Consider the following 55,576-nt stretch of genomic DNA (forward strand, 5'->3'; position numbering starts at 1 on the left):
ATGATCGAGGAACCCTCCCGCAGCCCCCAACATTCACCCGGTGCAGATGCCGGCCAGGGCCTGTGGCAAGCCTGCGTAGAGCAACTGGCGCAAGACCTGCCCGAGCAGCAGTTCAACACCTGGATCAAGCCCCTGATTGCCCAGGTGGCCGAAGACTTCTCCAAGGTCACCGTGCTGGTGGGCAACCGGTTCAAGCTCGACTGGATCCGGGCGCAGTATGCGGGCCGCATTGCCGCATTGCTCGAAGGCCTGTATGGCCAGCCCGTCACCCTGGAGTTAGCGCTCGCTCAGCGGGAATCCGTTGTACGCACTTACGCACGACCCGCAGCGTCTGAACCATCGAACACCGCAACGCAGTCCGAACCGCAATCGAGCCACAGCGATGAAGCCTCGGCGGGCGCCTTCCGCAACCGGCTCAATGCAGGCCTCACCTTTGAGACGCTGGTGGAAGGCACGGCCAACCGCATGGCGCGCTCGGCCGCCATGCACGTGGCGGGCATGCCCGGCCACCTGTACAACCCGCTGTTTATCTATGGCGGCGTGGGCTTGGGCAAGACCCACCTGGTGCACGCTGTGGGCAACCGCCTGCTGCAGGACAAGCCCGACGCCAAAGTTCTCTACATCCATGCCGAGCAGTTTGTGTCGGATGTGGTTAAGGCCTACCAGCGGCGCACCTTTGATGAATTCAAGGAGCGCTACCACTCGCTCGACCTGCTGCTGATCGACGATGTGCAGTTCTTCGCCAACAAGGACCGCACGCAGGAAGAATTCTTCAACGCCTTCGAAGCCCTGCTGGCCAAGAAGTCTCACATCGTGATGACGTCGGACACGTATCCGAAGGGCCTGGCCAACATCCACGAGCGGCTGGTGTCGCGCTTCGACTCGGGCCTGACGGTGGCCATCGAGCCACCCGAGCTGGAAATGCGCGTGGCCATCCTGATCAACAAGGCCCGCGTCGAAGGCACCGAGATGCCCGAAGAAGTGGCCTTTTTCGTGGCCAAGAACGTGCGCTCCAACGTGCGCGAGCTCGAAGGCGCGCTGCGCAAGATCCTGGCTTACTCGCGCTTCAACCAGAAAGAGATTTCCATCCAGCTCGCCCGCGAGGCGCTGCGCGATCTGCTGTCGATCCAGAACCGGCAGATTTCTGTGGAAAACATCCAGAAAACGGTGGCTGACTACTACAAGATCAAGGTCGCCGACATGTACAGCAAAAAGCGCCCGGCCAGCATTGCCCGGCCGCGCCAGATTGCGATGTACCTGGCCAAGGAACTGACGCAAAAGAGTCTTCCCGAGATCGGAGAATTGTTTGGTGGGCGCGACCACACCACCGTTTTGCATGCAGTGCGCAAGATTTCGGGCGAGCGCCAGCAGCTGACCGAGTTGAACCAGCAGTTGCATGTGCTGGAACAGACCCTGAAAGGCTGACAACCGGTGGGAGAGACCCCGAAAAGAACCCGCCCGGTAAACGGGCAAAATGGCGGGTTATACAGCAGGGGGAGGCACGACCTGTGCCGCTGTCCACGCACCGTCCCAAAAACCACAAGAGGTTGAAGACATGATCGTCCTGAAGGCAACACAAGACAAGGTTCTCGCGGTTCTGCAATCCGTGGCTGGCATCGTGGAGCGCCGCCACACGCTGCCCATCCTGGCCAATGTGCTGATCCGCAAGACGGGCAATGCCCTGCAGCTGACGACCAGCGACCTCGAAATCCAGATCCGCACCACGGCTGAGCTGGGCGGCGACACCGGCGACTTCACCACCACCGTGGGGGCGCGCAAGCTCATCGACATCCTGCGCACCATGCCGGGCGACCAGACCGTTAGCCTCGAATCGGCACAGTCCAAGCTCATCCTGAAAGGCGGCAAGAGCCGCTTCACGTTGCAAAGCCTGCCGGCTGAAGACTTCCCGCTGGTGCAAGAGTCTGCCGCCTTCGGCCCCGTGTTCGCCGTGCCGCAAAAGACGCTGAAAGATCTGCTCGGTCAGGTGTCGTTTGCCATGGCGGTGCAGGACATCCGCTACTACCTCAACGGCATCCTGTTCGTGGCTGAGGGCAAGCAGCTGTCCCTGGTGGCCACCGACGGCCATCGCCTGGCTTTTGCCAGCGCCACGCTGGATGTGGAAGTGCCCAAGCAGGAAGTCATCCTGCCGCGCAAGACCGTGATCGAGCTGCAGCGTTTGCTCAGCGATGCGGGCGGCGAGAACCAGCCCCACATCGAAATGCAGTTCGCCAACAACCAGGCCAAGTTCACCTTTGGCGGCATGGAGTTCGTCACCAAGCTGGTCGAGGGCAAGTTCCCTGACTACAACCGGGTGATCCCCAAGAACCACAAGAACAGCATCACCCTGGGCCGCGCCCCGCTGCTGGCCAGCCTGCAGCGCACGGCCATCATGACCAGCGACAAGTTCAAGGGGGTGCGCCTGAACCTGGAGCCCGGCACCCTGCGCGTGGCGTCGAACAACGCAGAGCAGGAAGAGGCCGTGGACGAGCTCGACATCGACTACGGTGGCGACACCATCGAGATCGGCTTCAACGTGACCTACCTCATCGACGCCCTGGCCAACATGGGCCAGGACATGGTGAAGGTGGAGCTTTCGGACGGCAACAGCTCTGCGCTGCTGACCATCCCAGAGAACGACAGCTTCAAGTACGTGGTCATGCCAATGCGCATTTGAGGCGGCCCCCGTCCTGCTGCACAGCCTGACCACAACGACTACCGTTTTGATAGCTACTAGCGCTTACTGGATAAGCGCTAGAGCCCTATTTGACCCATATTGACACATTGGAAACCCCGGTTTCCACGGATCCCAAGGCCCACCATGACCGTTGACAACATCCCCTCCGAGCCCGAAGACACCGGCGTCTCCGGCCATGTTGAGCCCACCCTCGCCAAGATCGACACCAACCAAGCCGGGGCCAGCGAAAGCTACGGCGAAGGCGCCATCACCATCCTCGAAGGCCTGGAGGCCGTGCGCAAGCGCCCCGGCATGTACATCGGCGATACCAGCGACGGCACCGGCCTGCACCACCTGGTGTTCGAGGTGGTCGACAACTCCATCGACGAAGCCCTGGCCGGCCACTGCGACGACATCGTCGTCACCATCCATTCCGACAACTCCATCAGCGTCACCGACAACGGCCGGGGTATTCCGACCGGCGTGAAGATGGACGACAAGCACGAGCCCAAGCGCTCGGCCGCCGAGATCGCACTGACCGAACTGCACGCGGGCGGCAAGTTCAACCAGAACAGCTACAAGGTCTCGGGCGGCCTGCACGGCGTGGGCGTGAGCTGCGTGAACGCGCTCAGCAAGATGCTGCGCTTGACCGTGCGCCGCGAAGGCAAGGTGCACGCGCTGGAGTTCAGCAAGGGCTTCGTGCAGAACCGCATCGTGCAGACGGTGGACGGCGTGGAAGTCTCGCCCATGCAGGTGCTGGACGACACCGACAAGCGCGGCACCGAAGTGCACTTCTTGCCCGACACCGAGATCTTCAAGGAGAACAACGAGTTCCACTACGAGATCCTGGCCAAGCGCCTGCGCGAACTCTCGTTCTTGAACAACGGCGTGCGCATTCGCCTCAAGGACGAGCGCAGCGGCAAAGAAGACGACTTCTCGGGCGCTGGTGGCGTGCGCGGCTTTGTGGAGTTCATCAACAAGGGCAAGACCGTCCTGCACCCCACATCGTTCTACGCCGCGGGCGAGCGCCCGGCCGAGACGTATGGCGGCATCCCTGGCACCCACATCGGCGTGGAAGTGGCGATGCAGTGGAACAGCGCGTACAGCGAGCAAGTGCTCTGCTTTACCAACAACATCCCCCAGCGTGACGGCGGCACCCACCTCACCGGCCTGCGCGCCGCGATGACCCGCGTCATCAACAAGTACATCGAAGAAAACGAGTTCGCCAAGAAGGCCAAGGTCGAAGTGACCGGCGACGACATGCGCGAAGGCCTGTGCTGCGTGCTGAGCGTGAAGGTGCCCGAGCCCAAGTTCAGCAGCCAGACCAAGGACAAGCTGGTATCGAGCGAAGTGCGCGCCCCCGTGGAAGACATCGTGGGCAAGCTGCTGACCGACTACCTGCAGGAGCGCCCGGCCGACGCCAAGATCATCTGCGGCAAGATCGTGGAAGCCGCCCGCGCCCGCGAAGCCGCCCGCAAGGCCCGCGAAATGACCCGCCGCAAGGGCGTGCTCGACGGCATGGGCCTGCCCGGCAAGCTGGCCGACTGCCAGGAAAAAGACCCCGCCCTGTGCGAGATCTACATTGTGGAGGGTGACTCCGCCGGTGGCTCTGCCAAGCAGGGCCGTGACCGCAAGTTCCAGGCCATCCTGCCGCTGCGCGGCAAGATCCTGAACGTGGAAAAGGCCCGCTACGAAAAGCTGCTGACCAGCAACGAAATCCTCACGCTGATCACCGCCCTGGGCACCGGCATCGGCAAGGCCGGGGGCACCACGGGTGGCGACGACTTCGACGTGGCCAAGCTGCGCTACCACCGAATCATCATCATGACCGACGCCGACGTCGACGGCGCCCACATCCGCACCCTGCTGCTCACCTTCTTCTACCGCCAGATGCCCGAGCTGGTCGAGCGCGGCCACATCTACATTGCCCAGCCTCCGCTGTACAAGGTGAAGGCCGGCAAGGAAGAGCTGTACCTCAAGGACGCGCCCGCACTCGACGGCTTTTTGCTGCGCATTGCGCTCAACCACGCCAGCGTGACCACCGGCGGCGCCAACCCGCAAACGCTGACCGGCGACACCCTGGCCGAACTGGCGCGCAAGCACCAGATCGCCGAAAGCGTGATTGCGCGCCTGGGCAACTTCATGGACGCCGAAGCCCTGCGCGCCATTGCCGACGGCGTGAGCTTGAAGCTCGACACCGTGGCCGACGCTGAAGCCAGCGCCGTGGCCCTGCAGGCCAAGCTGCGCGAACTGAACACCACCGGCGCCCCCGCCGAAGTGGCTGGCGAGTTCGACGCCCGCACCGACAAGCCCCTGCTGCGCATCAGCCGCCGCCACCACGGCAACATCAAGAGCAGCGTCATCACGCAAGACTTCGTGCACGGCGCCGACTACGCCGCCCTGGCCGAAGCCGCAGAGACCTTCCGAGGCCTGCTGGGCGAGGGCGCCAAGGCCCTGCGCGGCGAAGGCGAAAAGCAGAAGGAAGAAAAAGTCGGCGACTTCCGCCAGGCCATGAAGTGGCTGATCAGCGAAGCCGAACGCAGCACATCCCGCCAGCGCTACAAGGGCCTGGGCGAGATGAACCCCGAGCAGCTGTGGGAAACCACGATGGACCCCAACGTGCGCCGCCTGCTGCGCGTGCAGATCGACGACGCGATCGAGGCGGACCGGGTGTTCACGATGCTGATGGGGGATGAGGTGGAGCCCCGGCGGGATTTCATTGAGACGAATGCGCTGCGGGCGGGGAATATTGACGTTTGACCCACGCATGGCGCCATGCCTGCCAGAGTTACCAGCACACGCAGAAAATGCATAGCCGCCAGCTGGCAACATGCCTTGCTTGACTTCTGCTGGCTCGCGCCAGTCACTAGCACAGGCTGTTCTCAAACGCCAACACCGGGGCAAAACGCCAAGGCCGCCGTGCTGGCGCTGCTGACGGTAAATTCGGCCGGTGACAAGCACGAAAGGCACATCATGAAAAGAGGCTATGCATGGCGCTGATCGAAGGTTTTCGCGTGCGCAACTACCGGGCGCTGCACGACATCACATTAGGCAAACTCTCTACCGACCAGGGAGGCGACCCGTTAACTCCATTCACCGTAGTCATCGGTAAGAACGGAGTAGGCAAAAGCACTTTGTTCGATGCATTCGGCTTCGTCGCAGATTGCCTAAACACCGATGTGGAAACAGCCTGCGATAGCAAGCTGCGCGGCGGCTTCGATCGCATGCGCTCCCTGGGAGTCACGGAACCCATTCGCTTCGACATCTACTACCGAGAAGCCCCCGGCGAGCGGCCCATCACTTACGAATTGGCGATCAATGTGGACCGTAGCGGACGACCTTTCGTTGAGTCGGAGGTCCTGAAGCAGCGCCGCAAAGGCCAGAAGCACGGCAGGCCCTATCCGTTCCTTCGCTTACATCACGGGCTCGGCAAGGTGTGGGCCGGTGAGGAGGCCGTAGAGACGGACAGCGAGGAAGAAGACCGGGCACAGGAAGATGTGGAATTGACCGACTTGCGCCAATTGGGCATCGCCACGCTGGGCACGCTCAAAGAACATCCGCGCATCAAACGCTTCCGCGACTTTCTAAAGGGCTGGTATCTCTCCTACTTTCACCCCGATGCGGCGCGTGCTATCCAGCCCGCCGGTGCGCAGCGCCACCTGAACATCCACGGAGACAATATCGGCAATGTGGTGCAGTACATGGAGCGTGAACACAAGGCACGCTTTCAAGCAATTCTGGATCGCATTGCCAGCAAAATTCCAGGCGTGACAAGCATAAAGACCAGTGTCACACAGGACAAGCGCGTTCTCCTCCAGTTCAACGATGGTGCATTCGCCGACCCTTTCTATGCGTCGCAGATGTCTGATGGCACGCTGAAAATTTTCGCATATCTGCTTCTGATGGAGGATCCAGAGCCACCCCCATTCATATGTATTGAGGAGCCTGAGAACGGGCTGTACCACCGCCTACTGGACTCTTTGGCCACCGAGTTGCGCAGCCATGCCACGGGTAAGAAGAACCAACCTCAGATTTTCGTGACCACGCACCAACCCTATTTCGTAGATGCGCTGTCTCCGAGCGAAGTCTGGATTCTGGAAAAAGGCGGGAATGGCTTTTCGACCGTTCGGCGGGCATCTGATATCGAGCTGGTGCGCAACCTCGTTGATGAGGGTCTACCCCTGGGTGGCCTTTGGTACAGCGACTATCTAGACGCGAGGTAGGCATGCACATCGAAGTGCTTGTGGAAGACAGTTCCGGTGCTGCGCTGATTGAGTCCCTAATGCCCCAGGCAATCGGCCCCCAAGGCGACCCACACTCCTGGCGCATCCATCCCTACAAAGGCGTGGGTCGAATACCTCAGGGGCTTGTCGCCAAGGGTGATCCCTCTAAGCGGGCATTGCTCGATCAATTGCCCCGCTTGCTGATCGGCTACGGCAAAACTCCCGGCATCGACGCAGTGGTCGTCGTATTGGACAGTGACAACCGTCCTTGCAAAGATTTTCTGTCCGAATTACAAGTATTGCTGAAACGCTGCAATCCTGCTCCCAACACGCTTTTTCGACTTGCCATCGAAGAGATGGAAGCCTGGATTCTGGGTGATCGCACGGCCTTGCTGGCCGCCTACCCAAAAGCAAGAAAAGACGTACTGGCAAGGTATGTCCAAGACAGCATTTGCGGCACCTGGGAATTGTTGGCGGATGCAGTTCATCATGGCGGACACGCCAGTATCCAAAAAGCGGGCTGGCCTCTGCCCGGGCAACTTAAGCATGAGTGGGTCAGAAAGATCAGCCCAGGCATGGATATCGAAAGAAACGCTTCTCCAAGCTTTGGGAAGTTCCGCGACGGATTGCGCAGGTTGATTGCCAATGACGGTTCATGAGCCCCGAGAGCATTGCAGCATGCGCTTCATCTTGTGCGCTAAAGTCAAAAATCGCCTGAAGCACTGAGCTCTTTCAGGGCAGCCAAACGCACCGCCAGTGAAAGAGCGGTAGTGAACCTGTTGCGGCATCTATCCATGAGATCCCCCATCGCCATCGTTGACGTCGACCGCCTCGACACCTGGACCCGCTACCGCGCGGGCCTGTGCGACACCTGCGCGGCCAACTGCTGCACGATGCCGCTGGAAGTGCAGTTGCCCGACCTGGTGCGGCTTGAGCTGGTGGACCCGTTCGAGGCCGAGCATGAAGAGCTGCGGCACATTGCCAAGCGGCTGCTCAAGGCGCGGTTGATTGACCACTTCAATCACAAGAACGCGATCTTCACGATGGCGCGGCGGGCCACTGGGGACTGCAATTTTCTGGACCCGAAGACCCGGCTGTGCACGGTGTATGACAAGCGGCCGGAGACGTGCCGGCTGCACCCACAAAAGAAGAGCCCCAAGCCTGGGTACTGTGCTTATGGGGCTCGGGACTTGCAGCGCAAGGGCTGAACGGTCACCAAGGCCAATCCGTCGGTTGGTGCAGCAGCGCGGCACCCGACACAGTGCAAGCTGACCAACCTCCCTGCTCCTACACCGTGTCCCTCTGTACAAGGCCTGCCCAAGGCTCCGCAGGCTCTGCCATCACGGCACTTGCACACCGCGCTGCTGGGCAGCCATGCATCATGGACCAGCGGTAGCTGACGCCCTGGACGTGTCCACGGATGAGAAGGTGCCGGGTGATGGTGGAGGCACTGTTGCTGCTGCAGGGGGCGTGCACGCACAGTATCGCCAGCGCACCCGCCTTCGGTGTTGTTTACAAGCCCGCCCACCACGGCAGCGCTTGACCAGCGGTGCTGCGTGCGCTGAGCTGCAATGCTGTCGTGGTCGCCTGGCTCCTGGCTCTATCCTGCTGCTGCGGCCTGCACGGGGTGCGCCTTGTGCGCGGTGCGGTGTCCGTTTGATGCGATCCGCATGGTGCGGACCCAGCCCCTCATTGAAGACGTCTAGTGTGGTGTTGCACGCTAGCACTGCAACGGGCACCCATGCCCGCCGCGATGCACGTTCAAGATGGACAGCACGACGCGACGGTGTCCCACACGCCCGAGCGGCGGGGCGTGGTGACATGGGCGGTTCACCCCATTCACCACAAGGAGCACACCATGTCTGAAAAGAAAGCCAGCGTTCACTGGGAAGGTGCCGGCAAGTCCGGCCAGGGCCAGATCAGCACCGAGACCGGCGCGCTGGACAAGTACCCCTACGGCTTTGCCAGCCGCTTCGGCGAAGACCGCAAGGGCACCAATCCCGAGGAGATCGTGGGCGCTGCCCATGCAGCCTGCTTCACCATGGCGTTTTCTTTTGCCGCCGAGAAGGCTGGCATCGCCAGCGAGACCGTCGACACCACGGCCAGCGTGCGGCTCAGCAAGGAAGGCGATGGTTTTGTGATTGACCGCATCGCCCTCACGCTCACGGCCAAGGTGCCGGGCATGGACGATGCTGCCTTTCAGAAGCTAGCGGCCGATGCCAAGGCCAACTGCCCGCTGTCCAAGGCGTTGGCCTCGGTGCCAGAGATCACGCTGACCGCCACGCTCGTGAAGTAGCTAACGGTACAGGCGCAGCGCCGGGGGCGCCGCCTTGGCCGATTCTTCTTCACCCTCAGCGAGCCCGCACCGCCGCTGCCAGCGCAGCAAACGCCTGCCGGTCCAGCGCGTGGGTGAAGGCCGTGTTGGGCACCGGGTGTGTTGATAGCTTCACCACCACCAGTTCTGCCGCCGGGTTGATGTGGATGTGCTGGCCCATCAGGCCCTTGGCTTCCAGCGTACCGTCCGCATCGTGCGGCACCCACCACTGGTTGTGGTACGAGTAGCCCGCGCGCATGGCCGTGCCGGGGGCCTTGCTGAATTTCGTGGGATCGGCACCCTTGCGCAGCTCGGCAATGGTGGCGGCCGAGATGATCTGCTGGCCGTTGAAGCTGCCATTGGCACGGAGCATTTCTCCAAAGCGCCCCAAGTCGCGCAGCGTGGCGTTCACGCCTACGCTGGTGGACTGACCACCGTTCGCATCGGCAAACACATACCCATCATCCTGCGCGCCCAGGCGCGACCAGATGCGTTCAGACAGCAGCGTGGCGTAGCTCTTGCCCGTCACGCGCTGCAGCAGCCAGCCCAGTACTTCCGTGTCCACCGACTTGTACGCAAACGCGGTGCCGTGCTCCCCTTCTTTCTTCAACGTGGGCAGGAACTCGGCCATGCTTTTGGCGGCGTTGCTGCCGGGCGGCGCGGGCTGCAGGCCTGCGGCGGCCAGGTACTGGAAAACGCCGGACGCAGGGTCGACAAAGTTCTCGGCGTATTGCACGCCGGTCGTCATGTCCAGGGTCTGCTGCACGGTGGCATCGGCCCAGGCGCTGGTGGTCAGCTCGGGCAGGTAGCGGGGAATCAGCGCTTTCGGGTCGATCACGCCTTCCTGGATGAGTTCAGTGGCCAGCAGGCCGGTGAGCGATTTGCTCATGGACCACAGCACGTGGGGCTGGTGCGGCTGCATGCCGATGTGGTGGCGCTCGTACACGACACGGCCTCGGTGCAGCACCAGCAGGCCATCGGTGTAGGTGGCCTTTTGCCAGTCAGCCAGCGTGGTGGTGCCGCCCTTGCCGTCGGGCACCGGCAGTGCATCGTCCAGCGCGCGGGCTGCGGTGGGCAGCGCACTGGGTGCCCCTGCGCCGCGCCACACGGCCGCCGTGGGCCCCAGCTCGCGCAGGTGGTGCGCGGCCCAGCGCACGTTGGGGTATTTGAGGATGTTGGCCAGGCGCACGACCTTGTCGGGCGGCGGCGGAAAGCCCTGCATCAGCTGCAGCGTGGCGGGGTGGGTGGCGTCGGGCGGGGGCAGTTGCGGTGCCTGGGCATGGCTGGTAGCGGCCATGCAGAGAGCAGCAGCGGCCGCGGCGAGTGTGACCAGGGCAAATTGAAGGCGAGGGTACGGCATGGTGCAAGAGTCCTGCAAAGGTGAGTGGAGAGCGGGCAGAGAAATGACGGGATAAAAATGAGTGGACGGTGGAGCCAGAACGCCTAGCTCCGCGCCGCGAGCAGCGCGCGGATCACGGCCTCGGTGCGCTCGTATTCGCCTTCGCCAAAGTGCTTGTAGCGAATGCGGCCCTGCGCATCGATGAGGTAGGCTGCGGGCCAGTACTGGTTGCTGTAGGCCTTCCAGGTGCCGTAGCGGTTGTCCTGCGCGACGGGGTGCTTCACGCCATGGCGGCGCATGGCCACCTCGACGTTGCTGGTGGTGCGCTCAAACGGAAACTCCGGCGTGTGCACACCCACCACGGTGAGGCCCTGGGGCGTGTACAGCTCGGCCCAGCGGTTCACGTGGGGCAGCGTGCGGATGCAGTTGATGCAGGCATACGTCCAGAAGTCCACCAGCACCACGCGGCCGCGCAGCTGGGCCAGGCTGAGCGGCTCGGAGTTGAGCCAGCGCTCGATGCCCGTGAACTCGGGTGCCGCGCCAAAGTCGGGCAGCGTGGCCGCCTGGACGGCGGGCCCTGCTGCGTGGGTGAGGGCGGGTGCCGCTACGGCGGCAGCCACAGATGCTGCAGACGCCAGGAACGTGCGGCGCTGAAACGAGATGGGTGAAGAAATGCGCGATGTCATGGTGAAACTCCTTGCTGAGGGCCGCTTACAGCCCTCCAAAACTTGAGGGATAGAACTGCGACAGCCACGCTGTGACCTGGCCATCCACCTCCAGCAGCATGGCCAGCGCGACGGCGATGACCACCACCCCAAAAACCTGCTGCACGCGGTGTGCATGGCGCGAGATGCGGCGCACATGACTGGCCGCGGCCTGACCGCCGTAGGCGATGGCCAGCATGGGCAGCGCGGCGCCGGTGGAATAGGCCAGCAACAGCACCGCCGTGCTGACCCCGGGCGGCTCCGTGGCGATGAGCGCGAGGATGGAGGCCAGCACCGGCCCGGCGCAGGGCGTCCACACCGCACCCAGGCTCAGACCCAGCAGCAGCCCGCCCCAGTTGCCCGCCGATGCGCCCATCCCCAGGCTGGCCGCTCGGTTGAGCACGCCACCCGCCTGTTGGCTCAGCCACTGGAATGGCTTGGGCCACACCGTGAGCACGCCAAACACCAGCAGCAATACGGCGGCGAACCGGCGCAAGCCCTCGGGCGACAAGCCCAGCACCTGCGTGAAGCTGCTGAACAGCAGCGCCACGGCTGCGAACGACAGCGCAAACCCCAGCGCGATGAACAGCGGACGCGTGCGCTGCGCTGGGCCGCCCGCCACCGACGCCCCCAGCACCACCGGCAACATGGGCAGCACGCAGGGCGCGCCCACGGTCAGCATGCCGGCGGCCACAGCCAGCCAGGGCGAGGTGGTGGCCATGCTCATTGCACGCCCCCACGCTCTGCGGCCGGGCGACGCCACACCTGCGTCTTGCCGAACAGCGGGATACCGACATACGCGCGCACCAGCAGCTGGTCGGGCTCAGCGGGGGTGAGGGTGGAGCGGTAGGTCTTGGCGTTCTCGCGGTTGTAAATCTCGCCTTGGTACTCGCCGCTGCCGCTGTCGCGCAGGCCGGACAGCATCGTCATGCCCAGCGCGGGCCGCGCGTCGGCCGCGGCCATCTCGGTGCCGGGTGCACTCATCGACCGGTTGGCCAGCACGCGCACCACCTTGCCGCAAAGGGTGTTGGTGCCGCTGCTGCCACCGGTGTTCGCACTGGCAGTGCCATTGGCGTTAGTGGGGCAGGGAGCAATCTCCACCTCCAGGTTTCCGCTTTCGGTGATCCAGCGGCCCAGCGGGGCCTTGGGGTGCGGCGCCGTGGCGGGCTGGGTGGCAGCCTCTTGCGCGCTGGCGATGTGCGCCAGGCCCAGGGCCAGCGCAGCGGCGGCCAGGGCGAAGGATGGTTTCATGGCAAGTCCTCGTGAAGTTCAGGAAGACTGCATTGAAGCCAGCGCACGTATCGGCGGTTTGTCCTGCACAGGCCTTTTGGTATGTGCGCGTGTCGGCGGCACCGGCAGACAAGTTCAGATACATGCGGGCCCGTACCGGCCTCACCGCAAGGCGCCAAAGCCTGGACAATCAGCGCCCATGACGACGACGACCCCGCCCGACCACATCCTCATCGTCGATGACGACGCCGGCATCCGCGAGCTGGCGGCCGAGTACCTGCAGCGCCAGGGCCTGCAGGTGAGCATGGCAGCCGACGGCAGGCAGATGCGCGAGGTGCTGGCTACGCAACGCATCGACCTCTTGGTACTGGACTTGATGCTGCCGGGCACCGACGGCATCGCGCTGTGCCGCGAGCTGCGCAGCCCCGGCACGCCGCCGCTGCCCATCATCATGCTCACCGCGCGCAGCGACGAGGCGGATCGCATCCTGGGCCTGGAGCTGGGCGCGGACGACTACCTGACCAAGCCCTTTGCCGCGCGCGAGCTGCTCGCGCGCATCCACGCCGTGCTGCGGCGCACGCGCATGCTGCCGCCCAACCTGGCCGTGGCCGAGCCCGCGCGCCATCTTGCGTTCGGCGACTGGCGGCTGGACACCACGGCGCGGCACCTGCTCGATGCCACGGGCGCAGTGGTGGCGCTGTCGGGCGCCGAATACCGGCTGCTGCGCGTGCTGCTGGACCACCCCCAGCGCATCCTCACACGCGACCAGCTGCTGCAGCTCACGCAGGGTCGCGATGCCAATGTGTTCGACCGCTCCATCGACCTCTTGGTCAGCCGCGTGCGCCAGCGGCTGGGCGACGGGGTACGCGGCTCACGCTATATCAAGACCGTGCGCAACGAGGGCTATGTGTTCTGCGCCAACGTGTTGCCCGCACCGGCAACCGCACCCGCGCCGGGAGGAGCCGCCGCATGACGCTGCGCTGGTGGCCCCGCTCGCTGTTCGGTCGCATCCTGCTGGTGCTGGCACTGGGCCTGGCGCTGGCGCATGCGCTGACCTTCGTGCTGGCGATCACCGAGCGCAGCATGACCATGCGTCGCGCCATGGTGTCGTACCTGGCGAGCGACGTGGCCAGCTCCATGGCCATGCTGGACCGCCTGCCCGCCGCGGAGCGCGCGCAGTGGGTGGACCGGCTGGCGCGTCGCAACTACCGGTTTGCGCTGACCGCGCCGCTGGACGTACCCGAAGACCCGTCCGACCTGGCCCGCCTGATTGCAGGCGCCGTGGGCGCCACGCTGCCCCCCGGCCGGACGGTGCGGGTGATCGACCCCCACGTGCCCGGCACCGAGCTGCGCCTGCAGCTCCAGTTGAGCGACGGCACGCCGCTGGCCGTGGACATGGACGAGCCCCGGCTGCAGGTCTCGCCCTGGGTGCTGGGCGCGCTGGCGCTACAGCTGGCGCTGCTGGTAGGCCTGTGCGCCTGGGCCGTGCGCGCGGCCACGCGGCCCTTGCGAACGCTGGCCGACGCGGCCGATGCGCTGGGAGCCGACCGCCCCGCCGTGCCCCTGGCCGAGGACGGCCCGCGCGAAGTGCAGCGCGCGGCCCAGGCCTTCAACCGCATGCAGCAGCGCATCCAGGCGCACCTGGAGGAGCGCATGCGCATCCTGGCCGCCGTCTCGCACGATCTGCAAACGCCCATCACCCGCTTGCGCCTGCGCGCCGACCTGCTGGACGACACCGCGCTGCAGGGCAAGCTGCACGCGGACCTGGCCGAGATGCAGTCGCTGGTGGAAGAGGGCATCGCCTACGCGCGCTCGTCCCAGGCCGTGCAGGAGCCGCTGCAGCGCGTGGACCTGCGCGCGCTGCTGCAGAGCATTGCGTTCGACTACGCCGATGCGGGCCTGCCCGTGACGCTGCTGCACGCAGACCCGGGCACCTGCGACACGCGCCCGCAGGCCCTGCGCCGGCTGGTGTGCAACCTGGTGGACAACGCGCTCAAGTTCGCGGGCGCGGCTGAGGTGAGTCTGGAGGCTGGAGATCACGGCCAGTGGCTGCTGCGCGTGCTGGACCGTGGGCCGGGTATACCGGAAGCTGACCTGGCCGCCGTGCTCCAACCCTATGTGCGGCTGGAAGACTCGCGCAACCGCGGCACAGGCGGCACGGGGCTAGGCCTGGCCATTGCGAACGAGCTGGCGCAGGCGCTGGGCGGCTGGCTGGTGCTGGGGCCGCGTGAGGATGGTGCGGGGCTGGAGGCGCGGGTCGAGCTGCCCGGCCCGCAGCCATAGCGCCGCTCTGTAGGCTCTCCAGGCGCAGCAGGCCGCTGCTACAGTGGCCCTTCCGTGGATTCATGAGGGGAACACCGTGGACAGCACTGGTAGCACCAACGCAGGCAGTAGCAGCAGAAGCCAAAACATCCGCATCGGTATCGGCGGCTGGACCTTCGAGCCCTGGCGCGACAACTTCTACCCCGCAGGCCTCGCGCACAGCAAGGAGCTGCAGTACGCCAGCCGCCAGCTCACCTCCATCGAGGTCAACGGCACGTACTACAGCACCTTCAAGCCGCCCACCTTCGCCAAGTGGCGGGATGAAACGCCCGAAGGTTTCCTGTTCTCGCTCAAGGCCAACCGTTTTGCCACGCACCGGCGCGTGCTGGCGCAGGCAGGCGAGTCGATCACGCGGTTTGTGGAGAGCGGCATCTCGGAACTCAAGCACAAGCTCGGGCCCATCGTGTGGCAGTTCATGCCGACCAAGGTGTTTGAGCCACGGGACTTTGAGGCCTTTCTGGCCCTGCTGCCACAACAGGTGGATGGCCTGCGGCTGCGCCACGCCCTGGATGTGCGCCACCCGAGTTTTGCCACGCCAGAGTTCGTGGCGCTGGCCCGCAAATACGGCTGCGTGCCTGTCTACACGGACTCCGAAAAGTTTCCCGCCATCGCAGATGCAGAGGCCGATTTTGCCTACCTGCGGCTGATGCGCAGCCAGGCCGATGTGCCCACCGGCTACACGCCCAAGGCGATTGCACAGTGGGCCGATGGCGTGCGCACCTGGACCGGCGGCGAGCGGCCGCGCGATGTGTTCGTCTACTTCATCAACGGGGCGAAGGAGCGGGCGCCTGCGGGGGCGATGGAGTTGCTGAGGCAACTGGGCCTGCGCGCATAGCAGCGGCGCAGCTACAGCGTCTCTCGCTGCACAAACCCCTGCGGGGCCTCGCCACCATCGGGCACATTGCCCACCACCACACGTTCCACCCGCGCATGCACAGGCCCCTGATGCGCCCAGTCGATGAGGGCCAGCACGGCCTGCTCGGTGCCCCATGCGCAGGCCTCCACGCGGCCATCCTGGCGGTTGCGCACCCAGCCCTTTACGCCCAGGCGTTCGGCGGCCTGCACCATGGACCAGCGGTAGCCCACGCCCTGCACATGGCCGGTGATCAACAGATGGCGGGTGATGGTGGAGTGGGGTTCTGCGTTCATGGGGGGCACTGTAGCGCGCTCCTTGTGGGGAGCCCGCTCCAGGGGCACACTGCCAGCACCACCGCACCCCATGACCACGACCTCCCCCAAGGCACTGCCCACCATCGACCCCCAGCGCTGCACCGGCTGCGGCTGGTGCATTGCGGTGTGCCCGCCGCATGTGCTGTCGCTGCAGGTGCAAGGCACGGGGCCCTGGGGTCCCAAGTGTTCCACCCTGCACGATGCGCCGGGCTGCACCGGGTGCGCGCTGTGTGCGGTGCGCTGCCCGTTCGATGCGATCCGCATGGTGCGCGTGGCAGCCACCGAAGGCCGGTGAGTCCTTCGCGCCACAGGCCCACAGAAACGGGTTGACGGGCCCCGGTACGCATCCGGTACACTGCGCCCTTCATGTCGTACACCTCCATCCCCTTCACCGCACGCGCCGCTGCCTTCCAAGGCATGGGCATGATGCCGCCCGCACTCACGCGGGCCAATGGTGAACAGCGGGCACTGGATGCACGAATGATTACCACCATTACCACCGCGGCCACCTGAGCACGCGCAGGTGGCCGTTTCGGCAGCCACCTGGTGATCGCTCTCTTCTCCCCCAAGACGAATGCACGAAACCCAGCTCTGGCAGCTGGTTTTTTTGTTTGTTCGTTAGCCGGAGAAGACCATGTACCGCGATCCCGTCCCGTCCCTCGAAGCCCCGTCGTTGCAGTCGCCCACTGCGGCCATGCGCCCCCTGCGCGTGGGCATGATCGGCATTGGCACCGTGGGCGCGGGCACCTTTCGCGTGCTGGCACGCAACCAGGCGCTCATCGCAGGCCGCGCAGGGCGGGACATCAAGCTGGTGGTGGTCTGCGCCCGCAGCCTCGCCCGCGCCATGAGCGTGGTGGGCAAAGATGTGGCCCTGACCAACGACCCCATGCAGGTGGCCACACACCCCGATGTGGATGTGCTGGTGGAAGCCGCTGGCGGCACCGGCCCTGCGCGCGACTGGGTGCTGGCCGCCATCCGCGCGGGCAAGCATGTGGTCACGGCCAACAAGGCGCTGCTGGCCACGCACGGCACCGAGATCTTTGCCGCCGCCCGCCAGCACGGCGTGGCCGTGGCCTATGAAGGCGCGGTGGCGGTGAGCATCCCCATCGTGAAGGCGCTGCGCGAGGGCCTGACGGCCAACCGCATCGAGTGGGTGGCGGGCATCATCAACGGCACCACCAACTTCATCCTGAGCAAGATGCGCGATGAGGGTGTGGGCTTTGCCGAAGCGCTGGCGCAGGCCCAGGCGCTGGGCTATGCCGAGGCGGACCCGACATTTGACATCGAGGGCATCGACGCTGCGCACAAGATCTCGCTGCTGGCGGCCAATGCGTTCGGCATGCCGGTGCGCTTTGCCGATGCGCAGGTGGAGGGCATCACCCGCCTGCAGGGGCTGGACGTGGCCTGCGCCGAGCAGCTGGGCTTTCGCATCAAGCTGCTGGGCGTGGCCAAGCGGCGCAAAGAGAGCGATGTGGACGGCGTGGAGCTGCGCGTGCAACCTGCGCTGGTGCCTGCCGCGCATTTGCTGGCGCAGGTGAACGGCTCCATGAACGCGGTGATGGTCAAGGGCGATGCTTCGGGCGTGACGATGTTCTACGGCGCGGGCGCGGGGTCCGAGCAAACCGCATCGGCCGTGATTGCAGATCTGGTGGACGTGGCGCGCCTGGATGGCACCCGTGCACAGCAGCGCGTGCCGCACCTGGGGTTTCACCCCCAGGCGATGGACGAGCAACTGGCCGTGCTGCCCCGCGCAGCCGTGCACACCCGCCACTACCTGCGCGTGCCTGTGCACAGCGCCCAGCTGATCGAAGCCGTGGGTGCCTGGCTGGCGTCGCAGCACGTGCCGGTGCAGCGTGTGGAGCTGGCCTGCGACAAAGCGCTGCCCACGGGCAGCGAGCCCCAGGTGCTGGTGCTGACCGATGCCGTGGCCCAAGCCACGGTAGACCTGGCCGTGCACGCACTGGCCTCCCACCCTGCGGTGGCCGGGCCAGTGGCAGCGCTGCGGGTGGAGCTGCTGGAGGGATGATTCGCCCATAACCCGTTCACGCTGAGGCGGTCGAAGCGCCGCGCACGGCTTCGACAGCCTCAGCCCGAACGGTGATGAACGATTTCAGCCACCTAAAAAATATGGTCAAAACAGGCTCTAGCGCTTATCTATCAGGCGCCAGAAGCTATCAATTTTGATGCTGGCGGGTACTCAAGGCATCAAGCCGCCCGCACCAGCGCGGCCATGTCTTGTGCTGCAGATGTGCCCTCGGCCATCAGGCCCTGCACCACGCCCGCGCGGTCGGTGTCGGTGCGGTTCTGGCTCACCTTCCAGACGCCTTCCCAACGCTCCACCGCCAGCTCGATGCCCACGATGGCGCCCAGCAGCTTGTCGATGTAGTCGGGCGGGGCATCGTCAATGCGCCAAGGGTCGGGGCGGTGCGCCTCGTGCCGCTCGCTCAGAATGTGCAGGATGGCGCGCAACTGCACTGGATCGTCCACCGCGCTGAGCGAGCCGTGGGCGTGCACGGTGGCGTAGTTCCAGGTGGGCACCTGCTTGCCGTCGATGGCCTTGGACGGATACCACGAGGGCGACACATAGGCCTGGGGGCCGTGGAACACGGCCACGGCCTGCTGCGGCAGCAGCGGCCACACGCCGTTGCCGCGCCCCACATGGCCCACCAGCGTGCCGTGCGGTCCGCGCGAGGGGTCCAGATACAAAGGCACATGGTTCACGTGCAGCGTGCCCTCGTGCGACACGACCAGGGTGGCCAGGGGCTGGGCCTGCACCAGTCCCTGCTGCGCGGCCGGGTCGGTGACTTGAAACTGGCGGTTGGCAATGGTCATATCAGGCTCCATCCACTTCGAGCACGGGCGCGCAGTCGATCTGCGTCTTGACCGAGTTGGCCAGAAAACACGATGTGTGGGCGCGGTGGTGCAGGTCGTCCAGCTGGGCAGCGCTGGGCGCGTGCGCCGCATCAAAGCGCGTGACGGGCCTCAGCTGCACATGGGTGACCACTAGCTGGCCCTCTGCGTTCTTGGCCATGGTGCCCACGGCCGCGTCGGCATAGTGGTTGAGCCGATAGCCCGCGCGGCTGGCGAAGTCCATGAACCACAGCATGTGACAGCTCGACAGCGCGGCGACATAGGCTTCTTCCGGGTCCACCGCTGCTGCGTCGGAATACGGCAGCGGCACAACATGGGGCGACGACGACGCGGCCACGGTGGCACCGCCATCGAACTGCCAGGTGTGGGCGCGGTGGTAGCGCTTGTCCAGAAAGTCATCGTTGCCACGGGACCAGGTGATAGTGGCGGTGTGCTCGGCCATGGATAGGTCTTTCTTGCGGTGGCCGGGCCTTGGAGGAAACACAAGCCCGGGATTTCTAAAATGGCTCTTCAGTTTATGGTTGCACTACCACAACCAAGGGGCCAATTCATGCCAGTTGCCGGAGCCAATCCCAAAACCACAGCCCCCCGGGACGGGCGCCTGGGCCAGTTGCGCCAGCAGGTGTACGAGCAGCTGCGCAGCGCCATCGAACAGGGCCGGCTGCCGGCGGGCACGCGCCTGCCGCCGTCGCGCGAGCACGCAGCCAGCCTGGGCGTGTCACGCAACACCGTGCTGTGGGCCGTGCAGCGCCTGCAGGCCGAAGGGTATGTGGAGGCGCGTGTGGGCGACGGCACCTATGTCTCGCATGCCGCAGGCGCACCGCCCACGCAAGGGCTGGTGGCGCCGCCCCGTGGGCTCTCGCGGCGCGGGCAGCTCATTGCCGAGACGGCTGCCCGCTGGCGCCCGCCGCATGTGGCGGCACGCGCATTCCGCATCGGCGCGCCCGAGGTGGACACGTTTCCGTTTGCGCTGTGGGACCGCCTCGCGCGCCAGGCCCGCCCCGGCCAGCGCAGCGCACGCGCACAGTACCTGGACCCCGCGGGCGACCCCGAACTGCGCCAGGCCGTGGCACTGTGGCTGTGGGCTTCGCGCGGCATCCGCTGCGATGCGGCGCAGGTGGTGGTGTGCTCGGGCTCGCAGCAGGGCATCGACCTGATCGCGCGGCTGCTGCTGGACGTGGGCGATGAGGTGCTGGTGGAAGACCCTGGCTACCCAGGCATCCGCGCCAGCCTGCTGGGCCACGGCGTGCTGGCGCGGCCCGTGGCGCTGGATGCGCAGGGCCTTCGCATCGACGAGGGTGCGGCCCAGTGGCCCGGCGCGCGCATGGCGGTGGTCACGCCCACGCACCAGTTCCCCACCGGCGTGTGCATGGGCCTGGCGCGGCGGCAGGCGCTGCTGCAATGGGCGCGCACGCACGACGCCTGGGTGGTGGAAGACGACTACGACGGCGAGTTTCAGTACGGCGGCGCTGCCCAGCGCGTACCCGCCTTGTGCAGCCTGCCGGGCTCGGAGCGGGTGTTGTACGTGGGCACCTTCAGCAAGACACTGCACCCCGGCCTGCGCCTGGGCTTTGTGGTGGTGCCGCCCGCACTGGTGGAGGCCTTTGCCATGGCCCGCGCCATCACCGACCGGCATGCACCGGGCGACACCCAGGCGGTGCTGGCGCGCTTCATTGCAGAAGGCCACCTGCTGCGCCACCTGCGGCAGATGCGCGAGCTGTACCAGGCGCGCCAGCGGGTGCTGGTTGACGCGCTGGCCGATACGAGCGGCGGGGCCCTTCAGCTGGCGCCCAGCGACCGGGGCATGCACCTGCTGTACGAAGCCGCCCCAGGCAGTGACGACGAGACCCTGAGCCGCAAGGCGCTCACCGCCGGGGTGATGCTGGCGCCACTATCGCGCTATGCGATGCAGTCCACGCGGCGTGGCTGGCTGTTGGGGTATGCAGGCTATAGCGAAGCCGAGATCGTGGCCGCCGCGCGCGTGGTGGGCGGGCTGGCGCGCATGCGGTAAATCACCACGCGCCGGGCTGCGGGGCCAGGGCCACGCTGCGGTCCACTGCCGTGGCCTCGGCCTGCGGCTCTACCTTGCGCCACCAGTGCGTGGACAGCGCGGGCGCGCGGATGTCCAGCCGCTCGCCCATGATGGGCGCCACCAGCGGCACCTGCGCTGCCGCTGCGAGCGCGGTGATGCGCTCGAACGGCTCTACCCAGGGGTGCAGCGACAGGTCGAACGTGCCGTTGTGGATGGGGAACAGATGGCGCCCCTTCACGTCCAGATGGGCCTGCAGGCTCTCCTCGGGGTGCATGTGGATGTCGGGCCAGTCGGCGTTGTAGGCGCCCGTTTCGATCAGCGTCAGATCGAACGGTCCGAACCGCTCGCCAATGGCCTTGAAGCCGTCGAAGTAGCCCGTGTCGCCACTGAAGAAGATGCGGATCGGATCAGCGCCTTGGCCCGCGATCAGCACCCACGAGGCCCACAGCGTGCTGTTGCCGTCCGACAGGCCCCGGCCCGAGAAATGCTGCGCAGGCGTGGCCACCAGCTGCAGCCCACCAATGGTGGTGCCCTGCCACCAGTCAAACTGCTGCACCTTGGCCGCAGGCACGCCCCAGCCGATGAGCCGGTCGCCCACGCCCAGCGGCGTGATGAAGTGCTCCACCTTGGGCGCAAGCTTCTGGATGGCTGCGTAGTCCAGGTGGTCGTAGTGGTCGTGCGACAGGATCACGCCGGTAATGGGCGGCAGCTCGTCAATCGTGATGGGCGGCGCATGAAAACGCTTGGGGCCCAGGAACTGGAACGGCGAGGCGCGCTCGGAAAACACCGGGTCGGTCAGCCAGAACTGGCCGTTGATCTTAAAGAGCAGGGTGGAGTGCCCCAGGCGCCACAGGCTCAGGTCGGGCGCGGCCAGCAGGTCTGACCGCATCACCGCGTACACCGGCACGGGCTGGCGCGGCACCGAGTCGTCGGGCTTGCCGGTGGCAAAGCGCCACATCACCTGCAGCGTCTTGAGGGCGCCCAGCGCATGGCGGGGTGCCACGTTGCGAAACTTGCCACCCGCGAACTGCGGCGACTGTTCATAGGCGGCCACCGGCTGGGCGGCGCGGGAAAAGAGGCTGTAGGCCATGGCGATCAGTACAACGAAGGCGACACAAAGTGCCGGGAGCAGACGGCGGCGGCGGGCGATGGAGAGTGACACCGGATCTGCGACATAGAAATTACACTGCACAGTGTAGTTCACTTTTTAGAAAAGTAAACTACCCGGTGTAAAATTTGCGCATGACTGCCTCCCAGCCCACCCCTCGCCTGACCGACCGCAAGCGCGATGCCATCGTGCAGGCCGCCATCGGCGAGTTCCGCGAACACGGCTTCAACGGCACCAGCATGGACCGCGTGGCCGCAGCGGCGGATGTGTCCAAACGCACGGTGTACAACCACTTCCCAAGCAAGGAAGAACTGTTCGAAGCCATCCTGCTGCTGATGTGGGAGCGCAGCCAGTCACCCGACGAACTGGCCTACACCCCCACGCGCCCGCTGCGCGACCAGCTGCTGGAGCTGCTGGCGCAAAAGATGCGCCTGCTCAACGACGCGAGTTTCATCGACCTGAGCCGCGTGGCCATGGCCGACATGATGCACACCCCCGAGCGCGCGCGCGGCATCACCGCCAAGCTCTCGGCCAAGGAAGAGGGCCTGCCGCGCTGGTTGCGCGCGGCCCAGCAAGATGGCCGCCTGCGCGCCACTATGGATGTGCCCTACGCCGCGCAGCAACTGCAGGGCATGGTCAAGGCATTTGCGTTCTGGCCCCAGCTGGCCATGGGGCAGCCGCCCTTGAGCGCCGCACAGCAAGCGCAAGTGGTGGGGGATGCGGTGGACATGTTTCTGGGGTTCTACGCCGCGCCCACCCAGGAGGCCAAGGCCCCCGCAAAAAAAGCCCGGGTTGGAAGCACGGGCAAGGCAGCGGCAGTCCCTGTTGCAACCTCTGCGAAAGCTGCCCCTCGCCGCGCCCCAGCGCGCTGACCAACGCCACCACCCTGGTCAGCAAACCGGCGTGAGGAGCGATTTGCACTACGCTCACCCGTTCTTTCCACGCAGCCTGACACCAAGATGCCCCTCGCTCCCTACCTCGACACCGCCCCGGTCCTGGACACCGGCGTTTTCATCCACGACTCTGCCCAGGTCATCGGCGACGTCACGCTGGGCCGCGACAGCTCGGTGTGGTGCAACGCCGTGCTGCGCGGCGATGTGAACCGCATCACCGTGGGCGTGTGCAGCAACGTGCAGGACCTGACCATGGGCCATGTGTCGCACCGCAACGCCAGCAAGCCCGAAGGCTCGCCGCTGGTCATCGGCGACTACGTCACGGTGGGCCACTCGGTGATCCTGCACGGCTGCCGCATCGGCAACGAATGCCTCATCGGCATGGGCTCCATCGTGATGGATGACGCCATCATCGAAGACCGCGTGATGCTGGGCGCAGGCAGCCTGGTCTCGCCCGGCAAGGTGCTGGAGAGCGGGTACCTCTACATCGGCCGCCCGGCGGTGCGCCAGCGCGCGCTCACCGATGCAGAGATTGCGTACCTGAAATATTCGGCCGAGCACTATGTGCGGGTGAAGAACAACTACCAGGGATGACCTGCGGCACACCCCACGCGGTGCCCCCGGCGCCCCCCGCCCACCAGGGATAAAGCCGGGCCGGGATAATCGGGGGTTCCACGACCCCTGCGGCGGCACCGCATCGCCCCATTGCCTGTTTCCACCATGTCTGCCGTCGCCCCCGCCTCACCCGCCCAGCGCGTCCTCTCCGTCATCCCCCCGATGACGCAGCTGAACACGCCATACCCCTCCACCGCCTACCTCACGGGCTTTCTGCGCTCGCGGGGGGTGACGGCGTTCCAGGAAGACCTGGCATTGGCGCTGGTGCTGCGCCTGCTCTCGCCCGAAGGGCTGCGCGCGGTGGCCACCCAGGTGGATGCGCTGCCCGCCAAAAAGCAGAGCCCCGCCGTGCAAAGTTTTGCGGCGCAAAAGGACCGCTACCTCGCCACCATCGGCCCCGCCATTGCCTTCTTGCAAGGCCGCGACAGCACGCTGGCGCACCGCATCGTGGGACGGAACTACCTGCCCGAGGGCCCGCGCTTTGCCACACTGGATGTGTATGTGGATGACGAAGGCGGCGACCCGCTGGGCTGGGCTTTTGGCGCGCTCGGCCTGACGGACAAGGCCAAGCACCTGGCCACGCTGTACCTGAACGACCTGGCCGATGTGCTGCGCGACGCGGTGGACGAGCGCTTTGAGTTTGTGCGCTATGCCGAATCGCTCGCAGGCAGCCAGCCCACGTTTGACCCGCTGGCCAAAGCGCTGGCGACAACACCCACGCTGGTGGACACGCTGCTGGAGCAGCTCACGCACGAGGCGATTGCCAAGCACCAGCCCAGCGTGGTGCTGCTGTCCGTGCCGTTCCCGGGGTCCGTGTATGCGGCGTTCCGCATTGCCCAGGCCATCAAGGCGCGGCACCCGCACATCGCCACCGTGCTGGGCGGCGGCTTTGTGAACACCGAGCTGCGCGAACTGGCCGACCCGCGTGTGTTCGACTTCTTTGACTACGTGACGCTGGACGCGGGCGAACGCCCATTGCTGGCGCTGCTCGAGCACCTGCGCGGCGAGCGCGGCCGCCAGCGCTTGGTGCGCACCTTCGTGCGCGGTGACGATGGCGCGGTGCAGTACATCAACATGATGGAAGCCGACATCGCCTTTGCCGAGGTGGGCACACCCACGTGGGACGGCTTGCCGCTGGACCGATATCTGTCGCTCCTGGACATGCTCAACCCCATGCACCGCCTGTGGAGCGATGGGCGCTGGAACAAGCTCACCGTGGCGCACGGCTGCTACTGGAAGAAGTGCAGCTTTTGCGATGTGAGCCTGGACTACATCAGCCGCTACGAAGGCGCCAGCGCCGCCGTGCTGGCCGACCGCATCGAGCAGATCGTGCGCGAGACGGGGCAGACCGGCTTTCATTTCGTGGACGAGGCCGCACCGCCCAAGGCGCTCAAGGCACTGGCCACCGAGCTGATCGCGCGCAACGCAGGCATCAGCTGGTGGGGCAATGTGCGGTTCGAGAAAACCTTCACGCCCGACCTGGCCGAGCTGCTGGCCGACAGCGGCTGCATCGCGATCTCGGGCGGGCTGGAGGTTGCATCGGACAGGCTGCTGGAGCTCATGAAAAAAGGCGTATCGGTCGACCAGGTGGCGCGCGTGACGCGGGCGTTCACCGACACGGGCATCTTGGTGCATGCGTACCTGATGTACGGCTTTCCCACGCAGACCGTGCAGGACACCGTGGACGCACTCGAATACGTGCGCCAGCTGTTCGCCAACGGCTGCATTCAGAGCGGGTTCTTCCACCGCTTTGCCTGCACCGTGCACTCGCCCGTCGGCAAAAACCCCGAGGAATACGGCGTCACGCTGGCGCCCCTGCCCCCGGGCGACTTCGCCAAGAACGACGTGGCCTTCATCGACCCCACGGGCGTCGACCACGACGCGCTGGGCGGCGCGCTCAAGAAGGCCATCTACAACTACATGCACGGCATCGGGCTCGAAGAGGACGTACGCACGTGGTTCCCGTTCAAGGTGCCCAAGACGACGGTGCGAAGGGACCGGATCGAGCGCGCGCTGCGCGAGCGGGGGTAAGCGTTGGCGGTGGCGAACAACTGAATGAAATTGCCTGCAAGCGCTAAATTATCAAGCGATAGAAGCTATCAAAATCAGAGCATTTGCATGCCCAAGACTCTCCGCCAGTTTCGCTTCACCGCCGCCATCTTCGACATGGACGGACTGCTGGTGGATTCCGAGCGTGTGACCCAGCGCGCCTGGATTGACGCCGCACAGGCGCGGGGGATCGCGCTGGCAGAGGTCGACTACCTGCAGGTGGTAGGGCGTGCGTCTGCCGACTCTGATGCCATGCTCACGAAATTACTGGGTGGGCCCGGTGTCTTTGAGCTGGTGCAGTCCGATGTGGCTGCGCGCCTGTGGGACGCGGGGCCAGAGCCCCTGTTTCCCCTCAAACCCGGCGCCGCCTCGCTGCTGCGCGCCTTGGGGCAAGCAGGCGTGCCCTGCGCGGTGGCCTCATCGTCGCGGCGCGACGAGATCGAGCACCGCCTGGGCAGGGTGGGCGTGCTGCAGCACTTTCACGCCTGGGCTGGCGGCAACGAGGTGCCGCGCGGCAAACCCGACCCCGCCCTGTACCAGCTGGCGGCTGTGCGCCTGGGCGTGGACCCCGCACAGTGCCTGGCGTTTGAAGACAGCGAGAACGGCGCACGCGCAGCGCAAGCCGCAGGGGTCGCGGTAGTGATCGTGCCGGACCTCAAAGCGCCGGGCATTGAGGTGGTGGAGCGCAGCCACGGCGTGCTTGAATCGCTGGTGCACGCCCATGACCACCTGCCGCGCTGGTTCAGGGCGGCGCGGGTGCCGTAAAACTGATAAGAATTGGCCTCTAGCGCTTATCCATCAAGCGCAAATAGCTATCAAATTAGCAGCATTACCGTTTCTGCTTCTGGTACGCCTTGTCGGCCGGTGGCCCCCGGTCCGTGTCCTGCAGGCCACGTTTCACATCACGGTAGGCCTGCTCCATCTTGGCGTCGGGTTCGCCGTCGGTCATGTTGACCGCCTCGTCGCGCTCGTGGGGCAGGCGGGGTTCGGGCCCGCTCAGGTCTTCGGGTCCGCTGCCAGGGTGCGGCTGGGGCTGGGTGGTGTTCACGCGCCGCTCGGTGCGGGCGGGCACAGGAGCGGAGGGGATGATCTCCTCTTCCTTGCGGGGGGCTGTGGGGGTCGTTTTCATGCGGGGCCTTGGTATGCAACGTGGAGTCCCTTCACCCTAGCGCCGCTGGCCTCCCCGCTCTGTAGGCCCAGGCCCTGCGCCGCTGCGGGCGTGCGGAGCCTGCTGTCACCAGAACAACCACCGCTCCAGCGCATGGAGCACGATGACCACGATCACGCCGAGCAAAAAGAGGATCGCCTTGCGGCGCGCCCGCGCGCTCACCACCAGCTTGTAGACCGTGTACGCGGCGAGCGTGCCCACAAAAGGCGCCGCGATGGCTGCACCCGACAGGACGATGGCCACGAGTTTGCCCCAGCCGTCGGTCCCGCCCATGGTCCAGATCGAACGCAAGTAGATCGCGCTCGGAATGGCCAGGCCCAACCACAGCACCCCGGACGCCACTGCCACGCTGACGTGGTGCGCGAGCAGGCCATAGAGCACCAATGCGCCCACCACCCCGCCCAAGAACGCCACCCGCTTGAGCCAGAGCGGTAGCGGCTCAGCAGAGCGGCGCGCTGGCGTGGCTTCACGGGCCTTCTTCGCCGCTGCGGCCTCCGCCTGGGCCCGTTCTTTTTGCAGTTGTTGCTGCTTCTCGGTGGATTCACGGGCACCACGCAGGAAGTCGTCCACCGCCGGGTTGTCCACCTGGCCCAGGATCCGGCCCGTGCGCGACAAGGCCTGGTCGCGCTGGGGCAGTTCGGTCTGCAGGGACGCCCCCTGGCTGAACCACTCACCCATCTGCGCCAGCCACCCCACGCCGGGCGGCGGCAGCCCAAGGCCACCCTCGCCCGCGCGGCACAGGTAATGCTGCGTGCTTTGCGGCGGGATGAGCTGCCGCGTGCTGTACCGGGGCAAATAGCATTGCATCAACGGCGCAGCCGCCTGCTGGCCGGGGCGGCCCAGGCGCAGCGCAAACTCCGGCAAAGGCACGGGCTCGCCCAGCCCATTGCGCACGCCCAGCCAAAGGTAAAGGCCCCGAGGCCGGCCATCTTTGGCCCGGTGCACCCAGAGGCCAGGGCCTTCTTGGGCAATGCTGTCCGCGCCCAGGGCATCCAGCTCGGACGGCAGCGGAACATCGGGGCCGTCCATGTCCCATAGCGGCCGCAGCTGGGCTCTGAGGAGAGAGGGCCAGACCGCACGCGCCCGGCGCTGCAGATCGTCCGCATCGACCTCGCGCCCGTGAGCGATGGCAACTTCGATGGTGCGACTGGCCTGCGCCGGCCGCCCTTCCAGGGCGAGCAGCCATTCGTCGAGCAATGCAAGCCGCAGATAAAGCGCATCGGCCCCTTGCCCCTGGGCCTCTGCCGCACGCATCCATGCGTACCGGGCAGGGTGCTGCGGCACCAGCTCCTGCGCCAGCAACCGCTGGCGCGCAGGGCTGCCTGCCGGGGCAGCCGACGATGCGGGTTGCTGTGCCCATGCGCCCGATGCACTCACCATGCACAGCAGCAGCACGAACCCCAGCGTCCGAAGCAGGGTGCCTTGCACACCTTTCGCCCCACCCGGAACACAGCTTGCGCTTGCCATTGCCCATGGCCTGCAGCGCAGCAGCGGACCGCAGTTCAGCGCAAATCCCCACGCATTTCCCCCCTGCATCTTTGCTCTCCTGTAGCTGTGCGGGGATTTTCTTTCAAGGCAGCTGCGGGGGGACAGCCCGCCCATCCGCCACAAGGCACTGCCCAGCGTCAACCTGTCTTCGGCATGCGACACTACTGTATGTCTCAACAGGTGTGGGCCGCGCAGGCCCTTGAATCTTTCGATGCGGTGGTGTCAGCCACCGAGGGTTTTCGCAGCCGTGCCGGCCAGCGGCTGATGGCCGAGCAGGTGGCGCGCACGTTCAGCAGCGCCACGCTGGGCAAGGTGGATGAAGAAAGTGGCGAGGCCGCGCCCACGCGCTCCATTGCGGTCATCCAGGCGGGCACGGGCGTGGGCAAGTCGCTGGCCTACTGCGCGCCCGCCATTGCGCTGGCGCTGTCGCGCGGCACGCGGGTGCTGATCTCCACGGCCACCGTGGCGCTACAGGAGCAACTGGTCAACAAGGACCTGCCTGCACTGGCCGCGCTGCTGCCGCAACCTTTCAAGTTTGCGCTGGCCAAGGGGCGCGGGCGCTATGTGTGCAAGCTCAAGCTGGACCGCCTGGCAGGCACGGGCGAGGCCGAGGAGGAGGGCGAAGACGACCTGTTTGCCGAGGAAGAAGCCGCAGCCCGCGCCAAGCGCCCTCGGCACGAAACCGAGGCGCGCATGCAGTTCTACAGCTCCATGGCGCAAACCTTGTCGAAAGGCGCCTGGGACGGCGACCGCGACAGCCTGGACACGCCCCCCGAGCCCGAAGTGTGGAGCCCCGTGGCAGCCGAGGGCGCGTCGTGCACCGGCAAACACTGCCCGGCCTTCAGCCAGTGCACCTACTACGACAAGCGCAAGGAGCTGGTGGGCGCGCAGGTGATTGTTGCCAACCACGATTTGCTGCTGTCATCGCTGGGCGCGCGCGTGCTGCCCGAGCTGGACAACTGCCTCCTGGTGCTGGACGAAGCCCACCACCTGCCCGCCACGGCGCTCGACCAGTTTGCATGCAGCATGGACCTGTCGCGCATCACCTGGATCGAGCGGCTGGCCAGCCGGGGCCTGCGCATTGGCGCACTGCTGGAGGTCGAAGAAATTGCCGACATCCCCAAACATTCGGCCCAGTTGCGGCAGACGCTGCAGGACCTGGCGCGCATCGTGATGGATGTGTATGGCGCGCAGCTCAAGAGCCAGCCCAGCGCCTGGGGGCCGGCGCGCGTGCGGGTGCCACGGGGCGAATTGCCCGAACAGCTCATTGCCCCGCTGGGCCTGCTGGCCGCCAGTGCCGAAGGCTTCCTCGATGCCCTGCGCGCCATCAGCAAAGCCCTGCGCGCCGAGATGCGCGACAAGCCCGACGAGGCCAAGCGCCTGTCCACGCTGTATGCACAAATCGGCATGCTGGCCCCGCGCCTGGAAGAGCTGCACGCCACCGCACAACTGCTGCTGCAGGATGCGCCCGAAGGCGCGGTGCCGGCCGCCAAATGGTTCACGCTGGAGGTGGATGGCGACTTCATCGTGGTCAAGGCGCACGCCAGCCCCATCCTGCCTGGCACCACGCTGCGCAACCACCTGTGGAGCGCGGTGCGCGGTGCGGTGCTGACCTCGGCCACGCTCACCAGCTGCGGGCACTTTGATTTCTTCTTGCGCGAGGCAGGCCTGCATGGCGACGAGGCGGCCACCACGCTTGAGGTGCCCAGCCCCTTCAACTACGCCGCGCAGGGCACGCTGATTGCCGCCGAAACCCGCGCGGACCCCAAGAACGCCGCGCAGTTCACCACCGAGATGGTGGACGCGCTGCTGCACGACATTGCCCGCGTGGAATACGGCGCGCTGGTGCTGTTCACCTCGCGCGAGCAGATGCGCCAGGCGGTGGACGCGCTGCCCACCGCCATGCGCAGCGTGGTGCTGGTGCAGAACGCACTGCCGCGCACGCAGCTGCTGCGCCGCCACCGCGAGCGGGTGGAAAACGGCGAGCCCTCGGTCATCTTCGGCATGCAGTCCTTCGGCGAAGGGCTGGACCTGCCGGGGCGGCTGTGCGAGTCGGTCTTCATCACCAAGCTGCCCTTCGCCCCGCCCGACGACCCCGTGGGCGAGGCCCGCGCCGAGTGGCTGCGCGCCGTGGGACGCGACCCGTTCAGCGAGCTGGTGGTGCCCGCCACCGCCATCCGCTTGGCGCAATGGGTGGGCCGCGCGATTCGCACCGAAGAAGACATGGCGCATGTGTACTGCTACGACAAGCGCCTGACGCGCACCAGCTACGGCCAGCGGCTGCTCAAAGGGCTGCCACCGTTTGCGCTGGAGCAACGCGCGCCGCTGTGAAGCGGCGACACTTTGCGCACCGATTTCACAACCACTACAACAACGACAGAGAGGACCCCACCATGCCCCACACCACCCCTGCCTGCCCCCAATGCGGCCTGGAGAACACCTACCCCGATGGCAGCAACTATGTGTGCCCCGACTGCGCGTTTGAATGGCCGCAGGTGGCCGATACTGCCGAGTCCGATGCCGCAGAAGCAGGCGACGGCGTGGTGCGCGATGCCAACGGCAATCCACTCGCAGACGGCGACGCGGTGATCCTGGTGAAAGACCTCAAGGTCAAGGGTTCGTCGTCCACGCTCAAGAAGGGTACCAAGATCAAGAGCATCCGCCTGGTGGATGGCGCCGATGGCCACAACGTGGACTGCAAGACCGACCTGGGCAGCATGCTGCTGAAGTCGGAGTTTTTGAAGAAGGCGTGAAGCGCCTTCCCTCCACCTGGCGTACCACGCTTTACCGTGACAGCACGGCAGGTGCTGCGCAAGGTGGAGGTACCGGTGCAGCCGCACGGGCGGCATAGGTAACGCCCGGTCCTGGCCCATCCTGTCTGGGCGGGTCGGACGGGATGTCGGACAAGCGCCCACGCACAGGCGGGCAGGGGGACGACGCGGCGCATGGCGCCGGCGGCCTAGAGTCGTAGCACCCCCTCCATTTCACGGAAGCCCCTCATGCACCACGACACCCCCGGCCACGAAACCTTGTGGAAACTCATCAAGGACATTCGGTTTGGCATGCTCACGCACCGCACCTCCACGGGCATGCTGCACGCGCACCCGCTCACCACGCAAAACCGCCAGTTTGACGAACACGGCGAGCTGTACTTCTTCATCCCCAAGTCGGGCGAGCTGTACGAACGCCTGCTGACCGATGGCGAAGTCAACGTGTCGTATGCCAACCCGGACGATGACAGCTACGTGTCGCTGTCGGGCCAGGCCCGCGCTGTGGACGACCATGCGCAAAAACAAGCCCTGTGGTCCCCCATGGCCCAGGCATGGTTCCCGGGTGGCGTGTCCGACCCCAACCTGGCGTTGCTGGCCGTGCGCATCCGCCATGCCGAATACTGGGATGTGGATGAAAGCAAAATGGTGCAGCTCTTCAAGATGGCCAAGGCCGCCATCACGGGCGAGCCACCGCGCAGCCTGGGCGAGCACAAGGAACTGACCTTGTACTGAGAGGCTGAGCGGCAGGCCCCCGGGCGGCTGTTTCCCCAAGGTGGGGCAGGGGCCGGAGGCACGCCGCACCCTGCCGCGATGCCGGGAGCACCGTCAGCGTCTTGCACAGAAATTCAAGAAAAAATGGGCTCCAGCGCTTTTCTATCAAGCGCTAATAGCTACATATTTCATAGCAAAACCACCGCGCCATGGGGCCCACGGGCTCCTTTTTCTTTGGGCCACGGCTCTTGAAACAGGGCGCCAAGGCATCCACATGCCATCCATACACCATCCCCTTGGATGTTTTATGGAGTTCCCCCGATGAACAACATCGTTCCCATCGCCCCGTCGCGCGGCAAGGTGCCCGAGTCCGAGAAGGTCACGATCAACCTGGGCTTCGTGGACCTGGGCCACATTGATCTGCTGGTCTCCGAAGGCTTTTACGCCAACCGCACCGACTTCATCCGCACCGCCATCCGCAACCAGCTGACCGCCCAGAACGACGCCGTGCGCCAGGTGGTGGCCCGCAAGATGCTTGTGCTGGGGCTGCAGCGTTTTGGCCGGGCCGAGCTGGAGGCCGTGTTGGCGGCGGGCGAGACGCTGGAGATCCGCGTGCTGGGCCTGGCCAGCATCGACGACGACGTGCCGCCCGCCCTGGCGCAGGCCACGATTGCCTCGGTGACGGTATTGGGCGCATTCCATGCCAGTGCGGCCGTCAAGGCCGCCCTGGCCGGGCGCATGCATTGAACACCACCGACCCGGACCGCAGCGCACCGCTGGCGCGCCCACCCACACAAGGAGTCCCCATGGACTGGAACCTCAATCTCAAGCGCCTGATGGGCGAAGCCACCCAGCTGGTGCGCAGTGGCCAGCTGGCCGACGCCACGCGGGCCATCCAGCAGACCCTGGGCGCAGCCGTGGCGCGCCACAGCAACGAACCGACACCTGCCAGCGCAGGGGCTACGCCGTTGCAAGCGGCATCACCCGCAGGCGACGAGGCCCCACGCTGGCGCAGCGCCGCCGCCGCACAAGATGTGGAAGACGCCGTTGTCATCGACCGCAGCGCCCCCACCCCCCAGGCCGAGCCAAAGGCCCCCACAGCACCACGCCCCGCCGCCAGCAATCACCCGCTGGCGGAGCCGCCCGGCAGCTTCACCCGCGTGGTCTTCACCCACCCGAGTGCACGGCACCACCCACACCACTACCACCTGTACGTGCCCCCGGGCGCCACGGCAGGCACCCCCATGCCGCTGGTGCTGATGCTGCACGGCTGCACGCAGAACCCCGTGGACTTTGCCACCGGCACAGGCATGAACGACGCAGCCGCCCCCGCCAACGCCCTGGTGCTGTATCCCGAGCAACCCCACAGCGCCAACCCCAACGGCTGCTGGAACTGGTTTCGCCCTGGCGACCAGCACCGGGGCAGCGGCGAGCCCGCGCTGCTCGTCGCCATGCTGCAGGACGTGATGGCGCGCCACCCGGTGGATGCGCAACGCGTTTACGTGGCGGGCCTGTCGGCTGGCGGCGCCATGGCCGCACTGCTGGGCCGCGAATACCCCGAGCTGTTTGCCGCCGTAGGCGTGCACTCCGGCCTGCAGGCGGGCGCGGCACACAACGTGATGGCCGCGCTGTCGGCCATGAAAAACGGCGCCAAACCCGGCGCCGCCACCCACCCCACCGCCGAGGCTCCTGCACTGCCGCCTCCGCCGATGATCGTGTTCCATGGCGACGCCGACACCACCGTGCACGCCCACAACGGCGAGCAACTGGTCCAGGCCACGCTCACCGCCCTGGCCACCGCCCCGGGCGGTGCAGCACAGACGGTGGAGGCCGTGCACGCAGGCCAGTCCGCCAGCGGGCTGGGCTACACGCGCAGGGTGTATGCGCGGCCAGGCCCGGCCTCTTCCAGCAGGGCATTGCCCAGCCCCGTGGTGGCAGAACACTGGGTGCTGCACGGCGCAGGCCACGCGTGGGCGGGCGGGCACGCGGGCGGCAGCCACACCGACCCACGCGGCGTGGATGCCACGCAGGAGATGCTGCGGTTTTTCCTGGAGCATCCGCGCGCTGCGAGGGATTGACAAGCACCCGCGCAAGATCGCGCACAACATTCAATAGGTGACGGTGATGCCGGCATCCCTGGCGCCGACGCGCACATGCTCCGATTCAAGATCCGCCTTGAGAACGGCCTTGGTGCCACCGGCGGGCACCGTAAACGGATTGCCATAGCCGGCCGATCCCTTGATCGCGCTGCTGTAGTTTCCAGAGCCCGCCGGATTCTGATAGTCGACGTGCACGCTGGCCTTGGCACCCGGAGCAGCAATGCTCATGCCGTTGGAATTGCCGAGATCGATTTCGCGGGTGGTGTCTTGGGCGATGGTGACGGTGGTAGCCATGTGGAACTCCTCAAAGATGAAGCTCGACGATGTGTCGGGCCGGGGGAGTCAATGTAGGCAGCCGAATGCGCGCTGACGATTACAGGCCATTACAGGGCGCCAAGAAAAGGCTCTCCGTGCCAGAGAGTCTCGCCACCGTGTGCGATGGCATCACTCCCCCCAACCGCGACTCCTCAGTCTTTGGTGCGCCCGGCTAAGGCAACGCTGAACAAGTCCCCGCGATGGCGCACGCCATGGTTTGGGATGGGATGCAAGGCGCAAACCACAGCGATGGCCGTAGCTATCGCGGGGATTTGCAACGCGGCAGACCGCCCAAAGCAGCGATGCGCGGTGCGCGAGGGACTTGTTCAGCGTTGCCCTAATGCGCGAGGTCGCGCACCACGCCTTCGAGCACCTGAACCACGCGGGCCAGCCGGTCGAAATCCACCTTGTCCGGGGTGTCCTGGCGGGTGTGATAGTGCGGATAGCGGTAGGGGGCGGTGTCGGTCACCATCAACGCTGGATAGCCTGCGTCGAGGTAGGCCGCGTGGTCTGAATAGTCCACGCCGGGGATGAACCGGGGCGCCGCAATGCCCTCGGACGCAAACGCGGCGTGGGACCGAAAAGACCGCACCACCTTGCGCACCAGGCCCAGGTCGCCGGGCGTCGCCAAAAAAGCAATGAAATCGCCCTTCCAGAAAAGTGCGTGGGGCAGTGTAGAACGCGCATTCCCGTCCGGTTCACACAACGATGGCCAAGTGCAGCGGCACAATTCTTTCTTTTTGCACCTCCACTCCATGCCCCCCATCGCCGTCATCGACTTTGAAACCACCGGCATCTCGCCCGGCCAGGGCGCGCGTGCGACCGAGGTGGCGATCGTGCTGCTGGAAAAAGGGCAGGTGGTGGACCGTTTTCAAAGCCTGATGAAAACGGGGGTGTGGATACCGTCATTCATCACCCAGCTCACCGGCATTACCAACGCGATGGTGAACGCCGCGCCCGATGCGGCGGGGGTGATGCAGGACGCGGCGCGTTTTGTGGGCGATGCGCCCATGGTGGCGCACAACGCTTCGTTTGACAGCAAGTTCTGGCAGGCCGAGCTGGCCCTGGCCGGTCTGCCCGCGCCGCAGCCGTTTGCGTGCACGGTGCTGCTGTCGCGGCGGCTGTACCCGCAGGCGCCCAGCCACAAGCTGGGCTCGCTGGTGGACTACCACGGCCTGCCGCGCACGGGCCAGGCGCACCGGGCGCTGGCCGATGCCGAGATGGCCGCTGCGCTGCTGGCCCGCATGCAGCACGACCTGCGCACGCGTTGGAGGGTGGCGGAGCCCAGCTACACGCTGCTGCAAACGCTGCAGCGCTGCGCCAAGCCCAAGGTGGGGGCGCTGCTGGCGCAGCATGCGGTGGAATGATGGAGCGTGGCCCGCGCACCAATTTGCTATTTAATTTATAGCTACAAGTGCTTTATGGGAAAGCGCCAGGGTCACTTTTTACTTATAAACCCAGGGCAAATTCCGTGTGCTGAGGTCGTCCAGCTGCATGAGCAGTGCGGTGCGTTCATGCAGTGCCACGGCTTTCCAGTCGCGTCCGCTGAGCGCACCTTCCAGGGCCCAAAGCAGGTTGAGGCTGGGTTGCTGCCCGGCCTGGCGCACGGCCACAAAGGCGGGCACGGCGCCCAGCGCACGCAATGCTGCGGGGGTGCAAATGCCCGCAGCGTGGAGCATGCGCTCAGACGCTGGGCCCAGGTTGGGCAAGGCTCGCAGCGGTGGATCTTCGGGTGGGCTGGCGGTCATGGGCGGCATGATGGCGGCGCGTGGCAATCATCGCAAGCCCCCACACAGCGAGTACATCGGCGCCCTGCCCATAATCCGCAGCAACAAATGCGGGGGCGATGCAGCATGCTGACATCGCACTACCTGCACGCAGATTCACGATGACATGAAAGGCTTTTCCATGGCGTATCTGGTTCTTGGACTGGTGCTGTTTCTGGGCGTGCATTCGGTGCGCATCGTGGCCGATGGCTGGCGCACGCAGACGCTGGCACGCATGGGTGAGATGCCGTGGAAGGGGTTGTATTCACTGGTCTCCGCCGTGGGCCTGGCACTCATCGTGTGGGGCTATGGCTTGGCGCGGCAGCAGCCGGTGGTGCTGTGGGTGCCGCCCATTGGCATGCGGCACGCTGCGTCGCTGCTGACGCTCATTGCCTTCATCCTGCTGGCCGCCACCTACGTGCCGCGCAATGCCATCAAGGCCCGGCTGCACCACCCCATGGTGCTGGGCGTGAAGGTGTGGGCGCTGGCGCATTTGCTGTCCAACGGCAACCTGGCCGATGTATTGCTGTTTGGCAGCTTTTTGCTGTGGGCCGTGCTGAGCTTTCGGGCCGCACGGCAGCGCGACCGGGCGATGAACACCGGCTACGCGCCCGGCACTGCGGCGGGCACGGGCGTGGCCGTGGTGGTGGGCGCTGTGGCCTGGGGGGGCTTTGCGTTCTGGGCGCATGCCTGGCTGATCGGCGTTGCGCCTCTCGCGCGGTAGGGCGGCAGGGGCTTGGCGCAGCACTGCAGGACCAAATCCCGGAGAATCCGCGCTTTCCGTTTTTGTTTTCTTTCCCATTGCCTTTTCACACTGAGCCTTCTGCATGACCGACGCAACCACCTCCACCACGCCACCCCCCTTGCCCGATCACCTGTCGGTGGACCCCCGCAGCCCGCACCATGTGGCGGAGGTGTTCAAGCACGACATCGGCATCCGCTTCAACGGCAAGGACCGCAGCGATGTCGAGGAATACTGCGTCAGCGAAGGCTGGGTGAAAGTGCCCGCAGGCAAGACGGTGGACCGCAAGGGCCAGCCATTGATGATCAAGCTCAAGGGCAAAGTCGAAGCGTTCTACAAATAGGCCGTGGCCACCGAACCCGCCCACTGGGTGGTGCACTGCGACGGCAGCGCCGTGCCCAACCCCGGGCGCATGGGGCTGGGGGCAGTGCTGGTGGGGCCCGGTGGGGCCACGCAACACACCATTTCTGAAGCCACGACCTTCACCGGTTGCAACAACGAGGCCGAACTGCGCGCGCTACTGCGGGCGCTGCAGTGGCTGGAACCCCAGGTGGTGGCGACTGCAACCACCGTGCAGGTGCTCAGCGACAGCAGCGTGCTGGTGGAGCAACTGGGCGAGCAGGCCGTAGCGCCTATCGAGCGGCTGGCACCGCTGTTTGACGAGGCGCGCCGTGTGCTGCAGCGGTTTGCACAGGTGGACCTGCAATGGGTTCCCCGCCACCGCAATGGGGCGGCCGATGCGCTGGCGCGTGCCGCGCTGGGTCTGGCGCCCAAGGTGGCCACGCCACACGGCCGCACCCAGAAGCGTCGACGCTGATCCTGCCCCGCTCCGGCCTGCTTCACGCAGCGCGCCGGCTGCAGTGCATGTCCATCACGCTCGCGCTCGCGCCAGCAGCAAGGCCTTCTCCTGCGCATTGCGCGTCAGGCTGGCGGCCCGTTCAAACTCTGCACAAGCTTCCGTCTGGCGCCCCAGCTTGGCCAGCAGGTCGCCCCGCACACTGGGCAGCCAGTGGTAGTGGCGCAGGCTGGGTTCTGCGGCCAGTTCATCCACCAGGGCCAGTGCTGCGGCCGGACCCAGGGCCATGCCCACCGACACGGCGCGATTGAGAGCGACCACAGGCGAGGGCGCCACCTGCAGCAGTGCGTCATACAGCGCCACGATGTGGTGCCAGTCGGTGTCTTGTGCGCGGTGCGCGCGCGCATGGCAGGCCGCAATCGCACCCTGTAGCGCATAGGGCCCCCAGGCATGGCCCACGCGTGCCAGCTGCTCGGCCTTGTCGAGGGCTGCCAGCCCCCGGCGCACCAGCAGGTGGTCCCAGCGCGCACGGTCCTGGTCCATCAGCAGCACGGGCTGGCCTTGTGCGTTGGTGCGTGCGGGCAGGCGGGAGGCCTGGATTTCGAGCAGTGCCACCAGCCCCTGCACCTCGGGCTCATCGGGCGCCAGGCTGGCCAGCACGCGCACCAGTCGCTGCGCCTCGCCACACAAAGCGGGGCGCATCCAGTCATCGCCCGCCGTGGCGGCATAACCTTCGTTGAAGATGAGGTAGATCACCTCCAGCACCGAGGCCAGTCGCGGCGCGCGCTCCGCAGGGCCGGGCACTTCAAACGGAACGTGGGCCGCAGACAGGCTTCGCTTGGCGCGAACAATGCGCTGGGCCACGGTGGGCTCGGGCACGAGAAACGCGCGTGCGATCTCAGCCGTGGTGAGCCCGCCCAACAGCCGCAAGGTGAGCGCCACACGCGCCTCGGTGGGCAGCACGGGGTGGCAGGCGGTGAAGATGAGGCGCAGCAGGTCGTCACCAATGTCGTCCTGCTGCACGTGCATCAGGGTCTCCACCACGTCGGGCGCGTACTGCGCTTCGAGCGCTTCGAGGTCGTGGCCCAGGGCTTCGTTCTCGCGCGTGTGCAGCGCCTGCTGGCGAAGGTGGTCGATGGCGCGGCGCTTGGCCGTGGTCATCAGCCACGCCGCCGGATTGGCGGGCAGGCCGGTGGTAGGCCAGTGCTCCAGCGCGGCCACCAGCGCGTCCTGCGCCAGTTCCTCGGCCCGGCCCACGTCCCGCGTCATGCGCGCCACGCTGGCGATGATGCGCGCGGCCTCGATACGCCACACCGAGTCGATGGTGCGGTGCAGGGCATCGCGGTCGGGAAGGGCAGAGGGGTTCACCTTCTTAGCCAAGCGCCTTGCTGGCATCCACCATGTGCACAAACTCCCAGGTGTGGCCATCCAGGTCGTCAAAGCTGCGCGAGTACATGAAGCCCAGGTCCTGCGCAGGGCGGGGTGTGGTGCCGCCCGCAGCCACGGCCTTGTCCACCAGCGCATCGACCTCTGCACGGCTTTGGCAAGAGAAGCACACCAGCACCTCGGAGGTGGTGCGCGCATCGGCAATCGTCTTGCTGGTGAAGGTCTGGTAGAAGTCCTTGACCAGCAGCATCACGAAGAGGTTTTCGCCCACCACCAGGCAGGCGCCCTGGTCGTTGGTGAACTGGGGGTTGAAGTCATAGCCCAGTGCGCGGAAGAACGCCTGCGAGCGGGTCATGTTCTCGATGGGCAGGTTCACGAAGATTTGTTGGTGCATGAGGTGCTCCTGAGGAGTAAGGAAGGTAAAGCGAAACGAAAGGTTTTGCAAAGCGCAACAGGGGATGGGGCTCAGCCGGCAGGCTTTTGCGCCACAGCCTGCAGGTTGACCAGGCCGTCTTCAAAGTCCTGGCCCACCATGCGGTCCATGTTGAAAACCAGGTGCGCAATCTTGGCCAGGTAGGGCACAGGGCCATGCATGGCCCAGGTGACGCGGGTGGTACCTGCCCCTTCGGGCTGCAGCGTGAACTCGACCTGGTTGTGGGCTTCGAACGGGGCCACAAAGTCGAGCTTCATCGCCACGCGCGCCGGGGCCGTGGCATCGACGATCTCCATGCTGCCGGTGCCCACCTTGTCGCCCTGCCACGCATAGCGCGCGCCGGGGCCGATGGTGTTGGCGCTGTACTCGCCCTTGGCGGCGGGGTCCTTGCGTTCGTACGGGTTCCAGGTGTTGAACTGGCGCAGGTCGTGGATGAGGCCGTACACACGCTCAGGTGGGGCGGAGATGACGCGGCTGCGCTCCACGCGGAAGGTGTCGGGGCGGGTGGCAGCAAACGCCAGGAAAAGCCCCAGCGCCGCCAGCAGCACAAGGGCAACGGTCTTGATCATGGTAGAGGGTCCTCCCGGATGGTTTCAGCCGCGCATCGATTCGAGGTCATGGAATTTCTCCACGCCTTCGACGTCGGCAAAGTCCTCCATCTCAAAGAGCTGGCGCACTTCGATCTCGGCATCGAGCCCCTCACCCCGCGGATTGGGAAAGCGGCGCGTCCATTCCAGCGCCTCGCCCCTGCTGCGCACCTGGATCAGGGTGTAGCCGGCAATGAGTTCCTTGGTTTCGGTGAACGGTCCGTCGGTCACGGTGCGGCCGCTGGCGGTGTAGCGCACGCGCCAGCCCTGCGCGCTGGGCTTGAGGCCGCTGCCGTCCAGCAGCACGCCCGCATGGGCCAGTTCTTCGTGGTAGCGGGCCATCTCGGCCATCAGGGCGGCGCTGGGCATGCAGCCTTGTTCGGATTCGGCGGTGGCTTTGACGATGATCATGAATCGCATGGGGTTCTCCTGAAAGTGATGGGTTGAGGGCCCGTTGGTGGACCTTCACCTGCACGACGAACGAAGGCCGGGCAGATCGACAGGATGGTTCAAAAAATCAGGGTAACTACGTAGAAAAAAGTCGCCAAGGTGTCAGGTGCAGCCCAAGGTGTGGGGCATTTGCCAAGGCGTGCAAATGGTTACGCGCCCGGCCAGACACCCTCGGTAGGATGCCGCGCGGAGAGCCCCCGAGCACAATGAACGAAGACAGCGACATCACCACCGAACCGGCCCCTCCCTGGCTGGCCAGCATTCCGCTGGAACCCAGCTGCCAGACCCCGGCCCTCGTCATCGTCCACCACGGGCGGGCCGTGGTACCACCAGAAGGCTTGAAGGCGGTATTGCGCTTCAACGCCGACGGGCGCGGCGGCTGGGTCAGCGCTGCCCAGGCCGACAACTCGCTGTGGGGCTATATCGATGGCGAAGGCTGCTGGCGCGTGCCGCCCGCGCTGCAGAACGCACGCAACTTTTCAGAAGACGGACTGGCGCGCTTTTGCGACAGGGGCCGCTGGGGCTTTGTGGACCTGGCGGGTGCGGTGGTCATCCCCCCGACCTTCGACAACGCCCACCCATTCCGCAACGGGGTGAGTGCCGTGCAGGTGGGCCAGGATGCATGGCGCCCCATCGACCGCCAGGGCCAGCCCACCAGCGACGAAGTTTTTCATGAGCTGAGCCTGTTCGGAGCGAACGGCCTGGCCCGCGCCACGCTGTGGAAAAAGGATAGCAACCAGCGCACCCAGGGCTTTGTGGACCGCGCGGGCCACTGGGTGATTGATCCCCGCTTTCGCGATGCCAAGCCGTTTGGCGAGTCCCCCACCACGGCCGCATCGCTCGATGGAGAACGCTACGGGCTGATCAATGCCCGGGGCGATTGGGTGCTGAAGCCGCATTACCCCAGCATCGACGCCTTCAACAGCGATGGCCTGGCCTACTTTGACGAACCCAACGCCTGGGACAACGGCCACGGCTATCTCGACGCCCGGGGCAAGGTGGTGGTCAAGGGTGGCCGCCACCTGTCTCGGCGCATGGTCTGCGGCGTGGTGGCCAACAGCTACGACGGCACGGTCTTTCTCACGGCCGAAGGCAAGCCCTTGCCCGGCCCGCGCCTGAGCTATGGCTCGGACTTTTCTGCGGAGAGCGGCTTTGCCGTGGTGCGCACCGCCGCGCAAGGTCCGTCGGCCTGCGCCATCTGGGGCCTGCTGCATCCCGATGGCCGTTTCGTGCCGGCACCGGCGCATCTGCTGGAGCCGCTGACCAACGGCGATGGCTGGCTGGTGGGCAATACGCCCGATACCCCGCTGGTGCCGTTCCTCACCCGCGATGGTCAGCTGGCGTACATCGACGGCGAAGGGGTTGTGGTCTGGCGCGCGCACTATGACGGCCAGCAGGTGGCCTTGCTCGGCGCCGAAGGTGCGCCCCTGTGGCGCAGCGGCGTGCGCGAGAACTGCTGGCCGCCACGGCCCTTTTTCCATGCCCCCCTGACCGACCACCTGGAAGGCCTGGACACGCTCGACGGCATCGTGCCCCTGGCCAGCCGCCTGCTGGCCCAGGCCGAGACAAGCCTGCACCAACTGGCTGCGGGCGACATGCTGCAAGCCGACCGCGCGGGCACGGAAAAGGACGATGACGACACCGACGATGAGGAAGATGCGGACGACCCAGACCAGGTGCAGGCCGACCGCACCGTGGTCGTGCGCCGGGTCATGCGCGCCTACCTGAGCGAGTCGCACAACGGCCCGTATGAATTCCTGTCTGCCGACCTCCACCGCGCGGTGAACGAAGCCCGCGAGGCCATGGTGCAGCGCCTGGCAGCGCGCTTTGGCCCGGCCGACACGGACCCCGAACACGCCGCCCCCTGGCACCGCAGCGGCGACCACACCCAGGCCTGGGCCTTGCCGCTGGCCAGACCCTTGCCCGGTGATGGCGGAGTGCTGCGCGAATCGCGCGAGCAGTGGCTCACGCTGTACCAACACGCGGATTCCGGCGATGGCGACGCATGGTGGGAGCTGTGGCTGATGGCAGCGCCCAGCGTGGATGCGCTGCAGCTGGCGCAACGTGCGCGTTCTGCACAGCCAGCACCCCAGGCCCAAGCCGCCGACGAGACCACGCTGATGGCACAGCTGCAGTCGCACCCACGTACGCTGGCCGATGTGCCGCGTGAACACATCACCCACGCCATGGTGGACGCCGCGCTGGCCACCGATGAAGACACCGTGCGCTTTGTGCCCAGGCGGCTCATGACACCCGCACGCTACGCCACCGCACTGCGGCAGGGTGTGAAAAGCTTTGCGCAAATACCGGCCGGGATGCTCAGCGAGGACGCCTGCATCGCCCACGTGCAGGACGGTGGCTGGCGCCTGGAACAGGTGCCCGAGACCTTGCGAACCGTCGCTGTCTGTGCGCACGCGCTGCGCCGCAGCCCCAGTGCGCTGGAACACGTGCCCGAATCCCTGCGTGCACAGGCGCGCGAAGCGATGGCCCAGCTACCCCCGGATGCACAGGAAGAAGACCCGCCACGCGCGGGTGGCGACCTGGGCGACTGGTTGTCGCGGCGCGTGGTGGGCTCGGCCCTGCGAGGCCAGGACACCACGGCACGCAGGCTCCAGCACAAGGGATTTTTGGCAGCGTTTGTGATGCAGGCAGCACTGACCGCCAAGTCAGACACGCCCCCCACCCTCAGGGGGATGGCGGGGTGGTTCGAGCAGCGGCCAGTGCTGGCGCTGGTGGCCCACCTGCTGCTGGGCCTCGCAGCCTTGGTGAGCCATGCATTCGTCTCGGTCGCGGCCTGGCGGGCCGAGGGCCCGTGGATCGGGCTGGGCACCTTCGCACTGATGGGGTTTGCGGAGCTGTACTGGGCGTGGCGTTTTGTGGCCTCCAGCCCCTGGAGCCCCTGGCTGGCGCTTGCAGCCACCCTGGTGGTGGTGTACGTGTTCGGCTGGCGCCGCCTGTACCGCCGCGTGGGGCTGGCCTACGCGGCACGTGAGGGCATCACGCCCGTCGAGTGAGCTCCGGCAAGGGTTCACGGGCGGCCGCTGCATTTTTTACAGTTTTCTCGGGATGTCCTGCATAACCCTCGCGAGTCAGTGGTAGTGCGGATCGGGATGGGCCGCAAGGCGTCTTTTTGCAGCCAATAGCCCAGCTATTGGCAAGAAAAGCAACGCAGCGGACCGCCCGAGACCGCGCTATCACCGACCGCAGGGAGCTATGCAGGTCATCCCTAAGGGTCATCACCGATCCCCGGAGGGACTGTTCGGTCCCGGCGATGGATACACTTTGTAAACCTTTCGCCCCACTGATTCACAAACCTCCAGAACGCCTTGGCCTGCATGCGCGGGCCCTCACCACAGCGGGTGCACCACCCATGCAAAGAGGATCGGAACCCAATACAACCCAGCGGACACAGCAGCTGGTGCTGGCGCTGCTGTGTGGCTTTGCATCCCACGCTGCCGCGCAGGCGGACATTGCCCAGCTGCCGCTGGAACAGCTCATGCAGATGGAGGTCCGGACGGCCAGCCGGTATGCGCAAACCGCCCTGGAAGCGCCCGCCGTGGTGAGCGTGGTGACCGCAGACGACATCCGGCTTTTTGGCTACCGCACGCTGGCGGAAGTGCTGGGCAGCATGCGCGGGCTGTATGTCTCGTACGACCGCTCTTACCACTACCTTGGCACACGCGGCTTTGCCACACCGGGCGACTACAACACCCGGGTGCTGCTGCTGGTCAACGGCGTGCGCTTTAACGACAACCTCTACGACCAGGCCACCATCGGCACGGATTTCCCGCTCGACCTGGACCTGGTGGACCGCGTGGAGTTCGTTCCCGGGCCGGGCTCTGCGGTGTATGGCGCCAATGCGTTCTTTGGCGTGGTCAACGTCATCACGCGCAACGGCCGCCAGCTGGCCGGGCCGCAGATCAGCGTGGAGGCGGGCAGCCAAGGCAGCGCCAAGGCACGCTTCTCGCTGGGCACGGTGGATGCCCAGGGCAGCGACTGGCTCGTCGCGGTGACGCGCTCCAGCAGCCGGGGGGCAGACCAGCACTTTTCAGCGTTCGACGCGCCCGAGACCCACCATGGTGTGGCACACCGCCTGGATTTCGACCGCAGCACGCAGCTGTTTGCCCGCATGCAGCGGGAGGGGCTCACGCTCACCCTGGCCCATGGCGAGCGCATCAAGGGCACGCCCACGGCTTCGTTCTCGCAGGCCTTCAACGACCCACGCTCGCGCTACATCGACACCACCACCCGCCTGGCGGCCGAAACCACGCACCAGATTTCGCCCTCACTGGCGCTCACCGGCCGCGTACACGCCGGGCGCTACCGCTTCGTGGGCGACTATGTGTACGACTACCCACCCCTCACGGTCAACCGCGACGTCGGCACCGGGCAGTGGTGGGGCACCGACTGGCAGTGGGTCAGCACGGCGTTTGCACGCCACAAGCTCGCCTGGGGCATCGACTACCGGCGCGACACCCGCATCCAGCAGCTCAACGTCGATCTGGACCCACCCGCCCAGTACCTGGACACCCGCCGCTCGGGCGATGCGCTGGGCATCTACATGCAGGATGAATTTGCGCTGGCGCCCACACTCACGCTGCACACCGGGCTGCGCTGGGGCAAGCAGTCCGGCAGTGCGGGCAGCTTCCATCCCCGGCTGGGCCTGGTGTATTGGTGGAACCCCTCCACCGCCCTCAAGCTGCTGCACGGCACGGCCTACCGGCCCCCCAATGCCTACGAACGCGACTACCGCGTGGACCTGCCCGGCGGCATCGTCAGCTCGGAGGGGCTTCGGTCGGAAAAGGTGCGCACCACAGAGCTGGCCCTCGAACATGCCCCCACCGGCGCCACCCGCATGCTGCTGACGGCGTTCCGGTCGCAGGTGACCGACCTGATCGCGCTGGGCGATGCGAACGCAGCGGAAAGACTGACCTTCGGCAACACCGGCAGCGTGCGCGTTCACGGGCTGGAAGCCGAGGTGGAACAGCGCTGGCAAGGCGGCTCGCGCCTGCGTGTGGCCTATGGCTGGCAAAAGGCGCGCAACACCAGCACCCCCCAGCCGCTGACGAACTCTCCCCGGCACTTGCTCAAGGTCCAGTGGTCGGACACCCTGGCGCTGGGCGCATGGGCAACGCCAGGCGCTGGCAGGCCGGGCCAATATGCCGTGGAGGCCATTGGCGTGGGCGCGCGCGCAACCCGTTCGGGCGCACGCCTGCCGGGGACCATCGTCACCAACCTCGTCTACACACAACGCTTTGCGGATGTGGACGTGTCGATGGGCGTCTACAACCTGTTCAACCACCGGCATGCAGATCCCGCCTCGTACGAGATCCGCGAAGAATCGATCCGGCAGGATGGACGGACCTACCGGCTCAAGCTCACCTACGCGTTCTGAGCCATGTACAACGCCATCCACCTGGGCAAGATACTGTGGTTCGGCCTGTGTTTGCTGGGCGGGTTGGTCGGCCTGGCGCATGCCACCAACCCCGTGGAAGAACCCGACCTCAAGGCCGCCTATATCTTCAACTTCATCCAGTTCATCGAATGGCCTGACAACGACAGCGCCATGGGCAGCGAACTGACCGTCTGCGTCTCGCCCTTCAGTCCACTCAAGCGCCCCCTGACCGCCCTGGAAGGCAAACAGGCCGCCAAAGGCCGTACCGTGCGGATCAGGCTGCTGGAGATGGCCAGCCTGCGCGACTGCAGGGTGCTCATCCTGCAAAACGCAGACGTGGAGCAGGCATTGCGAGCGCTTCGAACCCTGTCTCAGGGCCATGGCGTGCTGACGGTCTCGGATGAGCTGACCTTCGTCAACCCGGAGATCGTCATCGCTCTCACCCAGCAGGAAGGGCGTATCGTGTTCGGCATCAGCCCCGACGCCGCCGCCAAGGCGGGTCTCACGATCAGCTCCCGACTGCTGCGGCTGGCCAAGGTGTACCGATGAGAACCCAGGCCCCCGAACCCCAGATTGCCATCCCGGCGCCACCGCTGCCGCCCGTGCTGCTGTCGTCCAGGCTGGTGGTAACGGGCATCCTGGCGGCGGGCCTGGCGCTTTTGACGGTGGTGTTGGCACTCACAGGGCTGGACTACTGGAGCACGCGCCAGTCCATGCTGCAGGACAGCCGCGTGGAGGCCGCCATCGTCGCGGACAACATTGCGGCCGCTGTCATGTTCCGAGATGCGCGCACGGCCAACGAAATGCTCGCGGCGCTGAAGTCGTCGCCCATGGTGCTGGTCGCCGGGGTGTACGACGCCCAGGGCCTGCTGCTGGCGCACTACACACGCGGGCCAGACGACAGCTTCCCCGCCACGCTGGCGGCCGCTGGCATGGGCGGGTTGGCCGAGCGTGCGGGGCTGAGCGTGCTGGAGATTGCCCGGCCGGTTGAAACGGCGGGCGTGGCAGAGGGAACCCTGTACTTTCGCAAGTCCATGCGTGCGGTGTACTCGCGCCTGGCCATTCGTTTTGTCAGCGCGTTGCTGATTGCCGGGTGTGTGATGGCCATGGCCGCCGCCATGGTGCTGCGCAGCCAGGCGGCCGTGCGCAACGCCGAGAACCGGCTGCACGCGCTCGCCCATACCGATGCCGTCACGGGCACGGGCAACCGGCACGCCTTCAATGAACGCTTGGCCGCAGCGATCGAAGCCGCCCGGGACCAGGGCACCCGCGTGGCCCTGGTGTACATCGATCTCGACAATTTCAAGACGCTCAACGACACCTTCGGACATGCGGCCGGAGATGGTTTGCTGCGCCAGGTGGCGCGGCGCCTGCAGTCCGTGGTGCGCAGCACCGACGCGATCTCGCGCCTGGGGGGCGACGAGTTCGCCGTGATCCTGCCGCTGGACATGGACGACGCAGCGCTCAACACCTATGGCCAGCGGATTGTTGGCACCTTCCACCATTCGTTCACCGAAGTCGGCCAGCAGATGACCATGACCTGCAGCGCTGGCATCGCCACCTTTCCGGGTGATGCGGCCGACATGGACGGCCTGGTCAGCAATGCCGATACGGCCATGTACCGCGCCAAGGAAATGGGCAAGAACCGCTGTGTGCGGTTTGACGCGTCGATGAACCAGGCGGTGGTCCGGCGCCAGGCCATCGAGCATGCACTGCGCGCCGCGCTCCAGCAGGGCGAGGGCCTCGCGCTGCACTACCAGCCGCTTTTTGCCGCCACCGACCGCGCCCTGGTGGGCGCCGAGGCGCTGCTGCGCTGGTCGCATGCGGAGCTGGGCAACGTTTCGCCGCTGGAGGCCGTGATGGTGGCCGAGGACTGCGGCCTCATCGTGCCGCTGGGCTACTGGGTGATGCGCACGGCCTGCCGCGATGCCGCCCGGTGGCAGGCGGGCGGGCCGCTCCGGGTGTCGGTCAACATCTCGGCACGGCAGTTGGGCGACCCGCAGTTTCTGGAGCGCGTGATGGACATCCTGCGCGAAGAGGGCCTGCCCGCCCACCTGCTCGAAATCGAACTCACCGAAACCGTGCTGATGGACAACATGGAGGCCGGTGCGCACACCCTGCACCGCCTGAGCCAGCTGGGCATCCACCTGGCCATTGACGACTTTGGCACCGGCTACTCCTCCTTGGCCTACCTGCGGCAGTTGCCGATGCGGCGCCTCAAGATCGACCGCAGCTTTGTCAAGGACCTGCCCGGCCAGGAACACAGCCGCACCATCGTCACCGCCATCGTGGCGCTGGCCCACGGGCTGGGGCTGCAGATCACAGCCGAAGGGGTGGAAACGCCCGAGCAGGCCGACTACCTGGTGCGCCAGGGCTGCGATGTGCTGCAGGGCTACCTGTTTGCGCGGCCCATGCCGGTGGGGGAGTTTCAGGCACAGCTGCAGGAAGGCACTGCGCGCCGGGGAGTGTGAAAAGCGTCAGTGCCCCGGATCACAAAGCCCCGTGGTAACACGGCGCCACTTCGCGCACCTCGACAGTGGCCCATTCGGCGGCCGGGCATTCACGGGCAATGGCCACAGCCTCCTCGCGCGTGGCGCAGTCGAGCAGGTAAAAGCCACCCACCATTTCTTTCGTCTCGGCAAAGGGTCCATCGACCATGCGGGCCTGGCCTTCGCGCACCTGCAGGCGCACGGCCTGCTCGGTGGAGGCCAGCGATTCGGAGGCACGCAGCAGGCCCCGGGCCTGCAGGCCTTCGCCAAAACGCAGCATGCGCGCATAGGCCTCCTGGCCCCCCGCCAGCCCCCGCTCGGCCCGTTGGCCGTGGGGTTCCATGATGAGCAGCATGTAGGCCATGAAAAGATCTCCTGACGAAACAGATGGGGAGGGCACGCAGCGAAAGGCGCCATCCTATCAGCAGTATTCACTATTAATTTGATAGCTATCAGCGCTTATCCATCAAGCGCTAGCGGCAATTTTCATCAAAATAATTGCGCACCGCAGCAAGCCTGTGCTATCTTTGCCCCTATGCAACGCAGCATGCTCCTATCCACCCTATCGCTAGGCCTAGTGCCTGGCCGGGGTCTGCCTGCGTTCGCCACCGTTGCCTGATCCGCTCAGCGCAACACCTGATCTCCCCCTGACCCCGGCCCGCGAACCAGCCTTTGCACATGCAAAGGGCTGCAGGGGATGTCATTCGTTTCTAGATTCGTTTGACCTGTGCACCGTGTATTTCACACCGCACACACCGTTCGTGGAGCCTTTGTCATGATTTCCAAACCCGCCACCAAGTACCAGCCCATTGCCCCGGTCGCGTTGACCGATCGCCAGTGGCCCACTCGCAGCATCACCCACGCGCCCGTGTGGCTGTCCACCGATTTGCGCGACGGCAACCAGGCCTTGTTCGAGCCCATGAACGGCGAGCGCAAGATGAAGCTCTATGAAGAGCTGGTGCGCATCGGCTTCAAGGAGATCGAGGTCGGTTTTCCGGCAGCATCGCAGACGGACTTCGACTTTGTGCGCCGCCTCATCGACGAGAACCTCATCCCCGATGACGTGACCATCATGGTCATGACCCAGTCGCGCGAGGACCTCATTGCGCGCACCGTGGAGGCCGTGAAAGGCGCGCCCCGCGCCATCGTGCACCTCTACAACGCCACGGCCCCCGCATGGCGGCGCATCGTGTTCGGCATGAACGTGACGCAGGTGATGCAGCTCATCGCGCACCACGTGGGCTACCTCAAGCAGCTTACCGATGCACAGCCCGAAACGCAGTGGACCTTGCAGTATTCACCCGAGACCTTCAGCGCCACCGAACTCAGCGTTTCCCTCAAGGCCTGCCAGACCGCGATTGCCGCATGGAACGCGGGCCCCGGCCGTCCCATCATCATCAACCTGCCCACCACGGTGGAGAACGCCACGCCCAACGTGTTTGCCGACCAGATCGAGTGGATGGACCGGCACCTCAGCCCGCGCGAGCACATCACGCTCTCGGTGCACCCGCACAATGACCGGGGCACGGGCGTGGCGGCGGCAGAACTTGCGATGATGGCCGGCGCCGACCGCGTGGAAGGCTGCCTCTTCGGCAACGGCGAGCGCTGCGGCAATGTGGACATCGTGACGCTGGCGCTCAACATGTATACGCAGGGCGTGCACCCGAACCTCGACTTCTCGGACATCACCTCGGTCGCGCGCATTGCCGAGGAATGCACCTCGCTGCCCGTGCACCCGCGCCACCCGTACGCTGGCGACCTGGTGTTCACCGCATTCTCGGGCTCGCACCAGGATGCGATCAAAAAGGGCTTTGCCGCGCAAGACCCGAACGCCTTGTGGGAAGTGCCGTACCTGCCCATCGACCCGGCGGACCTGGGCCGCACCTACGACAGCGTGATCCGCGTGAACAGCCAATCGGGCAAGGGCGGCATTGCTTTCCTGCTCGAACGCGAACACGGCGTGGTGATGCCGCGCCGCATGCAGGTCGAATTCAGCGCAGTAGTGCAACGGCAGACGGACGCGAGCGAGGGCGAAATGAGCGGCGAGGCGCTGTGGGACTTGTTCCAGACCACGTACCTGAAAGCGCCTGCGCACGCCGCCATCACCTGCCACAGCCACAAGCTCGATGAAGACGGGCAGGGCATCGAGCTGGACGTGACCATCGACGGCACGCGCCAGCATTTGCGCGGCCAGGGCAACGGGCCGATTGCCGCCACGGTGGATGCCCTCGGCCTGCCGCTGCGCGTGGACCACTATGAAGAGCGCGCCACCGGCACGGGCGCCAACGCCCAGGCGCTGGCGATTGTGGAAGCGGCCATGGACGGCGTGGCGGGCTCCACCTTTGGCGCGGGCGCGAGCCACAACATCGTGACTGCGTCGGTACAGGCCATCGTGAGCGTAGCCAACCGGTTGCTGCTGCGGCGCCAGACGACCGAAATCACTGCGACGGCATGAGCTCCCAAGTGTTGTAAAAAAGATAGCTGCCAACGCTTGATGCACAAGCGCTGGCGGCATTTTTGACCAATATCCCCAAGGCAGGAACGGGGTCAGCGCATGCGCCGGGCTCCATCCGTTACCCTTCGGTCCATGCGCGTTTTTCACAGCCTGGCCTTTGCCGCCTGCACCGCCGCCCTGCTGGCCCTGGGCGGCTGTGGCACCTCACGGCCGCCTTCGACGTCTTCTTCTTCGTCCGCCCCGATCCGCACCACGCCGCCCCTGACCGCCGAGCAGGCACACGACATCGCCATCCACGCACTGGGCCTGGTGGGCACGCCGTACCGTTACGGTGGCAACACGCCCGACTCGGGTTTCGACTGCAGCGGGCTGATTGGTTACGTGTACCGCAACCAGGTCGGCACACCGCCGCCGCGCACGGTGGCGCAGCTCAACAACTGGGGATACCGAATCGACGGTGGCGAGTTGCGCGCCGGAGACCTGGTGGTGTTTGGCACCGGCCGCCAGCCCAACCATGCGGGCATCTATGTGGGGGAAGGGCGTTTTGTGCACGCGCCCTCCACGGGCGGAACGGTGCGGCTGGATCACCTGCAGTCGCGCCATTGGGCGCGGCAGAATGCGGCGTTCCGCAGGCCGTAGAGGCTCCCCCTGAGTCGCTTTCGGCGCCTTCCCCCTGAGGGGGACGACGCACTCGCTGCGGGGCGGCCCTTGCTCTGCGTCACTGGCCTGGGCCGCGCCAGTTCCGAGCCGTGTGACCACCTCCTTGACCAGTAGGCAACGGCGGCTCCGCGACAATCGGGGCCACCATGACCCACGCACACCGCTCCGCCAACCCCATTTCCACCCACGACACCACACGCATTGATGACACGCGCATCAAGGCAGTGCGTCCGCTGATTACGCCTGCGCTGCTGCAGGAGTGGCTGCCCGCACCCGATGCGGCGCAGGCGCTGGTCGAATCGAGCCGCGCCGCCATCTCACGCGTACTGCACGGGCAGGACGACCGGCTCATCGTGGTGGTGGGGCCCTGCTCCATCCACGACCACGACCAGGCCATGGACTACGCGCGCCAGCTCAAGCAACAGGCGGATGCGCTGCAGGCCGATCTGCTCGTCGTCATGCGCGTGTACTTTGAAAAGCCGCGCACCACGGTGGGCTGGAAGGGCTACATCAACGATCCGCACCTGGATGGAAGTTTTGCCATCAACGAAGGGCTGGAGCTGGCGCGCCAGCTGCTGCTCGATGTGCTGGCCACGGGCCTGCCGGTGGGCACCGAATTTCTGGACCTGCTCTCGCCACAGTTCATCAGCGACCTGGTGAGCTGGGGCGCGATAGGCGCGCGCACCACCGAGAGCCAGAGCCACCGCCAGCTGGCCAGTGGCCTGTCGTGCCCCGTGGGCTTCAAGAACGGCACGGATGGCGGCGTGAAGGTGGCCAGCGACGCCATCCAGGCCGCGCAGGCATCGCACGCGTTCATGGGCATGACCAAGATGGGCCAGGCCGCCATTTTTGAGACGCGCGGCAACCAGGACTGCCATGTGATCCTGCGCGGCGGCAAGCAGCCTAACTACAGCGCTGCCGATGTAGATGCTGCCTGCGCCATGCTCAAGGCGGCGGGCCTGCGCGAGCAGGTGATGATCGACGTGAGCCATGCCAACAGCAGCAAGCAGCACCAGCGTCAGATCACAGTGGCGGCAGAAGTGGCCGAGCAGATTGCAGCCGGTGATGCGCGCATCACCGGCCTGATGATCGAAAGCCATCTGAACGAAGGCCGACAGGACATCGTGCCCGGCCAGCCGCTGCAACACGGTGTGTCGGTGACTGACGCCTGCATCAGCCTGGCGCAGACCGTGCCGGTGCTTGAAGGGTTGGCGGCCGCCGTGCGGGCGCGGCGCTCGCGGGCGTAATCCCACCGCAGAACGGGACGGCCCGCCACCTACCGCGCAGCGGCGGGATCGATATTGCGCGCCGTGGCCAGGAGCGTGGCGCACAGGGTTTCCTGGCCGTTCCCGTCCACCGCAAAAACGTCGGACGCGCAGACGGTGAGTAACCGCCCTGCATCCACCACACGCCCGCGCGCGCGCAGGCAAACGCCCCGGGCAGGCGCCACGAGTTTCACGGTCGCGTCCACCGTGGCATTGGTCCACCCTGGCGGCAACACGCTGCCCGCTGCCGCCACCGCCGCAAAGTCGGCCACGGCAAACACAGCCGTGGCCTGTAACTGGCCGGGGCGAAAACTGAAGGCCTCACTCACCGGAATCTCCATCTCGACCCGGCCCGGTTCGGCGTGGACGAAGCGCAGCCCGAGCGTGCGGGCCATGGGCATGGCCCGCACAAAGGCCTGCAATGCGGCGATGGAGGCCGTGGGCAAAGGGGATGGCGAAGACAAAGTCATGGCGTTTTCCTGGAGGTTGGGGTTTGGGAGGGGGACTTGGTGGATGTGCTGGGCCGCACGCGCGGCCAGGCGCGGGGTGTCTCTCGCTTGCGTGTCTGTTGCGCCTGCAGCCACGCCTGGTGGTCGAGCACCACCTGCTTTTGGGCCTGCAACTGGCCGATCTGCTGCTCCAGCGCGGCCACGCGTTCCTGCAGGGCCAGCACCATGTCGTCGATGCCCAGCGTGCCGGCACGGTAGTCGTCAAGCCGCCGGGCAATCTGCGGCAGCGCAAAGCCCAGCTGGCGGGACATGGCGATGAACACCACCTCGCGCTTGATGCTGGCGGGATAGTCCCGGTATCCGTTGGCCCGGCGGTGCGGGCGAATCAGCCCCAGCCGTTCATAGTGGCGCAGGGCGTGGACGGACACCGAGGCCTGGCGGGCAAGTTCGGAGATCTGCATGGCACACAGGCTAGCAAGCCTGATGCTGCGCGAAGGTTGCCTTGGCGACTGTTTCCGCGCTGCCCGTGGTCGCTGGGCCGGTTTCCCCTTTGGGGCAAACCCGCATGCTGCGGTGCGTCAACATGGGTCTGTGCGGTGTAGCATTGCTGCTTTATTACAAGTTGTGGCCCCGGCGTTTGCGACTTCCTGCAGCGGCTGGGCCGTCCGGCATGTGCCGCCTTACCGCTCCACTTCCTTGTTGACGCAACTCCGGCCCTCCTACAACCCTCCCCAGGCAGCAAGGCGCCTGGAGGTCGGATGCGTGCCCCTGGGCCTGGCCCCAGCGTAACCACCATGCCGCCTGCGCACGCACCCCAAGAGGCCGCGCGGCTCCACGCACTGCAGTCCTACGCCATCCTGGATACCCCCCCGGAAGACGCGTTTGACCAGTTGGCCACACTGGCCGCGCGCGTCTGCGGCTGCCCCATGGCCGTGGTCAACTTTGTAGACAGCGAGCGCCAGTGGTTCAAGGCAGCTGTGGGTGTGCCTTTCGCGCAGACCGACCGTGCCATTGCCTTTTGCGTCCATGCGCTGGATGGCAACCGCGATGCCGTGGTGGTGCCGGACGCCCGCCAGCACCCCGCATTTGCGGGCAATCCGCTGGTGGTGGGCGAACCCCGTGTTCGTTTTTACGCCTGCGTGCCCCTTGTTACGCCGGAGGGCTTTGCACTGGGAACGCTGGCGGTGCTGGACACCGTGCCCCGCACGCTGGGGGACGAGCAGCTCGACGGTCTGAAGATCCTGGCAGGCCAGGCCATGGTGCAGCTGGAGCTGCGCCGCCAGAAGCGCCTGCTGGCCCAGCTGGTGCAAGAGCGCGACCAGATGCACGCGGAGATGCTGGCCCAGAGCGATGCGCTGCGTGTGGCAGGACAGATTGCGCGCATCGGGGGATGGACGGTAGAGCTCCCCAGCCTCCAACTGACCTGGTCACAGGAGATCGCTGCCGCCTACGGGCTCACCCACCGCGTAGGCAGCCTGGCCCAGGTGCTGCAGCTGTACACCCCGCCCTACCGGGTGCACCTGCAAAAGGCCTTTGATGAATGCATGCACCATGGCACCCCCTTCGACGTCGAGGCTGAGGTGGCCATGCCTGGTGGCGGGCGATTCTGGGTGCGCACAGCAGGACAGGCGGCGCGTGATGCCCATGGCCAGATCATCCGCATCCAGGGCGCCTTCCAGGACATCTCGGTCCAGCACCAGGCGCGGCAGGCACGCCGCGAAAGCGAAGAACGCTTTCACCTGGTCTCGCGTGCCACGGCCGATGCTGTGTGGGACTGGAACCTGCACACGGATGCCATGTGGTGGAACGAGGGCATGCAGAACCTGTTCGGCGTGCCGCTGGACGAGCTGCCCCCCGACAGCACCTCCTGGACCCTGCGGCTGCACCCCGACGACAGCCAGGAAATCCTCCACAGCATCCATGCAGCCATTGATGGCACCGACAACCACTGGTCGGCCGAGTACCGCTTTCTTCGGAAGGACGGCACGTATGCCTGGGTGCTGGACCGGGGCTTCCTGATCCGCGACTCCGCCGGCAAGGCCGTGCGCATGGTGGGCGGCATGACCGACATCAGCGTACAGAAGCTGACCGAGCTCGACGCGCAGCGTGATGCGCAGAACCATGCCGAGCTGCTGCATGTGCAGCAGCGCATCTCGTCGCTGGACATGCCCCTGCCCGACGTGCTGCAACTGGTGGCCGACACGGTGCTGCGCCAGACGCTGGCCCGGGGCGCGCTGGTGGAGCTGTTGCAGGGCCACCAGCTGGTGGCGCAGGCCTCGGCAGGCGACCATGTGCGGCCCGTGGGGCACCTGCTGGCCGTGGACCAGAGCCTGCTCTGGCCCGCACTGCGCGAAGGGCGCACCGTGGTGTGCAACGACACCGAGGCCGAGGGCTGGGACATGGCTTCGCTGCCCCATCGCCATGGCGTGCGCTCCGTGATGGCGGTGCCGCTGCGCACGGCGCAGGGGGTGGTGGGCTCGCTCAAGGTGACGTCTGACAAGCCCAACGCGTTCTCGCGGCGCGACGTGGCGCACCTGGAGATCCTTACCGAATCCCTGGGGGCCATGGTGCAGCTGCGGCATGTGGCCGGGCAGCTCAAGGCGTCGG

At 66.2% G+C, this 55,576-nt stretch carries 54 protein-coding genes and 2 pseudogenes (1 of these 56 cut by a window edge); 36 read left to right on the forward strand and 20 right to left on the reverse strand.

All coding sequences use genetic code 11. From position 1 onward, the window contains the following. The 8 genes and pseudogenes from dnaA (at position 1) to ACT89O_RS00040 (ending at position 9,193) form a co-directional block, all read left to right on the forward strand. The gene (dnaA, locus tag ACT89O_RS00005) at positions 1-1,425 is read left to right on the forward strand and encodes a chromosomal replication initiator protein DnaA (RefSeq protein ID WP_121508082.1); all 1,425 of its coding nucleotides are present in this window, start codon (positions 1-3) and stop codon (positions 1,423-1,425) included. Between the two features lie 130 nt (positions 1,426-1,555). After that, positions 1,556-2,674: a DNA polymerase III subunit beta gene (gene dnaN / locus ACT89O_RS00010; RefSeq protein WP_055401227.1), complete on the forward strand. Its 1,119-nt coding sequence runs from the start codon at positions 1,556-1,558 to the stop codon at positions 2,672-2,674. Between the two features lie 144 nt (positions 2,675-2,818). Next, a complete protein-coding gene (gyrB, locus tag ACT89O_RS00015; RefSeq protein WP_055401225.1) occupies positions 2,819-5,434 on the forward strand; it encodes a DNA topoisomerase (ATP-hydrolyzing) subunit B in 2,616 nt (871 codons plus the stop codon). A gap of 230 nt (positions 5,435-5,664) precedes the next feature. Continuing rightward, positions 5,665-6,897, forward strand: coding sequence for an AAA family ATPase (locus ACT89O_RS00020; RefSeq protein ID WP_306555503.1), 1,233 nt, complete (start codon positions 5,665-5,667; stop codon positions 6,895-6,897). A gap of 2 nt (positions 6,898-6,899) precedes the next feature. Then, on the forward strand, positions 6,900-7,556 hold the full coding sequence (locus ACT89O_RS00025; protein ID WP_436129445.1) for a hypothetical protein: 657 nt from the start codon (positions 6,900-6,902) through the stop codon (positions 7,554-7,556). Between the two features lie 135 nt (positions 7,557-7,691). Continuing rightward, positions 7,692-8,105, forward strand: a complete 414-nt coding sequence (locus tag ACT89O_RS00030) for a YkgJ family cysteine cluster protein (protein ID WP_409860535.1) — start codon at positions 7,692-7,694, stop codon at positions 8,103-8,105. Positions 8,106-8,507: 402 nt separating this feature from the next. Continuing rightward, positions 8,508-8,603, forward strand: a pseudogene (locus ACT89O_RS00035) (4Fe-4S binding protein); the annotation flags it as partial. A 152-nt stretch (positions 8,604-8,755) separates the two neighbouring features. Further along, entirely contained in the window at positions 8,756-9,193 is a 438-nt protein-coding gene (locus ACT89O_RS00040; RefSeq protein WP_487261464.1) for an OsmC family protein, read from the forward strand. Between the two features lie 55 nt (positions 9,194-9,248). Here the strand turns inward: ACT89O_RS00040 and ACT89O_RS00045 are convergent, their stop codons facing one another. The 4 genes from ACT89O_RS00045 to ACT89O_RS00060 form a co-directional block, all read right to left on the reverse strand. Continuing rightward, positions 9,249-10,571, reverse strand: a complete 1,323-nt coding sequence (locus tag ACT89O_RS00045; protein WP_436129447.1) for a serine hydrolase domain-containing protein — start codon at positions 10,569-10,571, stop codon at positions 9,249-9,251. 83 nt (positions 10,572-10,654) lie between these two features. Next, the gene (locus ACT89O_RS00050; RefSeq protein ID WP_218300740.1) at positions 10,655-11,236 is read right to left on the reverse strand and encodes a thioredoxin family protein; all 582 of its coding nucleotides are present in this window, start codon (positions 11,234-11,236) and stop codon (positions 10,655-10,657) included. 25 nt (positions 11,237-11,261) lie between these two features. After that, the gene (locus tag ACT89O_RS00055) at positions 11,262-11,975 is read right to left on the reverse strand and encodes a cytochrome c biogenesis CcdA family protein (RefSeq protein ID WP_487261465.1); all 714 of its coding nucleotides are present in this window, start codon (positions 11,973-11,975) and stop codon (positions 11,262-11,264) included. Positions 11,976-11,977: 2 nt separating this feature from the next. Continuing rightward, positions 11,978-12,505, reverse strand: a complete 528-nt coding sequence (locus ACT89O_RS00060; RefSeq protein WP_487261466.1) for a DUF2147 domain-containing protein — start codon at positions 12,503-12,505, stop codon at positions 11,978-11,980. 178 nt (positions 12,506-12,683) lie between these two features. Here ACT89O_RS00060 and ACT89O_RS00065 point away from each other — a divergent pair, with 178 nt between their 5' ends. From ACT89O_RS00065 to ACT89O_RS00075, 3 genes are all read left to right on the forward strand, one after another. Continuing rightward, complete coding sequence (locus ACT89O_RS00065; protein ID WP_487261467.1) at positions 12,684-13,457, forward strand: response regulator; 774 nt, start codon at positions 12,684-12,686, stop codon at positions 13,455-13,457. Continuing rightward, positions 13,454-14,767, forward strand: a complete 1,314-nt coding sequence (locus tag ACT89O_RS00070; protein ID WP_487261468.1) for an ATP-binding protein — start codon at positions 13,454-13,456, stop codon at positions 14,765-14,767. Before ACT89O_RS00065 ends, ACT89O_RS00070 begins: the two co-directional genes overlap by 4 nt. Positions 14,768-14,843: 76 nt before the next feature. Further along, positions 14,844-15,641 carry a DUF72 domain-containing protein gene (locus ACT89O_RS00075; RefSeq protein WP_487261469.1) on the forward strand — a complete coding sequence of 266 codons (798 nt, stop codon included), beginning with the start codon at positions 14,844-14,846 and terminating at the stop codon, positions 15,639-15,641. 11 nt (positions 15,642-15,652) lie between these two features. Here ACT89O_RS00075 and ACT89O_RS00080 read toward each other — a convergent pair whose 3' ends face one another. Continuing rightward, positions 15,653-15,955 carry an acylphosphatase gene (locus ACT89O_RS00080; RefSeq protein WP_121422963.1) on the reverse strand — a complete coding sequence of 101 codons (303 nt, stop codon included), beginning with the start codon at positions 15,953-15,955 and terminating at the stop codon, positions 15,653-15,655. A 70-nt stretch (positions 15,956-16,025) separates the two neighbouring features. Between ACT89O_RS00080 and ACT89O_RS00085 the strand changes: the two genes are divergently transcribed. From ACT89O_RS00085 to ACT89O_RS00095, 3 genes are all read left to right on the forward strand, one after another. Beyond that, positions 16,026-16,271 (forward strand): ATP-binding protein, encoded by a 246-nt coding sequence (locus ACT89O_RS00085; protein WP_487261470.1) that lies wholly within the window; start codon positions 16,026-16,028, stop codon positions 16,269-16,271. 71 nt (positions 16,272-16,342) lie between these two features. After that, positions 16,343-16,489 carry a hypothetical protein gene (locus ACT89O_RS00090; protein ID WP_158603283.1) on the forward strand — a complete coding sequence of 49 codons (147 nt, stop codon included), beginning with the start codon at positions 16,343-16,345 and terminating at the stop codon, positions 16,487-16,489. Positions 16,490-16,610: 121 nt separating this feature from the next. Next, on the forward strand, positions 16,611-18,002 hold the full coding sequence (locus ACT89O_RS00095; RefSeq protein ID WP_487261471.1) for a homoserine dehydrogenase: 1,392 nt from the start codon (positions 16,611-16,613) through the stop codon (positions 18,000-18,002). Positions 18,003-18,181: 179 nt separating this feature from the next. Here ACT89O_RS00095 and ACT89O_RS00100 read toward each other — a convergent pair whose 3' ends face one another. Both ACT89O_RS00100 and ACT89O_RS00105 read right to left on the reverse strand, forming a co-directional pair. Next, a complete protein-coding gene (locus tag ACT89O_RS00100) occupies positions 18,182-18,808 on the reverse strand; it encodes an FMN-binding negative transcriptional regulator (RefSeq protein WP_487261472.1) in 627 nt (208 codons plus the stop codon). Between the two features lies 1 nt (position 18,809). Next, positions 18,810-19,289, reverse strand: coding sequence for an OsmC family protein (locus ACT89O_RS00105; protein WP_487261473.1), 480 nt, complete (start codon positions 19,287-19,289; stop codon positions 18,810-18,812). A 108-nt stretch (positions 19,290-19,397) separates the two neighbouring features. On the opposite strand from ACT89O_RS00105, the gene pdxR reads away from it, so the two are divergent. Further along, positions 19,398-20,858: a MocR-like pyridoxine biosynthesis transcription factor PdxR gene (gene pdxR, locus ACT89O_RS00110; protein ID WP_487261474.1), complete on the forward strand. Its 1,461-nt coding sequence runs from the start codon at positions 19,398-19,400 to the stop codon at positions 20,856-20,858. A gap of 1 nt (position 20,859) precedes the next feature. Here the strand turns inward: pdxR and ACT89O_RS00115 are convergent, their stop codons facing one another. Further along, positions 20,860-21,969 carry an MBL fold metallo-hydrolase gene (locus ACT89O_RS00115; RefSeq protein ID WP_487261475.1) on the reverse strand — a complete coding sequence of 370 codons (1,110 nt, stop codon included), beginning with the start codon at positions 21,967-21,969 and terminating at the stop codon, positions 20,860-20,862. Between the two features lie 152 nt (positions 21,970-22,121). Here ACT89O_RS00115 and ACT89O_RS00120 point away from each other — a divergent pair. The 4 genes and pseudogenes from ACT89O_RS00120 to ACT89O_RS00135 form a co-directional block, all read left to right on the forward strand. Continuing rightward, a pseudogene (locus ACT89O_RS00120) lies at positions 22,122-22,736 on the forward strand (TetR/AcrR family transcriptional regulator); the annotation flags it as partial. A gap of 210 nt (positions 22,737-22,946) precedes the next feature. Continuing rightward, positions 22,947-23,474 (forward strand): gamma carbonic anhydrase family protein, encoded by a 528-nt coding sequence (locus tag ACT89O_RS00125; RefSeq protein WP_055401191.1) that lies wholly within the window; start codon positions 22,947-22,949, stop codon positions 23,472-23,474. A gap of 183 nt (positions 23,475-23,657) precedes the next feature. Next, positions 23,658-25,526, forward strand: coding sequence for a B12-binding domain-containing radical SAM protein (locus tag ACT89O_RS00130; RefSeq protein WP_228897297.1), 1,869 nt, complete (start codon positions 23,658-23,660; stop codon positions 25,524-25,526). A gap of 87 nt (positions 25,527-25,613) precedes the next feature. Continuing rightward, a complete protein-coding gene (locus tag ACT89O_RS00135) occupies positions 25,614-26,309 on the forward strand; it encodes an HAD family hydrolase (protein WP_228897073.1) in 696 nt (231 codons plus the stop codon). Between the two features lie 64 nt (positions 26,310-26,373). Here ACT89O_RS00135 and ACT89O_RS00140 read toward each other — a convergent pair whose 3' ends face one another. Both ACT89O_RS00140 and ACT89O_RS00145 read right to left on the reverse strand, forming a co-directional pair. Beyond that, positions 26,374-26,673, reverse strand: coding sequence for a hypothetical protein (locus ACT89O_RS00140; RefSeq protein ID WP_121421725.1), 300 nt, complete (start codon positions 26,671-26,673; stop codon positions 26,374-26,376). Between the two features lie 105 nt (positions 26,674-26,778). Next, positions 26,779-28,140, reverse strand: coding sequence for a hypothetical protein (locus ACT89O_RS00145; RefSeq protein ID WP_228897072.1), 1,362 nt, complete (start codon positions 28,138-28,140; stop codon positions 26,779-26,781). Between the two features lie 228 nt (positions 28,141-28,368). On the opposite strand from ACT89O_RS00145, the gene dinG reads away from it, so the two are divergent. From dinG to ACT89O_RS00170, 5 genes are all read left to right on the forward strand, one after another. After that, on the forward strand, positions 28,369-30,531 hold the full coding sequence (dinG, locus tag ACT89O_RS00150) for an ATP-dependent DNA helicase DinG (RefSeq protein WP_487261476.1): 2,163 nt from the start codon (positions 28,369-28,371) through the stop codon (positions 30,529-30,531). A 62-nt stretch (positions 30,532-30,593) separates the two neighbouring features. Further along, on the forward strand, positions 30,594-30,953 hold the full coding sequence (locus tag ACT89O_RS00155; protein ID WP_121422966.1) for a zinc ribbon domain-containing protein YjdM: 360 nt from the start codon (positions 30,594-30,596) through the stop codon (positions 30,951-30,953). A 246-nt stretch (positions 30,954-31,199) separates the two neighbouring features. Next, positions 31,200-31,703 carry a pyridoxamine 5'-phosphate oxidase family protein gene (locus ACT89O_RS00160; protein ID WP_121421727.1) on the forward strand — a complete coding sequence of 168 codons (504 nt, stop codon included), beginning with the start codon at positions 31,200-31,202 and terminating at the stop codon, positions 31,701-31,703. Between the two features lie 300 nt (positions 31,704-32,003). Then, the gene (locus tag ACT89O_RS00165; RefSeq protein WP_487261477.1) at positions 32,004-32,429 is read left to right on the forward strand and encodes a CopG family transcriptional regulator; all 426 of its coding nucleotides are present in this window, start codon (positions 32,004-32,006) and stop codon (positions 32,427-32,429) included. Between the two features lie 59 nt (positions 32,430-32,488). Further along, positions 32,489-33,760: an extracellular catalytic domain type 1 short-chain-length polyhydroxyalkanoate depolymerase gene (locus ACT89O_RS00170; protein WP_487261478.1), complete on the forward strand. Its 1,272-nt coding sequence runs from the start codon at positions 32,489-32,491 to the stop codon at positions 33,758-33,760. Between the two features lie 30 nt (positions 33,761-33,790). Here the strand turns inward: ACT89O_RS00170 and ACT89O_RS00175 are convergent, their stop codons facing one another. Together ACT89O_RS00175 and ACT89O_RS00180 are read right to left on the reverse strand one after the other, a co-directional pair. Further along, positions 33,791-34,075 carry a hypothetical protein gene (locus tag ACT89O_RS00175; protein WP_487261479.1) on the reverse strand — a complete coding sequence of 95 codons (285 nt, stop codon included), beginning with the start codon at positions 34,073-34,075 and terminating at the stop codon, positions 33,791-33,793. Positions 34,076-34,433: 358 nt separating this feature from the next. Beyond that, entirely contained in the window at positions 34,434-34,727 is a 294-nt protein-coding gene (locus tag ACT89O_RS00180; RefSeq protein ID WP_487261480.1) for a M28 family peptidase, read from the reverse strand. A gap of 124 nt (positions 34,728-34,851) precedes the next feature. Here ACT89O_RS00180 and ACT89O_RS00185 point away from each other — a divergent pair, with 124 nt between their 5' ends. Beyond that, positions 34,852-35,463 (forward strand): 3'-5' exonuclease, encoded by a 612-nt coding sequence (locus ACT89O_RS00185; protein ID WP_055393684.1) that lies wholly within the window; start codon positions 34,852-34,854, stop codon positions 35,461-35,463. Positions 35,464-35,541: 78 nt separating this feature from the next. Here the strand turns inward: ACT89O_RS00185 and ACT89O_RS00190 are convergent, their stop codons facing one another. Then, positions 35,542-35,844, reverse strand: a complete 303-nt coding sequence (locus ACT89O_RS00190) for a TfoX/Sxy family protein (protein WP_487261481.1) — start codon at positions 35,842-35,844, stop codon at positions 35,542-35,544. Between the two features lie 160 nt (positions 35,845-36,004). Here ACT89O_RS00190 and ACT89O_RS00195 point away from each other — a divergent pair, with 160 nt between their 5' ends. The 3 genes from ACT89O_RS00195 to ACT89O_RS00205 all read left to right on the forward strand — a co-directional run bounded on the left by ACT89O_RS00195 (position 36,005) and on the right by ACT89O_RS00205 (position 37,421). Further along, complete coding sequence (locus ACT89O_RS00195) at positions 36,005-36,586, forward strand: NnrU family protein (RefSeq protein WP_487261482.1); 582 nt, start codon at positions 36,005-36,007, stop codon at positions 36,584-36,586. Positions 36,587-36,689: 103 nt separating this feature from the next. Continuing rightward, the gene (locus ACT89O_RS00200; protein WP_010464995.1) at positions 36,690-36,947 is read left to right on the forward strand and encodes a DUF3297 family protein; all 258 of its coding nucleotides are present in this window, start codon (positions 36,690-36,692) and stop codon (positions 36,945-36,947) included. 3 nt (positions 36,948-36,950) lie between these two features. Beyond that, positions 36,951-37,421, forward strand: coding sequence for a ribonuclease HI family protein (locus tag ACT89O_RS00205; RefSeq protein ID WP_255354178.1), 471 nt, complete (start codon positions 36,951-36,953; stop codon positions 37,419-37,421). 54 nt (positions 37,422-37,475) lie between these two features. Here the strand turns inward: ACT89O_RS00205 and ACT89O_RS00210 are convergent, their stop codons facing one another. The 4 genes from ACT89O_RS00210 to ACT89O_RS00225 all read right to left on the reverse strand — a co-directional run bounded on the left by ACT89O_RS00210 (position 37,476) and on the right by ACT89O_RS00225 (position 40,226). Continuing rightward, the gene (locus tag ACT89O_RS00210) at positions 37,476-38,768 is read right to left on the reverse strand and encodes an RNA polymerase sigma factor (RefSeq protein WP_487261483.1); all 1,293 of its coding nucleotides are present in this window, start codon (positions 38,766-38,768) and stop codon (positions 37,476-37,478) included. A gap of 4 nt (positions 38,769-38,772) precedes the next feature. Beyond that, entirely contained in the window at positions 38,773-39,180 is a 408-nt protein-coding gene (locus tag ACT89O_RS00215; RefSeq protein ID WP_487261484.1) for a VOC family protein, read from the reverse strand. Positions 39,181-39,251: 71 nt separating this feature from the next. Then, the gene (locus ACT89O_RS00220) at positions 39,252-39,788 is read right to left on the reverse strand and encodes an SRPBCC family protein (protein ID WP_487261485.1); all 537 of its coding nucleotides are present in this window, start codon (positions 39,786-39,788) and stop codon (positions 39,252-39,254) included. A gap of 24 nt (positions 39,789-39,812) precedes the next feature. Next, positions 39,813-40,226 carry a YciI family protein gene (locus ACT89O_RS00225; protein WP_487261486.1) on the reverse strand — a complete coding sequence of 138 codons (414 nt, stop codon included), beginning with the start codon at positions 40,224-40,226 and terminating at the stop codon, positions 39,813-39,815. A gap of 236 nt (positions 40,227-40,462) precedes the next feature. On the opposite strand from ACT89O_RS00225, the gene ACT89O_RS00230 reads away from it, so the two are divergent. The 4 genes from ACT89O_RS00230 (at position 40,463) to ACT89O_RS00245 (ending at position 48,122) form a co-directional block, all read left to right on the forward strand. Beyond that, positions 40,463-43,270, forward strand: coding sequence for a WG repeat-containing protein (locus ACT89O_RS00230; protein ID WP_487261487.1), 2,808 nt, complete (start codon positions 40,463-40,465; stop codon positions 43,268-43,270). 356 nt (positions 43,271-43,626) lie between these two features. Then, on the forward strand, positions 43,627-45,651 hold the full coding sequence (locus ACT89O_RS00235; protein ID WP_487261488.1) for a TonB-dependent receptor plug domain-containing protein: 2,025 nt from the start codon (positions 43,627-43,629) through the stop codon (positions 45,649-45,651). 3 nt (positions 45,652-45,654) lie between these two features. Next, positions 45,655-46,200, forward strand: coding sequence for a YfiR family protein (locus ACT89O_RS00240; RefSeq protein ID WP_218300712.1), 546 nt, complete (start codon positions 45,655-45,657; stop codon positions 46,198-46,200). Then, positions 46,197-48,122: a putative bifunctional diguanylate cyclase/phosphodiesterase gene (locus ACT89O_RS00245; RefSeq protein WP_487261489.1), complete on the forward strand. Its 1,926-nt coding sequence runs from the start codon at positions 46,197-46,199 to the stop codon at positions 48,120-48,122. Before ACT89O_RS00240 ends, ACT89O_RS00245 begins: the two co-directional genes overlap by 4 nt. A 19-nt stretch (positions 48,123-48,141) precedes the next feature. Here ACT89O_RS00245 and ACT89O_RS00250 read toward each other — a convergent pair whose 3' ends face one another. Next, positions 48,142-48,504 carry a YciI family protein gene (locus ACT89O_RS00250; protein ID WP_055393669.1) on the reverse strand — a complete coding sequence of 121 codons (363 nt, stop codon included), beginning with the start codon at positions 48,502-48,504 and terminating at the stop codon, positions 48,142-48,144. A 411-nt stretch (positions 48,505-48,915) separates the two neighbouring features. Between ACT89O_RS00250 and leuA the strand changes: the two genes are divergently transcribed. The 3 genes from leuA to ACT89O_RS00265 all read left to right on the forward strand — a co-directional run bounded on the left by leuA (position 48,916) and on the right by ACT89O_RS00265 (position 52,502). Next, positions 48,916-50,595, forward strand: a complete 1,680-nt coding sequence (gene leuA / locus ACT89O_RS00255) for a 2-isopropylmalate synthase (protein ID WP_487261490.1) — start codon at positions 48,916-48,918, stop codon at positions 50,593-50,595. Positions 50,596-50,727: 132 nt separating this feature from the next. Then, positions 50,728-51,234 (forward strand): C40 family peptidase, encoded by a 507-nt coding sequence (locus ACT89O_RS00260; protein WP_176887658.1) that lies wholly within the window; start codon positions 50,728-50,730, stop codon positions 51,232-51,234. Positions 51,235-51,401: 167 nt separating this feature from the next. After that, on the forward strand, positions 51,402-52,502 hold the full coding sequence (locus ACT89O_RS00265; RefSeq protein ID WP_055393663.1) for a 3-deoxy-7-phosphoheptulonate synthase: 1,101 nt from the start codon (positions 51,402-51,404) through the stop codon (positions 52,500-52,502). 29 nt (positions 52,503-52,531) lie between these two features. Here ACT89O_RS00265 and ACT89O_RS00270 read toward each other — a convergent pair whose 3' ends face one another. After that, complete coding sequence (locus ACT89O_RS00270) at positions 52,532-52,990, reverse strand: PaaI family thioesterase (protein WP_487261491.1); 459 nt, start codon at positions 52,988-52,990, stop codon at positions 52,532-52,534. Further along, positions 52,987-53,430, reverse strand: a complete 444-nt coding sequence (locus tag ACT89O_RS00275; protein WP_055393661.1) for a MerR family DNA-binding transcriptional regulator — start codon at positions 53,428-53,430, stop codon at positions 52,987-52,989. Before ACT89O_RS00275 ends, ACT89O_RS00270 begins: the two co-directional genes overlap by 4 nt. Positions 53,431-53,763: 333 nt before the next feature. Between ACT89O_RS00275 and ACT89O_RS00280 the strand changes: the two genes are divergently transcribed. Next, positions 53,764-55,576 carry the start of an EAL domain-containing protein gene (locus ACT89O_RS00280; RefSeq protein ID WP_487261492.1) on the forward strand. It continues 3,074 nt past the right edge of the window, so 1,813 of the gene's 4,887 nt are visible here — the first part of the coding sequence; its start codon is at positions 53,764-53,766; its stop codon lies off the right edge, out of view.

This window comes from Acidovorax sp. NN32 (assembly GCF_057597245.1).

Coding starts and splice junctions, on each gene's coding strand:
- ACT89O_RS00070 (WP_487261468.1), top strand. CDS start 13,454: ATGACGCTGCGCTGGTGGCCCCGCTCGCTGTTCGGTCGCATCCTGCTG.
- ACT89O_RS00170 (WP_487261478.1), top strand. CDS start 32,489: ATGGACTGGAACCTCAATCTCAAGCGCCTGATGGGCGAAGCCACCCAG.
- ACT89O_RS00105 (WP_487261473.1), bottom strand. CDS start 19,289: ATGGCCGAGCACACCGCCACTATCACCTGGTCCCGTGGCAACGATGAC.
- ACT89O_RS00090 (WP_158603283.1), top strand. CDS start 16,343: ATGTCGTACACCTCCATCCCCTTCACCGCACGCGCCGCTGCCTTCCAA.
- ACT89O_RS00200 (WP_010464995.1), top strand. CDS start 36,690: ATGACCGACGCAACCACCTCCACCACGCCACCCCCCTTGCCCGATCAC.
- dinG (WP_487261476.1), top strand. CDS start 28,369: ATGTCTCAACAGGTGTGGGCCGCGCAGGCCCTTGAATCTTTCGATGCG.
- ACT89O_RS00225 (WP_487261486.1), bottom strand. CDS start 40,226: ATGCGATTCATGATCATCGTCAAAGCCACCGCCGAATCCGAACAAGGC.
- gyrB (WP_055401225.1), top strand. CDS start 2,819: ATGACCGTTGACAACATCCCCTCCGAGCCCGAAGACACCGGCGTCTCC.
- ACT89O_RS00190 (WP_487261481.1), bottom strand. CDS start 35,844: ATGACCGCCAGCCCACCCGAAGATCCACCGCTGCGAGCCTTGCCCAAC.
- ACT89O_RS00195 (WP_487261482.1), top strand. CDS start 36,005: ATGGCGTATCTGGTTCTTGGACTGGTGCTGTTTCTGGGCGTGCATTCG.
- ACT89O_RS00045 (WP_436129447.1), bottom strand. CDS start 10,571: ATGCCGTACCCTCGCCTTCAATTTGCCCTGGTCACACTCGCCGCGGCC.
- ACT89O_RS00125 (WP_055401191.1), top strand. CDS start 22,947: ATGCCCCTCGCTCCCTACCTCGACACCGCCCCGGTCCTGGACACCGGC.
- ACT89O_RS00245 (WP_487261489.1), top strand. CDS start 46,197: ATGAGAACCCAGGCCCCCGAACCCCAGATTGCCATCCCGGCGCCACCG.
- ACT89O_RS00060 (WP_487261466.1), bottom strand. CDS start 12,505: ATGAAACCATCCTTCGCCCTGGCCGCCGCTGCGCTGGCCCTGGGCCTG.
- ACT89O_RS00215 (WP_487261484.1), bottom strand. CDS start 39,180: ATGCACCAACAAATCTTCGTGAACCTGCCCATCGAGAACATGACCCGC.
- ACT89O_RS00040 (WP_487261464.1), top strand. CDS start 8,756: ATGTCTGAAAAGAAAGCCAGCGTTCACTGGGAAGGTGCCGGCAAGTCC.
- ACT89O_RS00270 (WP_487261491.1), bottom strand. CDS start 52,990: ATGACTTTGTCTTCGCCATCCCCTTTGCCCACGGCCTCCATCGCCGCA.
- ACT89O_RS00220 (WP_487261485.1), bottom strand. CDS start 39,788: ATGATCAAGACCGTTGCCCTTGTGCTGCTGGCGGCGCTGGGGCTTTTC.
- ACT89O_RS00020 (WP_306555503.1), top strand. CDS start 5,665: ATGGCGCTGATCGAAGGTTTTCGCGTGCGCAACTACCGGGCGCTGCAC.
- ACT89O_RS00030 (WP_409860535.1), top strand. CDS start 7,692: ATGAGATCCCCCATCGCCATCGTTGACGTCGACCGCCTCGACACCTGG.
- ACT89O_RS00250 (WP_055393669.1), bottom strand. CDS start 48,504: ATGGCCTACATGCTGCTCATCATGGAACCCCACGGCCAACGGGCCGAG.
- ACT89O_RS00140 (WP_121421725.1), bottom strand. CDS start 26,673: ATGAAAACGACCCCCACAGCCCCCCGCAAGGAAGAGGAGATCATCCCC.
- dnaN (WP_055401227.1), top strand. CDS start 1,556: ATGATCGTCCTGAAGGCAACACAAGACAAGGTTCTCGCGGTTCTGCAA.
- ACT89O_RS00050 (WP_218300740.1), bottom strand. CDS start 11,236: ATGACATCGCGCATTTCTTCACCCATCTCGTTTCAGCGCCGCACGTTC.
- ACT89O_RS00115 (WP_487261475.1), bottom strand. CDS start 21,969: ATGGCCTACAGCCTCTTTTCCCGCGCCGCCCAGCCGGTGGCCGCCTAT.
- ACT89O_RS00155 (WP_121422966.1), top strand. CDS start 30,594: ATGCCCCACACCACCCCTGCCTGCCCCCAATGCGGCCTGGAGAACACC.
- ACT89O_RS00235 (WP_487261488.1), top strand. CDS start 43,627: ATGCAAAGAGGATCGGAACCCAATACAACCCAGCGGACACAGCAGCTG.
- ACT89O_RS00100 (WP_487261472.1), bottom strand. CDS start 18,808: ATGACCATTGCCAACCGCCAGTTTCAAGTCACCGACCCGGCCGCGCAG.
- ACT89O_RS00185 (WP_055393684.1), top strand. CDS start 34,852: ATGCCCCCCATCGCCGTCATCGACTTTGAAACCACCGGCATCTCGCCC.
- ACT89O_RS00175 (WP_487261479.1), bottom strand. CDS start 34,075: ATGGCTACCACCGTCACCATCGCCCAAGACACCACCCGCGAAATCGAT.
- ACT89O_RS00160 (WP_121421727.1), top strand. CDS start 31,200: ATGCACCACGACACCCCCGGCCACGAAACCTTGTGGAAACTCATCAAG.
- ACT89O_RS00055 (WP_487261465.1), bottom strand. CDS start 11,975: ATGGCCACCACCTCGCCCTGGCTGGCTGTGGCCGCCGGCATGCTGACC.
- ACT89O_RS00085 (WP_487261470.1), top strand. CDS start 16,026: ATGACCACGACCTCCCCCAAGGCACTGCCCACCATCGACCCCCAGCGC.
- ACT89O_RS00275 (WP_055393661.1), bottom strand. CDS start 53,430: ATGCAGATCTCCGAACTTGCCCGCCAGGCCTCGGTGTCCGTCCACGCC.
- pdxR (WP_487261474.1), top strand. CDS start 19,398: ATGCCAGTTGCCGGAGCCAATCCCAAAACCACAGCCCCCCGGGACGGG.
- ACT89O_RS00265 (WP_055393663.1), top strand. CDS start 51,402: ATGACCCACGCACACCGCTCCGCCAACCCCATTTCCACCCACGACACC.
- ACT89O_RS00240 (WP_218300712.1), top strand. CDS start 45,655: ATGTACAACGCCATCCACCTGGGCAAGATACTGTGGTTCGGCCTGTGT.
- ACT89O_RS00080 (WP_121422963.1), bottom strand. CDS start 15,955: ATGAACGCAGAACCCCACTCCACCATCACCCGCCATCTGTTGATCACC.
- leuA (WP_487261490.1), top strand. CDS start 48,916: ATGATTTCCAAACCCGCCACCAAGTACCAGCCCATTGCCCCGGTCGCG.
- dnaA (WP_121508082.1), top strand. CDS start 1: ATGATCGAGGAACCCTCCCGCAGCCCCCAACATTCACCCGGTGCAGAT.
- ACT89O_RS00230 (WP_487261487.1), top strand. CDS start 40,463: ATGAACGAAGACAGCGACATCACCACCGAACCGGCCCCTCCCTGGCTG.
- ACT89O_RS00135 (WP_228897073.1), top strand. CDS start 25,614: ATGCCCAAGACTCTCCGCCAGTTTCGCTTCACCGCCGCCATCTTCGAC.
- ACT89O_RS00095 (WP_487261471.1), top strand. CDS start 16,611: ATGTACCGCGATCCCGTCCCGTCCCTCGAAGCCCCGTCGTTGCAGTCG.
- ACT89O_RS00165 (WP_487261477.1), top strand. CDS start 32,004: ATGAACAACATCGTTCCCATCGCCCCGTCGCGCGGCAAGGTGCCCGAG.
- ACT89O_RS00025 (WP_436129445.1), top strand. CDS start 6,900: ATGCACATCGAAGTGCTTGTGGAAGACAGTTCCGGTGCTGCGCTGATT.
- ACT89O_RS00260 (WP_176887658.1), top strand. CDS start 50,728: ATGCGCGTTTTTCACAGCCTGGCCTTTGCCGCCTGCACCGCCGCCCTG.
- ACT89O_RS00130 (WP_228897297.1), top strand. CDS start 23,658: ATGACGCAGCTGAACACGCCATACCCCTCCACCGCCTACCTCACGGGC.
- ACT89O_RS00065 (WP_487261467.1), top strand. CDS start 12,684: ATGACGACGACGACCCCGCCCGACCACATCCTCATCGTCGATGACGAC.